The 49,509-nt window shown below is 65.4% G+C and carries 39 protein-coding genes; 20 read left to right on the plus strand and 19 right to left on the minus strand.

The genetic code is table 11. From position 1 onward, the window contains the following. Nucleotides 1-405 precede the first annotated feature (405 nt). The gene (locus VAE54_RS05205) at nt 406-990 is read right to left on the minus strand and encodes a Uma2 family endonuclease (RefSeq protein ID WP_322800879.1); all 585 of its coding nucleotides are present in this window, start codon (nt 988-990) and stop codon (nt 406-408) included. A 213-nt stretch (nt 991-1,203) separates the two neighbouring features. Here VAE54_RS05205 and gltX point away from each other — a divergent pair, with 213 nt between their 5' ends. From gltX to VAE54_RS05250, 9 genes are all read left to right on the plus strand, one after another. Then, nucleotides 1,204-2,691 carry a glutamate--tRNA ligase gene (gltX, locus tag VAE54_RS05210; RefSeq protein ID WP_322800880.1) on the plus strand — a complete coding sequence of 496 codons (1,488 nt, stop codon included), beginning with the start codon at nt 1,204-1,206 and terminating at the stop codon, nt 2,689-2,691. Between the two features lie 72 nt (nt 2,692-2,763). After that, entirely contained in the window at nt 2,764-3,801 is a 1,038-nt protein-coding gene (locus tag VAE54_RS05215; RefSeq protein WP_322800881.1) for a site-2 protease family protein, read from the plus strand. Between the two features lie 78 nt (nt 3,802-3,879). Next, the gene (locus VAE54_RS05220) at nt 3,880-5,622 is read left to right on the plus strand and encodes an alkaline phosphatase family protein (RefSeq protein ID WP_322800882.1); all 1,743 of its coding nucleotides are present in this window, start codon (nt 3,880-3,882) and stop codon (nt 5,620-5,622) included. A gap of 12 nt (nt 5,623-5,634) precedes the next feature. Further along, complete coding sequence (locus tag VAE54_RS05225; protein ID WP_322800883.1) at nt 5,635-6,534, plus strand: peptidylprolyl isomerase; 900 nt, start codon at nt 5,635-5,637, stop codon at nt 6,532-6,534. 92 nt (nt 6,535-6,626) lie between these two features. Beyond that, nucleotides 6,627-7,472 (plus strand): 16S rRNA (cytidine(1402)-2'-O)-methyltransferase, encoded by an 846-nt coding sequence (gene rsmI, locus VAE54_RS05230; RefSeq protein WP_322800884.1) that lies wholly within the window; start codon nt 6,627-6,629, stop codon nt 7,470-7,472. 126 nt (nt 7,473-7,598) lie between these two features. Beyond that, entirely contained in the window at nt 7,599-8,801 is a 1,203-nt protein-coding gene (locus VAE54_RS05235; protein WP_322800885.1) for an MFS transporter, read from the plus strand. A gap of 61 nt (nt 8,802-8,862) precedes the next feature. Beyond that, entirely contained in the window at nt 8,863-10,335 is a 1,473-nt protein-coding gene (locus VAE54_RS05240; protein ID WP_322800886.1) for a TldD/PmbA family protein, read from the plus strand. A gap of 50 nt (nt 10,336-10,385) precedes the next feature. Then, a complete protein-coding gene (locus VAE54_RS05245; RefSeq protein WP_322800887.1) occupies nt 10,386-11,744 on the plus strand; it encodes a TldD/PmbA family protein in 1,359 nt (452 codons plus the stop codon). Between the two features lie 54 nt (nt 11,745-11,798). After that, complete coding sequence (locus tag VAE54_RS05250) at nt 11,799-13,211, plus strand: DUF3536 domain-containing protein (RefSeq protein WP_322800888.1); 1,413 nt, start codon at nt 11,799-11,801, stop codon at nt 13,209-13,211. 70 nt (nt 13,212-13,281) lie between these two features. Here the strand turns inward: VAE54_RS05250 and tsaA are convergent, their stop codons facing one another. The 3 genes from tsaA to VAE54_RS05265 all read right to left on the minus strand — a co-directional run bounded on the left by tsaA (nt 13,282) and on the right by VAE54_RS05265 (nt 18,557). Beyond that, on the minus strand, nt 13,282-13,695 hold the full coding sequence (gene tsaA / locus VAE54_RS05255) for a tRNA (N6-threonylcarbamoyladenosine(37)-N6)-methyltransferase TrmO (RefSeq protein ID WP_322800889.1): 414 nt from the start codon (nt 13,693-13,695) through the stop codon (nt 13,282-13,284). 408 nt (nt 13,696-14,103) lie between these two features. Further along, nucleotides 14,104-16,416: a sodium-translocating pyrophosphatase gene (locus VAE54_RS05260; RefSeq protein ID WP_322800890.1), complete on the minus strand. Its 2,313-nt coding sequence runs from the start codon at nt 16,414-16,416 to the stop codon at nt 14,104-14,106. Between the two features lie 194 nt (nt 16,417-16,610). Then, nucleotides 16,611-18,557: an Nramp family divalent metal transporter gene (locus VAE54_RS05265; RefSeq protein ID WP_322800891.1), complete on the minus strand. Its 1,947-nt coding sequence runs from the start codon at nt 18,555-18,557 to the stop codon at nt 16,611-16,613. Between the two features lie 310 nt (nt 18,558-18,867). Here VAE54_RS05265 and VAE54_RS05270 point away from each other — a divergent pair, with 310 nt between their 5' ends. Beyond that, a complete protein-coding gene (locus VAE54_RS05270; protein WP_322800892.1) occupies nt 18,868-20,511 on the plus strand; it encodes a thiamine pyrophosphate-binding protein in 1,644 nt (547 codons plus the stop codon). Nucleotides 20,512-20,567: 56 nt separating this feature from the next. After that, complete coding sequence (gene rfbD, locus VAE54_RS05275) at nt 20,568-21,419, plus strand: dTDP-4-dehydrorhamnose reductase (RefSeq protein WP_322800893.1); 852 nt, start codon at nt 20,568-20,570, stop codon at nt 21,417-21,419. Nucleotides 21,420-21,429: 10 nt separating this feature from the next. Here the strand turns inward: rfbD and topA are convergent, their stop codons facing one another. Further along, complete coding sequence (topA, locus tag VAE54_RS05280; protein WP_322800894.1) at nt 21,430-23,610, minus strand: type I DNA topoisomerase; 2,181 nt, start codon at nt 23,608-23,610, stop codon at nt 21,430-21,432. Nucleotides 23,611-23,675: 65 nt separating this feature from the next. Beyond that, nucleotides 23,676-24,758 (minus strand): mannose-1-phosphate guanylyltransferase, encoded by a 1,083-nt coding sequence (locus VAE54_RS05285; RefSeq protein ID WP_322800895.1) that lies wholly within the window; start codon nt 24,756-24,758, stop codon nt 23,676-23,678. Between the two features lie 150 nt (nt 24,759-24,908). On the opposite strand from VAE54_RS05285, the gene aroQ reads away from it, so the two are divergent. Together aroQ and VAE54_RS05295 are read left to right on the plus strand one after the other, a co-directional pair. After that, entirely contained in the window at nt 24,909-25,355 is a 447-nt protein-coding gene (gene aroQ, locus VAE54_RS05290; protein WP_322800896.1) for a type II 3-dehydroquinate dehydratase, read from the plus strand. A 126-nt stretch (nt 25,356-25,481) separates the two neighbouring features. Next, the gene (locus tag VAE54_RS05295; RefSeq protein WP_322800897.1) at nt 25,482-27,359 is read left to right on the plus strand and encodes a protein kinase domain-containing protein; all 1,878 of its coding nucleotides are present in this window, start codon (nt 25,482-25,484) and stop codon (nt 27,357-27,359) included. A 154-nt stretch (nt 27,360-27,513) separates the two neighbouring features. Here VAE54_RS05295 and VAE54_RS05300 read toward each other — a convergent pair whose 3' ends face one another. The 3 genes from VAE54_RS05300 to VAE54_RS05310 all read right to left on the minus strand — a co-directional run bounded on the left by VAE54_RS05300 (nt 27,514) and on the right by VAE54_RS05310 (nt 30,646). Beyond that, entirely contained in the window at nt 27,514-29,328 is a 1,815-nt protein-coding gene (locus tag VAE54_RS05300) for a VanW family protein (protein WP_322800898.1), read from the minus strand. Further along, the gene (locus tag VAE54_RS05305) at nt 29,329-29,877 is read right to left on the minus strand and encodes an NUDIX hydrolase (protein WP_322800899.1); all 549 of its coding nucleotides are present in this window, start codon (nt 29,875-29,877) and stop codon (nt 29,329-29,331) included. A gap of 157 nt (nt 29,878-30,034) precedes the next feature. Next, nucleotides 30,035-30,646 carry a LysM peptidoglycan-binding domain-containing protein gene (locus VAE54_RS05310; protein WP_322800900.1) on the minus strand — a complete coding sequence of 204 codons (612 nt, stop codon included), beginning with the start codon at nt 30,644-30,646 and terminating at the stop codon, nt 30,035-30,037. A 436-nt stretch (nt 30,647-31,082) separates the two neighbouring features. Here VAE54_RS05310 and VAE54_RS05315 point away from each other — a divergent pair, with 436 nt between their 5' ends. The 3 genes from VAE54_RS05315 (at nt 31,083) to ccmA (ending at nt 33,170) form a co-directional block, all read left to right on the plus strand. Next, the gene (locus tag VAE54_RS05315; protein ID WP_322800901.1) at nt 31,083-31,544 is read left to right on the plus strand and encodes a dTDP-4-dehydrorhamnose 3,5-epimerase family protein; all 462 of its coding nucleotides are present in this window, start codon (nt 31,083-31,085) and stop codon (nt 31,542-31,544) included. Nucleotides 31,545-31,710: 166 nt separating this feature from the next. Beyond that, nucleotides 31,711-32,247 carry a shikimate kinase gene (locus VAE54_RS05320; RefSeq protein ID WP_322800902.1) on the plus strand — a complete coding sequence of 179 codons (537 nt, stop codon included), beginning with the start codon at nt 31,711-31,713 and terminating at the stop codon, nt 32,245-32,247. Continuing rightward, nucleotides 32,244-33,170: a heme ABC exporter ATP-binding protein CcmA gene (gene ccmA, locus VAE54_RS05325; RefSeq protein WP_322800903.1), complete on the plus strand. Its 927-nt coding sequence runs from the start codon at nt 32,244-32,246 to the stop codon at nt 33,168-33,170. Before VAE54_RS05320 ends, ccmA begins: the two co-directional genes overlap by 4 nt. Nucleotides 33,171-33,212: 42 nt before the next feature. On the opposite strand, the gene VAE54_RS05330 is transcribed toward ccmA, so the two are convergent. The 3 genes from VAE54_RS05330 to proS all read right to left on the minus strand — a co-directional run bounded on the left by VAE54_RS05330 (nt 33,213) and on the right by proS (nt 36,840). Then, nucleotides 33,213-34,133 carry a hypothetical protein gene (locus VAE54_RS05330; RefSeq protein WP_322800904.1) on the minus strand — a complete coding sequence of 307 codons (921 nt, stop codon included), beginning with the start codon at nt 34,131-34,133 and terminating at the stop codon, nt 33,213-33,215. Between the two features lie 2 nt (nt 34,134-34,135). Next, the gene (locus VAE54_RS05335) at nt 34,136-35,239 is read right to left on the minus strand and encodes a class II aldolase/adducin family protein (protein WP_322800905.1); all 1,104 of its coding nucleotides are present in this window, start codon (nt 35,237-35,239) and stop codon (nt 34,136-34,138) included. A 170-nt stretch (nt 35,240-35,409) separates the two neighbouring features. Continuing rightward, nucleotides 35,410-36,840, minus strand: a complete 1,431-nt coding sequence (gene proS / locus VAE54_RS05340) for a proline--tRNA ligase (RefSeq protein ID WP_322800906.1) — start codon at nt 36,838-36,840, stop codon at nt 35,410-35,412. A gap of 202 nt (nt 36,841-37,042) precedes the next feature. Here proS and VAE54_RS05345 point away from each other — a divergent pair, with 202 nt between their 5' ends. The 3 genes from VAE54_RS05345 (at nt 37,043) to VAE54_RS05355 (ending at nt 41,720) form a co-directional block, all read left to right on the plus strand. Beyond that, the gene (locus tag VAE54_RS05345) at nt 37,043-39,301 is read left to right on the plus strand and encodes a tetratricopeptide repeat protein (RefSeq protein WP_322800907.1); all 2,259 of its coding nucleotides are present in this window, start codon (nt 37,043-37,045) and stop codon (nt 39,299-39,301) included. A 253-nt stretch (nt 39,302-39,554) separates the two neighbouring features. Further along, entirely contained in the window at nt 39,555-40,421 is an 867-nt protein-coding gene (cdaA, locus tag VAE54_RS05350) for a diadenylate cyclase CdaA (protein WP_322800908.1), read from the plus strand. Between the two features lie 75 nt (nt 40,422-40,496). After that, nucleotides 40,497-41,720, plus strand: a complete 1,224-nt coding sequence (locus VAE54_RS05355; RefSeq protein ID WP_322800909.1) for a YbbR-like domain-containing protein — start codon at nt 40,497-40,499, stop codon at nt 41,718-41,720. On the opposite strand, the gene VAE54_RS05360 is transcribed toward VAE54_RS05355, so the two are convergent. The 7 genes from VAE54_RS05360 to dnaX form a co-directional block, all read right to left on the minus strand. Then, entirely contained in the window at nt 41,717-42,034 is a 318-nt protein-coding gene (locus VAE54_RS05360) for a nucleotidyltransferase domain-containing protein (protein ID WP_322800910.1), read from the minus strand. The two genes, VAE54_RS05355 and VAE54_RS05360, sit on opposite strands and share 4 nt — an antisense overlap. Further along, nucleotides 41,994-42,446 carry a HEPN domain-containing protein gene (locus VAE54_RS05365; protein WP_322800911.1) on the minus strand — a complete coding sequence of 151 codons (453 nt, stop codon included), beginning with the start codon at nt 42,444-42,446 and terminating at the stop codon, nt 41,994-41,996. The genes VAE54_RS05360 and VAE54_RS05365 overlap by 41 nt, the downstream gene beginning before the upstream one ends. A 24-nt stretch (nt 42,447-42,470) precedes the next feature. Next, the gene (asnS, locus tag VAE54_RS05370; protein WP_322800912.1) at nt 42,471-43,811 is read right to left on the minus strand and encodes an asparagine--tRNA ligase; all 1,341 of its coding nucleotides are present in this window, start codon (nt 43,809-43,811) and stop codon (nt 42,471-42,473) included. A gap of 70 nt (nt 43,812-43,881) precedes the next feature. After that, nucleotides 43,882-44,496 carry a recombination mediator RecR gene (gene recR, locus VAE54_RS05375; RefSeq protein ID WP_322800913.1) on the minus strand — a complete coding sequence of 205 codons (615 nt, stop codon included), beginning with the start codon at nt 44,494-44,496 and terminating at the stop codon, nt 43,882-43,884. Nucleotides 44,497-44,787: 291 nt separating this feature from the next. Then, complete coding sequence (locus tag VAE54_RS05380) at nt 44,788-45,915, minus strand: trans-sulfuration enzyme family protein (protein WP_322800914.1); 1,128 nt, start codon at nt 45,913-45,915, stop codon at nt 44,788-44,790. A gap of 105 nt (nt 45,916-46,020) precedes the next feature. Beyond that, nucleotides 46,021-46,350 (minus strand): YbaB/EbfC family nucleoid-associated protein, encoded by a 330-nt coding sequence (locus VAE54_RS05385; protein WP_322800915.1) that lies wholly within the window; start codon nt 46,348-46,350, stop codon nt 46,021-46,023. Nucleotides 46,351-46,397: 47 nt separating this feature from the next. Then, nucleotides 46,398-47,945, minus strand: a complete 1,548-nt coding sequence (gene dnaX / locus VAE54_RS05390; protein ID WP_322800916.1) for a DNA polymerase III subunit gamma/tau — start codon at nt 47,943-47,945, stop codon at nt 46,398-46,400. 419 nt (nt 47,946-48,364) lie between these two features. Between dnaX and VAE54_RS05395 the strand changes: the two genes are divergently transcribed. Then, nucleotides 48,365-49,294 carry an MBL fold metallo-hydrolase gene (locus tag VAE54_RS05395; RefSeq protein WP_322800917.1) on the plus strand — a complete coding sequence of 310 codons (930 nt, stop codon included), beginning with the start codon at nt 48,365-48,367 and terminating at the stop codon, nt 49,292-49,294. The last annotated feature ends 215 nt before the right edge of the window (nt 49,295-49,509 follow it).

A 49,509-nucleotide genomic window follows, 5' to 3' on the forward strand; every position in this document is an offset into this window, starting at 1 on the left:
GAACGGGAGACTTCCCTTAAGCCAGCGGGTTTTCCGTTGTGCGGCCTGCGGGCTGGAGGTGGATCGGGATCTCCACGCGGCCATCCACCTCCGCAATTACGGATTGGCTGTCCTAAACAGCCCTACCGGGAGTTCCCCGGGAGGTGACGCCGGTCGCGGGGTCCCCAGCCGGTCGAAGACCGGCTGGGGTGCCCCCGATCCCTCTGGCGGCGGAACGGGCAAAAGCCCGGTCGACGCGCCACGGGTCGAGGAAGCCGGAAGTGGCCGGTCATGGATTTCGCCCCGTGGAGTGAAATAAATGACGACGAGCCACAGAACGGTTTTGCAGGACAACGGTCCCCGACGACATCATCTCCGCCTGCATTTCCAACAGCCTAAGTCCCCTTCGCGCCGGGCTTCGCTCTCCTATGTGAACACCGGCCCCAGCTCCAGCACAAAGCCCGGAAGCTCCGGGTCCAGGGACACCGCCTCCACCCCCTCATACCGCTCCACCCGCCCCCCCGGCCGATACACCTCCACCACCCGCCCATAGGGATCAATCAGCACCCCCAGCCGCGCCCCGTTCGCCACATACACCCCCATCTTCTCCCGCAGCTCCCCCACCCCCTGCGACGCCGACCGCACCTCAAACACCACGTCCGGACACAACGGCCCGAAACCCTCCCGCTCCTCCGGACGCAGCCTCTCCCACCGCTCCCGCGACACCCACGAAGCATCCGGGGAAAACAGCGAACCGTCCGGAAGCCGAAAACCCGTCGAGGAATCAAACACCACCCCCAGACCAGTGCGCTCGTTCCATCGTTCTAACTGGTAGGCCACCTTCAGGCTGCGCCGTCCGCTCTCTCCGCCCGTCGGGGTCACGATCAGCCTCCCGTCCGCGGTGCGCTCGAATTGATACCCCGGGTTCCGCTCCGACAGCTCCCGCAGCTCCTCGTCCGTCACCCGATGCAACAGGTCCAGCCGGATCCCCATCCCCCACCTCCCCCGCATCCGGGATCTCCTGAGGATCATTATACGGGAGAATCGACGGGCGAGCGGCAAAACGACTCCCATCCTGCATGGATACGAGATCCACCGTGGGGGTTCCCGCTGGCCGTGTCCCGTTCTGAAATCCCGGTGAGCAGGCTCTTCCTGGGCTACAATATCAGCAAAAGCTATGGGAATGCAATTCACCCGGTTCAAAGCAGCGGAGGTAAATCCCGGATGAGCGTACGCGTTCGCTTTGCCCCAAGCCCGACTGGGTTCCTGCACGTCGGAGGGGCTCGCACGGCGCTGTTCAACTGGCTCTTCGCCCGCCACCATGGCGGGCAGTTCATCCTGCGGATCGAGGACACGGATCGCAAGCGGCTCATCCCTGGCGCGCTGGAGGATATCTTGGACTCCCTCCGGTGGCTGGGCCTGGATTGGGATGAGGGGCCCGATGTCGGAGGGCCTTACGGTCCTTACATCCAATCCCAGCGGCTGGAGATCTACCAGGAACATGCCCATCGCCTGGTTGCAATGGGCCACGCTTACTACTGCTTCTGCTCCGAGGAGCGCCTGGAGCGGTTGCGCCGTGAGCAGGAGGCCCGCAAACAGCCTACCGGTTACGACCGGTTCTGCCGTTACAACGTCTCGCCCGAGGAAGCCCAGCGCCGTATCGCTGCCGGAGAGCCTTACGTGATCCGCCTGAAGGTCCCCATGGAAGGGACCACCACCTTTCACGACCTGGTGCACGGCGAGATCTCGGTGCAGAACCGGACGCAGGACGACTTTGTGCTGCTGAAATCGGACGGCTACCCGACCTATCATCTGGCGAACGTGGTGGACGATCACCTCATGCGCATCACCCATGTGATGCGGGCGGATGAGTGGATCCCCAGCACCCCGCGGCATATCCTGCTCTATCGGGCCTTCGGCTGGGAGCCTCCGCAGTTCGCCCATTTGCCCATCATCCTGAGCCCCACCGGCAAGGGGAAGATGAGCAAGCGGGTGCTGCAGGAGCAGGGGCGCTGGGAGACGGCGGTCTTCGTGCGGGATTTCCGGGAGGAAGGCTATCTGCCGGAGGCATTGGTGAATTTCCTGGCGCTGACCGGCTGGGCCTACGACGACAAGACCGAGCTGTTCACGATGGAGGAGCTGATCGAGAAGTTCGACATCTCCGGCATCAATCCCAAACCGGCGGCCTTCAACTACGAGAAGCTCGAGTGGATGAACGGCGTCTACATCCGCCGCCTGACGGTGGAGGCGCTGGCGGATCGCTTGCGTCCCTACCTGGAGGCCCTGGGCCTGCGCCCGGACCCGGAGACGCTCCACAGGGCGATCCCCCTGATTCAGGAGCGCATCAAGACCCTCCGGGAGGGAGCGGAGATGCTGGAGTTCCTCTGGCGAGAGGAAGTCTCGCCCGCGCTGGAGGATCTGGTGCCGAAGGGGAGCACCCCGGAGGAGGTCCGGACTTGGCTGGTGGAAGCCGCGCAGGCGCTGGAGCGCCTTCCGGAATTCACCCATGAGGCCATCGAGGCCGCGCTGCGCGGGCTGGCGGACCGCCTGGGGGTGAAGGCCGGCACGCTGTTTATGGCGGTCCGGGTGGCGGTGACCGGCCGGCGGGTCACCCCACCGCTCTTCGAGTCGATCGCCCTGCTGGGCCGCCCGCGGACGCTGGCTCGCCTGGAAGGGGCGATCCGCCTGCTGGAACGGGTTCCTTCGTCTTGACCGGGAGAAACGGGCAGGAGTTCGGTCGGCTGATCCAGCATACTGTATCGCACCAGAAAGAGGGGGGAGCCGTTGAAACCCCGTTCCTTCACCATACGCCTGTTCACGCTCGCCGGGACGCCGGTCCGGGTCCACTGGAGCCTGATCGCGTTGCTGACCATCGCTATGCTGGGCGCGGGCGTGCTGGGCGGATGGCGAGCAGCCCTCCGCCAGGGGCTCGGATGGGGTCTCTTGTTCGGCCTCGTGCTGTTGCATGAGATCGGCCATCTCATGGCCGCTCGCCTGCTCCGCATCCCTGTCTCCTCAATCCTCCTGTGGCCGCTGGGAGGGTTCACGGCGGTGCAATTGCCGGCCGGCCGCTTCGGCGCGGAGTTTGCCATCGCCCTGGCCGGCCCGGCGATGAACCTCCTGATCGCCATGGGCCTCAGCGCAATGGGCATGGGAGGGAGCGCCATCAGGAGCCCCGGGGAGCGCTGGAGCCTCGGGTCCACCCTATGGATGTTCAATCTCCTCCTGGGGGTTTTCAATTTGCTGCCGGTGTTTCCACTGGACGGCGGGCGGATTATGCGCAGCCTGCTGGCCATGGGGTTTGGGGAAGGACGAGGGACCCAGCTGGCGTTGCGAGTGGGCCAGGCCGGTGCGATGGGCATCGGCGGCCTGGCGGTCTGGCAGTTCATGCGTCAGGATCCCGGAGGGCTGGTGACGATGACCGTGGCGATGTGGCTATTCGGTCAGACGCTGCAGGAAGCGCGCCTGCTCCGCCGCCACGAGCATCTCCAGCGGATCCCGGTGGCCCCCTATCCGCAGCCGATCCTGATCGCTATCAACGATCGCGTTGCCCTTCCGGCAGCCCGTCGTTTGCTGGCCCACAGCGGACAGCCGCTCCTCCCGGTGGAATCCGCTGGTCGGTGGGCGGAGGGCCTCTTCCGGGATGCGGGAGGAATCCGACGGCGGACGCTGCGGATCGTGGATGGCGAGAGCTCCATCGCCGCCGCCTGGTCCTGCCTGGCCCGAAGCGAAGCGCCGGGCCTGCTGGTGCTTCGCAACGGCCGACCCATCGGCTGGCTTGCCCGGGAGCAGGTGGAATCTCTCCTTCAGGACAGCCCATAAGCGGGAGTTCTTCTTCGCTCCGCGATCCCTGGCCCCAGAGCGGGTGCAGGGAGTTCGGGAGAAGATAGACCCAGCACGATGAAGCGGATCCTCCGATGGGTTTACCGAGCGAAATATCGCCTCCTGGGCCGGCGGATGGGACAGCCGGAGGCCCCGCCGACCCTTGAGCGGGGCCTAGTGCTGATCCAGATCGATGGGCTCTCTTTCCTCCACTTGCAGCGTGCCCTGCAGGAGGGCCGCATGCCCTATCTGGCCCGCCAGATCCGCAAGGGGCGCTTTCAGGTCGCGCCGTGGTTCGCCGGTTTCCCCACCACAACCCCGGTGGTGACCGCCGCGCTGCTCTACGGCCAGCTGGATGCGATCCCGGGGTTCCGATGGTATGAGCGGATGCGAAAGGAGCCGGTGGTGATGAAGCGCCCAGCGCACGTCCGTCGAGTCGCCGCGCGATTGCGGTCCGACGGGGGGGGCGGGTTGCTCCGGGGCGGAGCCTGCTATGCCAGCATGTTTGATGGAGGGGCGGAGCGCACCATTTTCACGCTGAGCACTATGGGCTTGCCCGGGCTGCTGAGCGGTGTGCAGGGGCTAGGCCTTTTCCTGATGGTGCTGCTGAACCCGGGGCGGATCTGGCGGATCCTCCGGATGGTGGCCCGGGACATCCTGGACGAATTGTGGTATGGGATCCGCTCCTGGGAGACCTGGTGGCGGTTCCTGCGGGACCCGACCGGGCTCTTTCGGACCGCGTTTCTGGCCCTGGGAAGCGCCCTGCTCCACGAGCTGTTGACCTTCAGCCTCAGTATGGATATCCATCGGGGGATCTCCCCCCTGTATGCGATTTACGTCCTGTATGATGAGGCCGCGCATCGCTACGGCCCGGACCATCCGGTGGCCTTCCGGGCCCTGCGCCGGCTGGACGCCTATCTGCGGGAGATCGATCGGATGGCCGGGTTCGCCCGGCGCCCCTACGATCTTTACATCTTCTCCGACCATGGCATGACCCCTTCGGAGCCCTTCGCCCGACGCTTCGGACGAAGCCTGGGAGATTTTGTCCAGGAGCATATGGTTCAACCGGTGACCCTGGATGAGACGGTGGAACCGGATGATCGGCGCTGGCGGTCGTGGCGATACCTGATGGTGGAGATGCGTGGCTTGGAGCGAACCCTCTCCCCTCGCAGCGCTCAGGTGGTCCGGGCGGCCCGGGCCTATGTGCAGCGACAGGCTCCACGCCCCCGCGAGGGAGAGGGCGGCCCCTCCGGGCGTCGGGCGGATGTGGTGGTTCGGGCCTCTGGACCCCTGGCCCATCTTTACATCACGGCCGCCTCGCACCCCCTGTCGTTGAGCGAGATCGCCGTTCAGTGGCCGCACCTGCTCGATGCCCTGATCGAGCATCCAGGGATCGGCCTGGTCATCGGGCGGGAGGGCGAAGACGTGTTTCTGATGGGCCGGCAGGGAGCGCACGTCATCCGCGCCGATGGCCGGTCTTCGATCTACGGCCAGGATCCCTTAACGGATCCGGAGCGCATGGCACCGGAGGGACGCTGGCTGGATGGGGAACGGATCGTTCAGGAGCTGGCCCGCCTGGCGCGGTTGCCCGATAGCGGCGATCTCATCCTCCTGGGAGCCTGGGATGGCCAGACGGTGATCACCTTTGAGGATCAGCGCGGAACGCACGGGGGGCTGGGCGGGGCGCAGGAGATCGCCTTCCTGGTTTTCCCCTCGGATCGACCGCTGCGCCCCCAGCGATGGCGCGATGCTCGGGACTTTCACGCCTATCTGACCGAAACATATCAGAGGACGCCTGCGTCGCATTCTATGCCGGATTGAGGAGGAGATCGCATGAAAAGATCGGCGGTGATGCTTCTAACGTTCATTGCGGCGGCCTGCACGCCCGCTCCGGCGCTCACGCCGACCCTTTCGCCGCCGGCCCCTGCAACGCCAACCCCCGCGCTGGCGGCCCGCGTGAACGGTGCACCGATTTTCCTTCAGGAGTTCGAGAAGCGAGTGGCTGCATATGAACGCGAGTGGATCCGCAACGGCCTGGATCCCCAGTCCGGGGAGGGACGACAGCGCCTGGCCCAGCTTCCCCGCCAGATCCTGGAGGGGATGATCGAGGAGCTTCTGATCCAGCAGCATGCCGCGGCGCTGGGGATCACGGTATCCCCGGCGGAGGTTGAGGCCACCATGCGCCAGTTCATCGAGGAAAGCGGCGGGGTCGAATCGTTCCGCCAGCGGCTGGCCTCCATGGGGATGACCGAGGAGGAATTCCGGCGCAATCAGGAGACGGCCATCCTGGCTCAGAAAGTCTTCGAGCGCCTGACCGCCGATATCCCGGCGGCGGCCGAGCAGGTTCACGCCCGGCATATCCAGGTGGCCCGGGAGGACATCGCCCGTCAGCTGCTGGCCCGCCTGCAACATGGGGAAGATTTCATCGAGCTGGCTCGACAATATTCCGAGAACGAAGCCACCCGGGATCTGGGAGGCGACCTGGGGTGGTTCGCCCGAGGAACCCTGGCGATCCCGGAGCTGGAGGAGGCGGCCTTTTCCACTCCTCCGGGACAGGTTGTGCTGGTGAAAACCCCCCATGGCTATCACCTGCTCCTGGTGGTGGAGAAAGATCCCGCCCGGCCGCTCTCCGAAGACCAGAAGGATCTGCTCCGCCAGAGGCGGATCCGGGAACAGCTTCAGGCCTGGCGGGCCGAAGCGCAGGTGGAGATCTTTATCCCCCTTTCCCCTTGAGGGATCCCTCCGGTGGTCATTCCAGAGGATCGAGGGCATGCCGTTATCTGGCATGCCCTTTTCGTCCGGATCGGCGGAACCGGGAGGTGCGGATGGGAACGCTGTATGTGGTGGGCACGCCCATCGGCAACCTGGAGGATATCACCCTGCGCGCCCTGCGGGTGTTGCGCGAATGCGCCATCATCGCCGCGGAGGACACGCGCCGGACCCGCATCCTGCTGGAGCATTACGGGATCCATACCCCGATGATCAGCTATTTCGAACACAACGAGCCGGTGCGCATCCCCCAGATTCTAGAGGCCCTGACCCGGGGCGACGTGGCGCTGGTTTCGGAGGCCGGGATGCCCGGCCTTTCGGATCCGGGCTTTGCGCTGATCCGCGCCGCGCTGGATCGGGGCTTCCCGGTGGTGCCTGTCCCCGGACCCTCCGCCCCGGTGACGGCCCTGGTGGCCTCGGGGCTCCCAGCGGATCGCTTCGTTTTCCTCGGCTTTCTGCCGCGCAAGCCCGGAGAACGACGGCGGTTGCTCGCGGGAGTCGCGACCCTCCCCTGGACCCTGGTGGCCTTTGAGGCCCCTCACCGCCTCCGGGAATCCCTTCGGGATATCCTGGAGGTTCTGGGGGATCGCCCCATGGCGGCGGCCCGCGAGCTGACCAAGCTCCATGAGGAAATCCGCCGGGGCACCGTGCGGGAGATCCTGGAGCACTTCACCCGGGTGGAGCCCCGGGGGGAGTTCACCCTGGTCATCGCCGGAGCGCCCGAGGAGGTCCCGCAGTGGGAGGAAGAGGAGGTGCGAAGCCGCCTTCAGGAGCTGCTCGCCGCCGGAATGCCCCCGGCCCAGGCGGCCCGGGAGCTCGCGCGGGCTTCCGGATGGCCGCGCCCGGTGATCTATCGGATGGCCCTGGACCTTCGAGGGGAATCCCATCGATCCGACCTCTGACAAAACAGGGCAGAACCACCGGCCCGAGGGGCCATGGGGAAGAGAGAACCTGCTTTTTGAGGATCCCAGGCATATTGCGATGTCCCAACTGGCCCACCATGCCGCACCGGAACGGAGTTTTCTCCCATGGGGCCTTCGTCCTCCACATCGTGGCGGATGATCCGGCTATTGATGCTCTCGGAAATCCTCTGGGCACTGGGGGAGGGCCTCTTCTTCTATCTGATCCCCGTGTATATGCAGGAACTGGGGGCCACCCCGTCCGAGATCGGGATGGCCATGGGGATCGGGGAGCTGATCCTGACCGCGATCTACCTCCCGGTCGGCTGGGTGACAGACCGCCTCCCCCACAAGCCGCTGATGCTGGGCGGATGGCTCGCCGGGCTGATGGGGGTCCTGACGATGGCCGGGGCCGCCGACTGGCGCGCGTTCGTCCCGGGCTTGACGCTTTACCTGGTGTCGGGCTACTGTCTTCCCATTATCAACGCCTATGTCGCCCGCATGGCCGGCCCGATCCCGCTGGAGCGCGCCTTCCCGCTGCTGAGCGCCAGCTACGCGCTGGGCGGCGTTCTGACGCCCGCCCTGGGTGGGTGGATGGCCCAGCAATGGGGGATGCGCCGGGTGCTCCTGGTGAGCGCGGGGCTGTTTTCCCTCTCCACCCTCGCCGCCATACGCCTCCCGGCAGATCCTCCCCCTCAACGCCCCGGGCATCGAAGCCTGGTGGAGTTCCGGCGAGGGATCCCTTGGCCGTTCGGCCTGGCCCTGTTAACGCTCTTCACCGCCGGCCAGCTGGGGCTGGTCCTGCTGCCGAATTTTCTGCAACAGCGGGGAGCATGGACCCGGACCCATCTGGGCCTCTTCGCCTCGCTTCAAGCCCTCGGGGCCATTGTGCTGGGCCCCATGCTGGGCCGATGGGATGAAGGGCGCGCGCGGCCTATCGGATTGCTGAGCGCATGGGGGCTGGGCTGGATCGCCTTCGCACTGCTCCAGATCGGATTCCGGTATCTTCCGATCGTGAGCGGGGCGATGTTCCTTCTGGGAGGCATGTATGCGGGCTATTCCCTGGCCGCGGCCCGCATCCTGCGCCTGGCCTCCCAGGAGACCCGGGCCACGTCCTCCGCGCTGGTTCATACCGCTCGCAGCCTGGCCATGACGCTGGCGGCCCCACTGGCCGGGCTCCTGTTCACCCTGGAGCCCGCCTATCCGCTGCGAGCCGCCGGGCTGGCGATCCCCCTGGCGATGGGCGCCGTCTTCTGGACAGGGAAGCTGATCCCACGGGAGGAGGCTGTTTCGCCCGGACAGGCTTGGGAGGAAGGGGGGCCTCGCCTATAATACAGGCGCACGGGTTCCGCCGCTGGCCCTCCCTCGAAACCTCACCCGGAAGGAGGCGAACGTGAAGGAGCTCCTGGAGCGGGCACTGAACGCCGCGCAGCTGAAAGGCGCATCCTACGCGGATGTCCGCTTGGTCCACCGCATCGAGCAATCCCTGCTGGTCCGCAACGGCGTGGTCCAGGGCATCAGCCAGCTCGAAGACATGGGCTTCGGGGTCCGGGTGATCGCGGACGGCGCGTGGGGATTCGCCTCCAGCGCCCGGCTGACGCTGGAGGAAGCGGAGCGGATCGCCGAGCGGGCCGTTCAGATCGCGAAGGCCAGCGCCCTCTTCAAGAAGGAAGACGTGGATATCGGCCCTCCGGTCGTTCAGCGGGGGACCTATCGGACGCCGGTGCAGATCGATCCGTTCACCGTCCCCCTGGAGAAGAAGCTGGAGGTCCTGATGGCCGCCGACGCGGCGATGCGGGCGGTGAAGGGGATCGCTGCCACCGAGGCGGAGATGGTGTTCCTCCGCGAGCACAAGATCTTCGCCAGCACCGAGGGATCGTGGATTGAGCAGGAGATCATCGAGTCGGGCTGCGGCATCGAGGCCCTCGCCGTGGGGCCCGATGAGGTCCAGCACCGATCCTATCCGAACTCCGTGGGCCGTCATCAAATGACCCGGGGATGGGAGTTCATCGAGGAATGCGACCTGCCGGGCCACGCGCCGCGCATCGCGGAGGAAGCGGTCGCGTTGCTAAGCGCCGATCCATGCCCCGACACCGTGACCACAGTGATCCTGGGAGGCTCCCAGGTGGCCCTGCAGATCCATGAGTCATGCGGGCATCCCATCGAGCTGGATCGCGTGTTCGGGACGGAGGCGGCCTATGCCGGGACCTCCTTCCTGACCCCGGAGAAACTGGGGACCTTCCGCTACGGCTCGGAGGTGGTGAACATCACGGCGGATGCCACGCTGCCCGGGGGCCTGGGGACCTTCGGATGGGACGATGAGGGGGTTCCGGCCCAGCGCGTGGATATTGTGAAGGAGGGCCTTTTCGTCGGCTATATGACCTCCCGGGAGACCGCCCGACAGCTGTTAAAGCTGCTGGGCCCTTCCCCTTACGTGACCGGCCTCTCGAACGGAACCATGCGGGCCTCCGGATGGAACCGCATCCCCCTGATCCGCATGACGAACGTGAACCTTCTTCCGGGGACATGGCGCCTGGAGGATCTGATCGCAGACACCGAGGAAGGGATCTTCATGGACACCAACCGCTCCTGGAGCATTGATGATAAGCGATTGAATTTCCAGTTCGGCTGCGAGATCGCCTGGGAGATCAAAGGGGGGAAGCTGACTCGCATGCTGAAGAACCCGATTTACACCGGGATCACGCCGGAGTTCTGGCGCTCCTGCGATGCGGTATGCAACGCCGATCACTGGGTGATCTGGGGGACGCCGAACTGCGGCAAGGGGCAGCCTTCGCAGCTGGCGCACACCGGCCATGGGGCCGCCCCCGCCCGCTTTCGGAACGTGCGGGTGTTCAGCCGCAAGTAGAAAGCGACACGGCCGGTCCCCAGACGATGAGGATCCACAGGGAGGTGACAATGCTGGGCGAATCCCAGATCCGCGAGCTCCTGGAGAAAGCCTTAACGATCTCCCCGGCGGATGAGACGGAGATCGTCCTGGAAGCCCACGATAGCGCCCTGACCCGCTTCGCGAACAACACCATCCATCAGAACGTGGCGGAAGTGAACGCAGAGATCGCGGTCCGTGTGGTGGTGGGGAAACGGGTGGGCTCGGCGATCACCAATCGTCTGACAGAGGAAGCCCTCGGGCGGGCGATCGAGGAGGCGGTGGCCATCGCCCGGCTGCAGCCGGAGAACCCGGAGTTCCCGGGCCTTCCAGATCCGGCGCCCATTGAGCCGGTTCTCGCCTTCGATGAAGCGGTGGCGGGCGCCACGCCGGAATGGCGGGCGCGGGCCATCGGGCCCATCTGCCGGATGGCGGAATCCGTGGGAGCCAGCGCGGCGGGCGCGCTCTCCACCGGGATCTACGAGCTGGCGGTGGCGAACTCCCGGGGGGTGTTCGCCTACCACGTCGGCACCGAGGCCCATTTCACCACCGTCGTGATGTGCGATGACGGGTCCGGGTATGCCCATCGGGCCGCCTGGCGTCTGACCGATCTGCATGGGGAAGCCCTGGGCCGCTCCGCGATCGAAAAGGCCCTGCGAAGCCGGAACCCCCGCCCGGTGGAGCCGGGGGTGTATCCGGTGGTCCTGGAGCCCTACGCGGTGGATGATATCCTCTCCTGGCTGGGCTACGCAGGCGCCGGCGCGCTGGCCGTCCAGGAAGGCCGATCGTGGATGAATGATCGGATCGGCCGCCCGATCATGTCCCCCATGGTAACCATCTGGGATGACGGTCGGGATCCAACGGGGTTGCCGCTTCCGTTCGATTTTGAGGGCGTTCCCCGCCAGCGCGTGGTCATCGTGGAGAAGGGCGTCCCCCAGGGCCCGGTCTACGATACCATCACCGCCGCCCGGGAGGGGCGGCGTTCCACCGGTCACGCCCTCCCCCGCTCCCGCCCCCAGATGGCCAGCCTGGGGCCCATTCCCCTTCACCTGTTCATGGCCCCCGGGGAGGCGACGCTGGAGGAGATGATCCGCCAGGTGGATCGCGGCCTTTACATCACCCGGTTCTGGTATACCCGCCTGGTCCATCCGCGGGATTGCGTCCTGACCGGGATGACCCGGGATGGGGTGTTCTGGATCGAGAAAGGGGAGATCGCCTACCCGGTGCAGAACCTGCGATTCACCCAAGGCTACGTGCCGGCCCTGGCTCAAGTGCGGGCTGTGGGGAAGGAGCGCTGGGTGCTTTCTGAAGGGTTCGGGTTCACCTGCGTTCCAGCCCTCCTGCTGGAGGCGTTCACCTTCACCGGGGTGACCGAGATGCCCGGGGGTTAGCATGCCGTAGGGGCACGGCATGCCGTGTCTTTACCTTATATATGGAGGTTTCCGGTGAGCGAATCGACAGCGCGGCTGGCCGTGCATGGGCATTTCTATCAGCCCCCCCGGGAGGATCCGTGGACCGGGGAGGTCCCTCCGGAGCCCGGGGCGGAGCCGTATCACGATTTCAACGAGAAGATCACGGCGGAGTGCTACCGGCCGCTGGCTGAGCGCTGCCTCTTTGAGCGGATCAGCTTCAATATAGGGCCTACCCTGATCGCCTGGCTGGCCCGACATGATCCGGAGACCTATCGGAGGATCCTGGAGGCGGATCGGGCGAACGTGGCCCGCGGCGTGGGGAACGCCATCGCCCAATCGGCCCATCACACGATCCTCCCCCTCGCCCGACGCCGCGATCGGATCACCCAGGTCTACTGGGGGATTCAATCCTTCCAGCATCGCTTCGGCCGGCATCCCCGGGGGATGTGGCTGCCGGAGATGGCCGTGGATCTTACCACCCTGGAGGTGTTGGCCGAGGCCGGCCTGACGTTTACCATCCTTTCCTCCGAGCAGGTGCGAGGGGAACTCACTCGGGGCGCCGGGCCGTATCGGGTCCGCCTGGAGGCCAACGCGTATTTCACGGTCTTCGTCCGGGATCGCGATCTTTCGAATCAGGTCTCCTTCGCGATGCCCTCGCTGGGGCCAGCGGATCGCTGGGCCCAGGAGGTCCTGCGAGGCCGGCGCGATCTGACGCTGCTGGCGATGGATGGGGAGACCTTCGGCCATCATCACCGGGAAGGGGTGGGCTTCCTGGAGCGCCTGCTCCACCCGCAGGCCGCTGCCTATGAAGTCGTAACCCTTACCGAGCATCTGCGGGCGCATCCGCCGGTGGAGGAAATCGAGGTGATCCAGAACACGGCTTGGAGCTGTTCCCACGGCCTGGCCCGCTGGAGCACGGGATGCGCCTGCACCCCCGGGGATTCGCGGTGGAAAGCGATCCTGCGGGCGGCGATGGATCTGCTTTCGGAGGAGATCGACGCCGCCTATCTGGACCTGGCCCACGGGCGCGTCGGGAATCCGTGGCGGCTGCGGGACGAGTATATCCATGTGGTCCTGGGGGTGATGGACGCCGGCTCGCTCCTGCGGGAATTCGCCGATCGTCCCTTTTCCACCGAGGTCGAGCAGCGCCTGCTGCGGGCCCTTCAGGCCCAGGTCCACCGCCAGCGCATGTTTGCCAGCTGCGGCTGGTTCTATGCAGATCTGGACAGCTTGGAGCCCCGCCTGGTGATCCGCCAAGCGGCACGGGCCATCGAGCTGATCCATGAAGCGACAGGGGTCGATCTGAGCGAGGGATTCCGCCGGGCCCTGGCGCTGGCCCGAAGCGGGCGCACTGGCAAAACCGGCGCCCAGATCTTCGATGAGATCTGGAACAGCCGGCCTTCGGGGCTCCAGAGCGAAAGCCCCCCGTCGAGGCTCTCCCTCTGACACAAAGGCGAGGGATGAAGCCTCCCACTTCCTTGTCCGCCCCGTCCAGGAGAAGGCCCGCCCCTCCGGCTCAGAGATCGGGGGGCCGATCCATGTCCGAGGCGATCTTCAGATCCAGAATCGGGGAGCCATCCAGCGCGTCCAGCCCCCGCACGCGCACAACAGGGCCTTCGATGGCCACCACCCGCACCCCCGTGAGCCCGATGGGATTGGGTCGATACGGGGAACGGGTGGCGAAAACCCCTTTCACAGGCTGGGTGGGATCGCCCCGGGGATGCACTTTCAGGCGGATCTCCTTCACCCGGTCCAGAACGTAAATGACCATCAGCCCATCGCCCGGCTGCAAACCCTCCAGACCCTCCACGAACGCCGGATCCAGGACCAGTTCGCTCTCCTCCTGGCGCATCACATCCGCTTCCGTCCACTCCGAGAAGCGGTTCCGAACATAACCAATGGCCCGGAACACCCATTCTTTCTGGCCCATGACCGCTCCCTATCGCACTGTGGACGAATCGGGTAAGGGAGGCTTTCACGGGGCGCCGATTGGAAATCGGCCTCACAAGAGGCTCCGCGCCTCGTGAGGCCTTCGTCAACGTGAGGTGTCTTTTGGACGACGCAGGCCGGCCATCGGTCAAAGGCCCTTGAGGTCGAATTCATTCGACATCCCTTCACACCCCGCGTCGACGCCCGCTTCGATCGTTGCATCTTGAATCATGGAATCGGGTCATAGGCTCCCACCGGTGGACGACACAGAGGCCCAGGTAAGCTGTAAGCCAAAAAAGAGGCTGGACCGATGGCCCACGGCCGCCGATCCAGCCCCGTGGAAGTTTTTGCTCCCCAGGGGAGTGGAGTAAGCGCCGAAGGCGTCTCCTCAACTCCCGGAGCTCCTCCTTCACTGTCCCGATCCGGAAGCCGGAGCTCCCGCGAGCTCCGGCACCTCCCGCTTGCTCTGCCAGACCACCCAGAGGAGCACCGCCAGGAGCACTCCCACCGCGGCACCGATAGCCAGCAACGTCCCGATGGTGAGAACCCCCCGGAACTGAACGATGATCGGCGCGGCCAGCACGGAGACCAGATTCACCGCCTTGATCATCGGGTTGATGGCCGGGCCGGCGGTGTCCTTCAGTGGATCCCCGACGGTGTCGCCGACCACGCTGGCCTTGTGGCGCTCACTGCCCTTGCCCAGATTGCGAGCTGGATCCCGCGGCTCGTTCTCCACGCGCTTCTTGGCGTTATCCCAGGCCGCCCCGGCGTTGGCCATGAAGACCGCCAGCAGCTGTCCCACCAGGATGGACCCCGCCAGGAAGGCGCCCAGGGCCTCCACCTGGAGCACCAGGCCCACCACCAGCGGGGTAGCCACCGAGAGCAGCGCCAGGGAGAGGAGCTCCTTCTGGGCGGCCAGGGTGCAGATCGAAACCACCCGGGCGTAGTCGGGTTTCACCGTTCCCTCCAGGACCCCCGGGATGCGGAACTGACGTCGCACCTCCTCCACGATCAGAGTGGCCGCGCGGCTTACAGCCCGGATAGCGAAGGAGGAGAAGAGCCACGGCAGCGCCCCGCCCAACAGCAGGCCCACGAACACCAGCGGATGGTCGATCCGGATCCCGACATCCTGCAGGGTGGGCTTCTGCCCAAGCTGGGCCTGGACCTTGCTGACATCCGTGAGGTAAGAGCCGAAAAGAGCCACGGCGGCGATCACCGCGGTGGCAATGGCCAGGCCCTTGGTGGTGGCCTTCGTGGTGTTGCCCACCGCATCCAGGTCCGCCAGCACCTCTTGGGCGCTCTCCTCCAGCCCGGCCATCTCCGCGATCCCGCCGGCGTTGTCGGTCACCGGGCCGTAGGAATCCATCCCCACCACGTTGCCGGTGAGCATCAGCAGCCCAATTCCGGTAAGGGAGACCCCGTAGAGCACATAGACCGGCGGCAGGCCCCAGTAGATCAGGGTGGAGGCGGCGATGGTGAGGGCGATGACCACAATCGCCCACACCGTGGATTCATAGCCCACGGCCAGGCCGCTAAGGATCGTGGTGGCCGGGCCGGCGCGGGTGGCCTTCTCGATCTCACCCACTGGAGCCCGCTCGGTGCTGGTGAAGTAATCCGTCAGCCGCTCAATGACAATGGAGAGAATCAGCCCCACCGTCGTTGAAGCCACCACCCGCCAGTCCTTCGCGTAGAGCAGGCCGATCGTTCCGAAGCCCAGGAAGGAGAGAACGGCTCCAACGAAGAAGCCCCGGCTGATGGCCCGCAGCGCGTCCCCCCGGCGGCCGGCCACGCCCCCCACCGCGTATGTGCTGAGGATCGAGGCGATCACCCCCACCGCCCGGGCTAGCAGCGGAAAGATGATCCACACCATCGAGTGGTTCGGGTCGACCGCGCGGACGGCCAGGCCGAGGATCATCGCCGAGACCATAGTGACCTCATAGGACTCGAAGATGTCCGCGGCCATCCCGGCGCAATCGCCGACGTTGTCGCCCACCAGATCGGCCACCACCGCCGCATTGCGGGGGTCATCCTCCGGGACGTCCATTTCCACCTTGCCAACCAGGTCCGCCCCCACGTCCGCGGCTTTGGTGTAGATGCCGCCGCCCACCCGCATGAACAGGGCCAGCAGCGTCCCGCCGAATCCAAAGCCGAGGAGGGCATCCGGCGCGGCGATCCCGAAAATCAGAAAGATGATGGAACCGCCCAGCAACCCCAGGCCATTGGTCAGCATCCCGGTGATGGTGCCGGCCCGATAGGCCAGGCGCAGGGCCGCCTCATACCCGCGGGTCCGCGCGGCCTCGGCCACCCGGATGTTCCCCTGGACAGCCATCCGCATCCCCAGCTGCCCGACCGCGAGGGAGAACCCGGCGCCCAGCAGGAAAGCGACCGCGCGGCCCAGTCCCATCACCAGCCGCAAGGTGTTCTCATCCAGCTGGGGGAAGACCTCCCGCGCTTCCGGTGAAGGGGGGACGATGTAAACGCTGAGGAAGAGCAACACGCTCAGGAGGCCCATGAACGGCAGGATGCTCATCAGCTGCCGGCGCAGATAGGCCTCGGCCCCCTCTCGGATGGCCTCCCAGACCTCCTGCATCTTCGGCGTGCCCTTCGGGTGGCGCATGACCTCCGTCCGGAGGATCCAGGCGAAGATCAGGCTCACCACGGCCACCCCAAGCACGGCCAGCACCGCATAGAACTCAAACGGCGTGAGCCCATGCCAGGTCATCCGCGCACCTCCCTAAGGGTTTCGATTAGCGGGGGAATGTGAGGAAAGACGCAAACCCATTCTACAAACTTTAAAAGGAAGGGTCAAGGGGAAGGGGAACCGAAAGGAGGCCACCGTCCAGCGCATCTTCACAGGGGGCCAGGCGCTCCTCCCCACGGACCGGTCCACGCGGGTAGAGCAGCCCCTGGCCCCCCTTATGCGGAGGGAGAAGCAGCCCACGCGCTTTCGGCGGCTTCTTTCTCCCCCAGGTTCACGATGAGCACGTTGGCCCGCACGCGGTGGCGCACGCCCTCGATGGTCGTGCCATGGACCACGTCGGCCAGTCCGGCGTGGCCGTGGCTCCCCATGATGAGCAGGTCCGCAGCCGTCTCGTTCACCAGACGAGCGATTTCCGGCACCGGGTGCCCCATGCCCAGGAGGCATGTGACCTCAAACCCCTGCTCCCGCAGCAACCGGGCATACCCCTGCAGCCGCGCCTCGTCGCGCGCCACCTCGGAATCCGCAGCCTGAGGGCCCACGGCCCGCGCGGCCGGGCTTTCCACCACGTGGATCAGGTAGACGTGCGGCCGGCTTCCCCCGGCCACCCGGACCACCTCGCGCAACAAGCGCTCCTCCCCGCCACCGAAGTCCAGCGCCACCACGATGCGGCGGTATGGGGTCGGCGGCGTCACCTGCGATGGCACCGGTGCTTCGCGGTGGACGGGCGTCCACGATGACACCCCCGCGCGGCCCAGGTAGGGGTCCAGCCATGGGCGCACGGTGATGTATACGAGGAGCGCCGCCAGCGCCGCGGCGGCTGGAAAGACCAAAGCCCGGACCCACCACGCTTCCGGGCCGGCTGCGGCCATCCAGGCGCTGACCTCGTCCACCAGCAGCCTGACGTTCAGTGCCACGATCACGCCGGCCACAGTCCAGGCAACCCCCTGCATCCGCCTTCCGAGGGCAAACTCCCCCATCCGCTCCCGGTCCGAGACCATGTGGATGAGGGGAATCACCGCGAAGGGCAGTTGCAGGGAGAGGATCACCTGGCTGAGGACCAGGAGATCGCTGGTGGCGTGTTCCCCGAAGAGGGAGATGGCGATAAGCGCGGGCGTGATGGCCAGCAGGCGGGTGATGAGCCGGCGCAGCCATGGGCGGATGCGCAGGTTGAGATATCCTTCCATGACCACCTGGCCGGCCAGCGTGCCCGTGATCGTTGAGCTTTGCCCTGAGGCCAGGAGCCCGATGCCGAAGGCCAGCGGTGCCAGCGTCGTGCCCAGGAGCGGTTCCAGCAGGCGATAGGCCTCCTGGATTTCCGCCACTTCGCGCAGCCCGTTTCGGTAGAACACAGCCGCGGCCATGACCAGAATGGCTGAGTTCACGAAGAAGGCCAGGCTCAGCGCCACCGCCGAATCGATCGTGTTCCAGCGGATGGCATCCCGCAGGGACGCCTTATCGCGCTTCACCCGCCGCGTCTGGACCAGCGCCGAGTGCAGATACAGGTTGTGGGGCATGACCGTGGCGCCCAACATTCCGATGGCAATGTAGAGCGCGGTTGTATCGGGAATGGAAGGCACAAAGCCCGAGGCGATGTCCGGCCAATCGGGCCGGGCCAGGAAGATCTCCACCAGCAGTGCCAAACCGATGGTCCCTACCAGCGATGCGACAACTGCCTCCAGCTTACGGATTCCATAGTGGGACAAGAACAAGAGGAGCAGCGTGTCGAAGGCCGTGATGAGAACCCCATACAGGAGGGGGATGCCGAACAGGAGCTGCAGGGCAATGGCTGACCCCAGCACTTCGGCCAGGTCCGTCGCAGTGATGGCGATCTCCGCCAGGATATACAGCGGGATGTTCACCAGGGGTGGATACTCCTCCCGGCAGGCCTGGGCCAGGTCCCGCCGGCTGACAATGCCTAAGCGGGCGGCCAGGCTCTGGAGAAGCACCGCCATCAGGTTGGACATGAGCAAGACCCAGATGAGGGCGTAGTTGTAGCGGCTCCCTGCGGCCAGGTCAGTGGCCCAGTTCCCCGGGTCCATGTACCCCACGGCCACCATGATCGCCGGGCCGGCCACGGCAAACCAGCGGCGCCACCAGCGGACATCCTGGAGGAGATCCACGCTTTCGTGCACCTCTTCCAGGGACACATGGGCCTTGCGCATGATCGCCTCCCGGTTTCCCGGCCTCGCCTGGACCGGTCATATCAGCGTATATTCGGAAGATCACCCGCTCAAAGCAGAGTTGTGTTTCTCCCCCATAAATTTAGTCGGACCTAAAAATGATGTCAAATCGCTGACGGGTTCTCCTTACCCTCTCAGCGATCGGGGCGCTGGCCGTGCTTCTCTTTGAGCACCAGGGGGACGCAAGCCGGATGGCTCTCGCGATTTCTCCTTCGAGGTCAGATCCCTGGTTGCGTTAAAATGAGGCTGTGTAGATCACGCATCGATTCGAAGCCTGAGGGGAGGGAAGGAGATGTCGAGTGTGCACGGGGGGCGGCTGGTGGCCAAGGCCCTGAAGGCCGCAGGGGTGGAGGTGGTTTTCACTCTGTGCGGCGGCCATATTCTGCCCATCTACGACGGATGCCTCGACGAGGGGATCCGCATCATCGACGTCCGCCACGAGCAGGCCGCCGTCCACGCCGCCGATGCATGGGCCCGCCTGACCGGCCGGCCGGGGGTCGCCGTGGTGACCGCGGGCCCCGGAGTCACCGACAGCGTCACCGGGGTGGCCAACGCCTTCCGGGCCAACAGCCCGGTGCTGGTCATCGGCGGCCAGGGGCCCTTCGCCCAGCTCGGCCGGGGCTCCCTGCAGGAGATGGATCACCTGGCGGTGATGCGGCCGATCACCAAGTGGGCGGGGGCTGTCTATGAGACCGAACGGATCCCGGAGTTCATGGAGATCGCCCTTCGCCATGCGGTAAGCGGCCGCCCCGGCCCCGTCTTCCTGGAGATCCCCCTGGATGTCCTCTTCCGGTTCGCGGATGAGCGCCACGTGGCCTTTCCCCGCTTCGAGCGGAACGTGCCGCGGCCCGGCCCAACGAAGCCGGCGCTGGAGCACGCGGCGGCGATGCTCTCCGAAGCGGAACGCCCCGTGGTGATGGCGGGGAGCGGGATCCGCTGGTGCAACGCCTATGGTGCCCTCGCCCGATTCGTGGAGACGCTGGATCTTCCCTTGTTTACGAATGGAATGGCCCGAGGAACTCTCCCCCCGGATTCGCCGCAGTTTTTCCAGCATGCCCGGCGCAAGGCTTTCGCTCAGACGGACCTCCTCATCCTGGTCGGTGGAGAATTCGACTTCCGGCTGAAATTCGGGCAGGAGATCGCTTCAACGGCGCGGATCATCCACGTGGATCTGGAGCCCACGGTGATCGGGCACAACCGGCCGGTGGATCTGGGGCTGGTGGGGGATATCGGGATCATCCTGGAGGAGTGGCGGCAGGCCATGCAGGCCCGCCATCCGGGCCGGCGGTGGACGGCGTGGCGGGAGGCGCTGCGGGCGATCGAGGAGACCGAGGCGGCCTTCTGGGCCCAGGGGAAGGACGCCGCGGATATCCCCATCCATCCGCTGCGATTATGCCATGAGCTGGCCCGCTTCATCGATGACCGAACCATCGTCATCGGCGATGGGGGAGATATCGTGGCGGCCGCTTCCCGTATCCTCCCGGTTTACCGGCCGGAGAACTGGATGGATCCCGGGCCTTTCGGATGTCTGGGGATCGGGGTGCCCTTCGCGATCGCGGCTCAGCTGGCTTATCCGGATCGGCGGGTGCTGGTGCTCTTCGGCGATGGGGCCTTCGGGTTCAATGGTTTTGAATTCGACACAGCCGTGCGCTTTCGACTTCCTATTATGAGCGTGGTGGCCAACGATGCGGCGTGGAGCCAGATCCGCCGACCCCAGATTGAAATGGTAGGGGAAGCTCGCGCGGTGGCGACCGCCCTGGCTCCCACCCGCTATGATCGGATCGTGGAGGCCTTCGGAGGTTACGGCGAGCTGGTGGAACGCCCGGAGGACATCCAGCCCGCTCTAACACGGATGGCCGCAGCGGGGCGACCGGCCTGCCTGAACGTCCGCACCCAGCCGCTGCCGCCCGGCATCCTGTCGGCGCGGTATTTTTAGTCTAAGGGGAGCTATCTGCCTCACCTTCCCCTCTTTCTCATCGTGGAGAGAGCGCGATGCGGGTGCTTCTCACCGGTGGAACGGGGATGCTGGGGCGAGCCCTTCGGGAAATCTGGAGCTCGCAACATGAAGTGCTCGCGCCATCCCATGCGGAGCTGGATCTCGCCCGGCCGCCCCAGATTTTCGAAGCGGTCCGTCAGCTTCATCCGCAGGTCATCCTCCACGCCGCCGCGATTGCGGATGTGGACCGTTGCGAGTCGGATCCGGATCTCGCGTTCCGGGTGAACACGGTGGGCACCGCCTGTCTGGCCGCAGCCGCTCATGAAATCGGGGCCACCCTCATCTTCATCAGCACGGACTATGTGTTCGACGGCACGAAGGGAACTCCTTACACCGAGTTCGACGCTCCCAACCCGATCAATATCTACGGGCGGAGCAAATGGATGGCCGAGGAGGCCGTGCGAACCCTCTGCCCACGGCATTTCATCGTGCGGACGGCGTGGCTCTTCGCCCCATGGGGCCGTCATTTCGTGACCCAAACCGTGGAACGCATCCAGCGCGGGGAACCCGTGGGGGGGATCGCTCAGACCAGCTCCCCCACTTCGGTGCTGGATCTCGCCCGGGGTCTTCTACGCCTTCTGGAATATCCCGCCTATGGGGTCTATCACATGGTAAATCACGGCGCGGCCTCTCGATACGAGATGGCCCGGGTGATCCTGTCGATGCTGGGGCGGAACCCAGAGGAGGCCATCCGGCTGTCCGCGGTGTCCGGCCGGCGCGCCCCACGGCCGGACCGGACACCGCTGCGGAACTACGTGCTGGAGCTGCAGGGCCGCGATCCCATGCGGCCATGGACGGAGGCCCTGGCGGAATGCCTGGAACGGATGGGGCTGTCTATCGTCCCTTAGGATTCGGGGTTTACGCGCCTTCGCCAGCCTCCTCCAGCTCCAGCTCCTCGAGGGAAACCATCGCCTCGCACTTCAGACAGTGGGCGTTCTCCCGATCGTCCTGCACCAGGACGCCGCCGCAGTGCGGGCAGCGCACGGTCAATGGCCGCTTCCAGGTGGTGAAGTTGCACGCGGGCCAGTTGCTGCATCCATAGAAGGTGCGGCCCCGCCGGGTCTTCTTTTCCAGAAGCTCTCCGCCACACTGCGGGCATGGGATGCCCAGCTTGTGGTAGAAGGGCCGGGTGTAACGGCACTCCGGGAAGCGCGTGCAGCCCACGAACTTCCCGAAGCGGCCGTAGCGGATCTGCAGCGGCGCGCCGCACTCGGGGCACTGTTCGTCCAGAAGCTCGTGATCCAGGGAGATCTTCTGGATCCCGGCCAGAGCAGCCTGGAGCCGCTGCTCGAAGGGTCCATAGAACGCTCGCAGCACCTCCACCCAGTCCACTTCACCGGCGGCGATGCGATCCAGATCCTCCTCCATCCGGGCCGTGAAGTTCACATCCATGATGTCCGGGAAATGCTGGACCAGGAGGTCGGTCACCGTGATCCCCAGCGGGGTGGGCACCAGACGTTTATCCACCCGTTCCACATACCCTCGCTGGAAGAGGGTGGAGATGATCGGGGCATATGTGCTGGGCCGGCCGATGCCGTATTCCTCCAGCGCTTTGATCAGCGAGGCTTCGGTGTAGCGCGGCGGCGGCTGGGTGAAATGCTGTTCGGGCAGCACCTGCCAGAGCCGCAACCGCTCGTTGGGCTCCAGCGGCGGCAGAAGCCCGCCGCCCTCCTCTTCCTCCTCAGGCCGGACATCTTCCTCACGGGCCTCCTCGTAAACCACCAGGAAGCCCGGGAAGCGGATCGCGGAACCGGTGGCCCGGAAGAGATAGCGGGGGCTCTCCAGGGCTTCCGCGGGGATCTCCCCGTTAGCGATCAGTGAGCGGGGCACCGCCACGATCTCCACCGTCATGGTGTCCAGGATGGCGGGAGCCATCTGGCTGGCCACGAACCGCTTCCAGATCAGCTCGTAAAGGCGATACTGATCGCGATCCAGATAGGGTTTCACGGATTCCGGCGTCCGGAACACCGAAGTAGGACGGATGGCCTCATGGGCCTCCTGGGCGATCCGGGCTCGGGTCTTGTAGACCGGAGGCTCGGGAGGGAGCAGCTGCTCCCCATAGGTCTGGGCGATGAAACGGCGGGCCTCCTCCTGAGCGAGAGGGGAGATGTTCGTGGAGTCCGTGCGCATATAGGTGATGAGGCCGACGGAACCCTCCTCGCCCAGCGGCAGGCCCTCGTAAAGCTGCTGGGCGACGGCCATCGTGCGCCGGGCCGTGAAGCCCAGGCGTCGGGAGGCCTCCTGCTGCATCGTGCTGGTGGTGAACGGGGCAGCCGGCCGCCGCCGGCGCTCGCCCTTCTTGACGCTGACCACCCCATAGAGAGCATCCCTCAGCTCCTCCACCAGCGGGCGCACCTGCTCCTCGTTATGGAGCTCAGGCTCGGCCCCCCGATAGCGAACCAGACGGGCGCGGAAGGTCCGATCCTCATCGAGTTTGGAGAGCTCCACGGCGATGGTCCAGTATTCCTCCGGGACGAAGGCCTGGATCTCCCGCTCCCGCTCGACGATGAGCCGCAGGGCCACCGACTGCACCCGGCCGGCGGAAAGGCGCCCGCGCACTTTCTCCCAGAGCAGCGGGCTCAGCTTGTAGCCCACCAGGCGATCCAGGATGCGCCGGGCCTGCTGGGCGTTCACCAGTTGCATATCGATGCCCCGGGGATGGGCGAAGGCCTCTTTGATCGCCGGCTCCGTGATCTCGTGGAAGACCACCCGGCGCAGCTTCGAGGCCGGGATGTTCGCCACCTCGGTCAGATGCCAAGCGATGGCTTCCCCCTCGCGATCCGGGTCGGTGGCCAGATAGACTTCCGCCGCCTCCTTCACGGCCTCCCGCAGCTCCCGGACCACCGCCTGCTTCTCTTTCGGCACCCGATAAGTGGGCTTGAAGTCGTTCTCGATGTCCACCGCCAGCTGGGATTTCAGCAGGTCCCGCACGTGTCCGATGGACGCCTTCACCACGAAACCCCGGCCCAGGATGCGGCCTACCGTGCGGGCCTTGGCAGGGGATTCCACAATGACCAGCCGTGTGCCTTTCTCCGACATTTTCTTCCCTCCAGACCTCATCCCTGCAGGTAAAGGGAATAGGGGCCGTTTATCCGGACGGAACGCTACAGATATTCCTGCCGTCCCTCCCGCTTCAGGGTTTCCACCAGCAGACGGACATCCTGGGCGCGCTCACGATGGCAGACCAGGAGGACATCTTCAGTGTCCACGATGATGAGATCCTGGATCCCCACGGTGGCCACCAGCCGGCCATTCCCGAAGATCAACGAACCGGAGGTGTCCAGACCCAGGTGTTCTGTCCCCAGGACCACGTTGCTCTGGTCATCTGCGGCCAGGATATCCAGCAGCGCCGCCCAGCTGCCGATATCGTTCCATCCGAACTCCGCCGGGATCACGGCAACCTCTTGCGCCTTCTCCATCACCCCGTAGTCAATGCTGGTGTTCGGCATCTCCGGCCATATCCGGCGCAGGGCCGCCGCCTCCTCGGGGGTCCCGAGGGCCGCCTCCAGCGCCTTGAGCCCGGCGGCGAGCTCCGGCATGTTTCGTTCGATCTCCTCCAGGATGCGATCCGCCCGCCAGATGAACATACCGCTGTTCCAGGAATGGCGACCGTCGGCCACAAAGCGCTCGGCGGTCGCCAGGTCCGGCTTCTCCCGGAAGGCCAGGACGCGGTAGGCCATGAAGCCGCCGAAGCGGCCCAGGGGCTCCCCGCGCTCGATATAGCCGAAGCCCGTGGCGGGGTAAGTGGGGCGGATGCCCAGGGTGACCAGGAACCCTCTCTCCGCCACCTGGAAGGCAGCGCGGAGCACGGCCCGGAAGCGGGCTTCATCCCGGATGTAATGATCGGCGGGCAGGACGGCCATGAGGGCATGCGGCGCTCGCCGGCGAAGGTGCAGGGCAGCGAGGCCGATGGCGGGCGCCGTGTTGCGCCCCACCGGCTCCACCAGGAAGTTCTCCTGGGGGATCTCCGGAGCCTGGTGGATCAACTCCTCCGCGTGCTCCTGGCCGGTGACGACCAGGATCTGCTCCGGTCGGAACATCGGAAGCAGGCGATCCACCGTCAGCTGAAACATGGTCCGCTCCCCCAGCAGCCGGAGCATCTGCTTGGGGCGGCTCTGCCGGCTCAGCGGCCACAGGCGCGTGCCGCTTCCCCCCGCCAGTATCACGGCAAAAGGCTCCCCGCTCATCTCCGCGCCTCCCAAGCCCCCAGGATCCCGCTTTCCACGGCGACGGTTCTGGCGGAAAATAACGATACGCAGAACCGGACGGTTTCGCAACTTCCAACAGACCGGGTGGCCCATTGGCCGATCCGTCTCTGATGCTCGGGGAGGTCGCGGATGAACATCCTGGTGCTGCACGGCCCGAACCTGAATCTGCTGGGAACCCGGGAGCCCCATATTTACGGGGCGATGACCCTGGAGGAGATCAACGCCCGGCTGGAAGAGTGGGCAGCGGCTCACGGGGTCAACTTGCGCATCATCCAGTCCAACCATGAGGGCGCTCTGATCGACGCCCTCCATGAAGCCCGGGGGTGGGCGGATGGGATCCTCATCAATCCCGGCGCCCTGCACATCTACGGCTATGCCCTGCGCGACGCCATCGCCGCGGTGAACCTGCCAGCGGTGGAGGTCCATCTCTCCAACACGCAGGCCCGGGAGGAATGGCGGCGGGTCTCGGTGATCGCTCCGGTTTGCCGCGGGGTGGTGCTGGGCTTCGGATGGCGGAGCTACATCCTGGGGCTCGAGGGACTGTATGCGCTGCTCCAGGAGGCCAAGGGTCGTTAATCGGGGAAATCGGCCCCCGGGGGAATGCCTCATGGGTCCGACCTGTCCTTCGATATAATGAGAACCGATCTCCCGAAAGGAGATCCCAGCGGCGGATCTCTTACCATCCGAAAAGCTGAGGAAGCGATGGCCGAAACGCTATTTGCGGGACGATATCGCATTCTGAGCACGCTGGAGCGCAGCGGGTCTGCCGTGGTTTATCGGGCGTTCGACACGGTCCTCCCGCGCACGGTGGCCATTAAGGTCCTCCGCAGCGATCGCCTGCAGGATCCGGCGCTGCGCCAGCGGCTGGAGGCCGAGGCTCGTCTGCTGGCCAGCCTATCCCACCCGAACCTGGTGACCGTATATGATTTCGGCTGGGAGAACGGCCAGCCTTACTGGGTGATGGAGTATGTGGACGGCTGGGATCTCAAAACCCTGATCCGCCACAGCGCTCCCCTCCCGGTGGAGCGAGCGCTGGAACTCTTTCTCCAGATCTGCGCCGGGGTGGGTTACGCTCACCGGAACAATATCGTGCACGGCAATCTCAAGCCCCAGAACGTCCTGGTATCCCGGTCCGGCGAGGTCAAGGTGGTGGACTTCGGCATCGCGGCCCTCCGGTGGTCCCGGGATCCCGATCGAACGACCTGGGCTACCCCGCAGTATCTCTCTCCGGAGCAGGCCGCCGGCCAGCCGCCCACCCCGGCCTCCGACGTCTACAGTCTGGGCCTCATTCTTTATGAAATGCTCACAGGGCGTCTTCCTTTCGAGGCTTCCACTCCCGCTGAATGGCTTCAAGCCCATCGGACGCAGGTCCCTCCTTCTCCGAAAACTTTCCAGCCGACGCTGCCGGACGATCTCATTGCGATCCTCCTCACCTGTCTGGAAAAGGAGCCCGCCCGGCGCTACCGGAACGCGGATCAGCTGGCCCGGGTGCTGCTTCAGCATCATCCGATGCCATCCCCGATGGGCCTCCCGGAGCAGCCGGCTGAGCGGACCATCCCGGACGTTTCCCCGCCGGCTCCGGCCCATCCCTCGTCAACAGCCCCTGCTTTCCCAGAGGAACGGGACTGGATAGTCTGGCTCCTGGGGGCGCTGGCGGCGCTGGCTGTCCTGGGCTTGATCCCCCTCTGGTTGCTGGTCTACCGGGCGTGGCTGGGCGGCTCAGCGGGCCTTCCGACCCCCACTCCGCCGCCGACCATCGCGCCGACCATCCAGGTTCCCGATCTCCGGGGATTGCCCATCGTCGATGCGCAGGCGCGGGCGATGGGGCTCGGATTGGGGCTTTCGGTTATCCGCGAGGTGGAAAATCCTCAGCAGCCTGCAGGCGTGGTGATCGCCCAGGAGCCTCCTCCAGGGGCGACGCTGCACCCGGGCGAAACCATCCAGGTCACGGTCAACCGTGGTGCACCGGTCTTCCCGGTCGTCAACGTCCTGGGATATACCCTGGACGAGAACATCCTGAACGGCCTGCGCTCATATGGATGGGATGTGCGGGTGGAACGGGTGTGGAGCCCAGAACCTCCCGGGCGGATCCTGGCTCAGATCCCTCCGCCCGGGGCCCTTCTGGGCGTGGGCCAGCCTCTCACGTTGACGGTGAGCGCGGGGACACGGGTCGAGATCGGGGCGAACTTCGCCAACTGGGTGGTGCTGGATGCCGTGGACCTGCCCCAGCGGGATTTCCGGCCTGGGGAAACCGTTGTCGCCACCCTGGAGTGGCGCTCCCTGCAACGGGTGGATCAGCCGCTGGTGATCTTCGTCCATCTGATCGGCCCGAACGGCCAGCTGATCGCCCAGCGGGATGCCCAACCGAACCCCCCTATCCCAGCCTGGCAGCCGGGGCAGATCGTGCGGGATCCGCTGGCCCTGCCCATCCCGGGTGGGGCTCCGCCTGGGATCTATCAGCTCCGAACCGGTCTCTACCCGGAGGGCAATCCGGCCGCCCGGGTGGTCGTCTTGACCCCCGGGTATTCCAGCGCGGTCAACAACAGCGTGCTGATCAGCGAGCTGACCGTGCGGCCATGAGGGAGGCAGAGGTAACGCCGCCGACCTCGGGATCGCGGCTCTATCGAGCGGTCACTCCGCTCAGGGCGGGAGAAGTTTCCCGCAGGCCTCCGCTGGACGGCCGCGGAGGGCTGTTGAGCCGTTCGAACCATTCGGGAGCGAGGGACACGGAGGATCATTCCCCTGTCCCCACCTTGAAGATGGCCTGCCAGGGCTGATAACGGGTGAACACTCGATCCTCATACAGGATCCGCCCATCCTTCTCGACTTTCCGCTTGACCAGCACATCGGCCCCATCGACCGCCCAATCCACCTGGACGATCTTCCCTTTCGGCAAAGTGGGATCTTCCTCGTAGATAGGAGGGCCATGGGGGACGATGTTGGAAACGAAGGGGCCTTCCACCGTCACCTTTCGCCCATCGTTCGCGCCGTAGATCTTGAAGGTTAACGTCCCCGCTTCCGGATCGACTTCCGCCACAATCAGGATCGGCGTCTGGCGATCGTTCCGGAACTTGAAATCCGCATAAGGGGAGAAGATAGCGGCGTCGAGCCCGGGCCCAAAGGTTCGCTCATACCATCCTACCCGATAGGCATGAGGCCAGCGCTCCTCGATGGGGAAGCCTCCGAAGAAGGCGGCCCGGAACAAGGTGGTGGAGACCTGGCAAAGCCCCCCGCCCACCCCTCGAACGGTCCGCCCATTGAAGATGATCAGCGCCTCTTCGAACCCGGTGTCCACGCTGACATCCCCCAGGTGGGCATTGAAGGAGAACACCTCGCCGGGTGGAACCACCACGCCGTGCATCCGGGAGGCCCCGAGGGTGATGTTCCGCACCCGCGGGGGAGGGGAGCCTTTGAAGCTGGTGGTCGCCGCAGCGAGGCGCTCTGTGATCCCGATCGCCTCCGCGGTCACCGTTTCCGGATAGCGCGGGGGGACCAGCGTCAGGGCGATCGGGACCTCCCGGGTCGGCCCAGAAAGGCTTTCCCGGATGCGGGCCACGGTGGTTGTGATCTCCACCCGATAGCCCCATCGGGAAGGCGCGATGGGAACCAGTCGCCGTTGCGCTTCATCGAAGACGAACCGGGCATCCACTGGGTCTGCGCGGAGCGTCTGAGTGATCGGGGTCAGCCATTCCAGCAGGCGGGCTTCCTCCAGCCGGGCCTCCAGATGCGGCGCCGGGGCATCCACCCGGACCACGGTGATCATCCGGGCCAGATCCGCGGGGGAGAGCTCCCAGGGGCCGGCTTCTGGAAGGGGAAGGGGAACTGTAAGGGTTTCGGTGGGCACGAGGAGGCGAATCGGCGCCTGGAGCCACTGGCTCAACTGTGTCCGCGCTGGCTCCACCCCGGTCACCGCAGGGGACACAGTCTCCACCGGCAGGTCGATGATCTGAGGCTGCAGGGTGGACAACGCCTCCAGGAGGCGTGCCTGAAGCGCCGCCTGGTTCAGGCGGGCTCCGGCCTCTGCCGGGTGAACGATCACCCGATCCCCCCGGATCTCCAGGAAGGCATCCCGGGGAGGGCGATCTAGGATCTCCGCGATCGCGGCGAGTCGTTCCTCCAGGAGCGCGGCGTCGACTTCCACCCGCGGGGACACCGTCCGGCCGAACCACCAGATCCAGAACCGATCGAGTCCGTTGGCAAGGCCTCTCCCGCGGCCGGCCCGCATGGCTTCCTGGAGAGTCCCCGGGATGTCCACGTGAGCCCCCAGGTCGGCCATGGAAAGCGCCTGCTCAAATCCCGGCCCCCGGAGGGTGAAAAGGGGGCGCCGGGGATCGGGCAGCGTGGCCTCCCACCGGGCCCGGGCTTCCGCTTCGGTCAACCCCCCCACGTCCACGCCGCCGATGAAAACCCCTGGCCAGATCCGGTCGGCATAGATCCACTCCAGGGCACCAGCCGTCAGAAGTCCAAGCCCGGCCATGAAGAGCAGGAGGGCCGGGATATAAGAGAGCGTCCATCGGGTGGAGCGGATCGAGGTCGCTTCGCCAGCCATTCATTTCCCTCCCAGACGGCGGGCAGCCCAGGTCAGGGCCACGATGCTCTTCGCATCCCGCAGGCGGCCTTCCTCGATCGCCTCCCAGATCTCCGACCAGGACATGGAGGTCACGCTGAGCGCCTCATCGGACTCCGGCCGTGCGGGGCCAGGCATCAGATCGCAGGCCATGAAGAGGATGATCTCCTCGGTACTGTAACCGGGGGTGGGCCAGATCGTTCCCAGCCGTTCCCAGCGGGCAGCCTGATAGCCGGTTTCCTCCTCCAGCTCCCGACGGGCACATGCCAGGGGATCCTCTCCAGGCTCCAGAGTACCCGCTGGGATCTCCAGAGAAACCTGACCAACCGCGTAGCGGAACTGACGCACGAACACCACCTGTCCATCAGTCAAGACGGGGACGATGGCCACGGCCCCGCGGTGCTCCACGATCTCCCGCAGCGCCGTCCCCCCTGAGGGCAGGCGAACCGTATCCACCCGCAGGTTCAGGATGCGGCCCTCATAGACCCGCCGGCTTTCCAGCGGAATCTCCGCCATGACAGGATCCAGCATAAAGACCTCCACCGGGATCACCGATACGGTTTCCGGCCTGATGGCGGACCGGGCGCTGGGGGCGGTGGCCCCTTCCTGCCAGGTTTCCCCTCGAGGCGCACATGGCCTGCGGGATGAGATTTTCATGGGCAGTCGAGGCCACCTTCCGGGCATGGAATCACGGGCTCGGGATGATCAGACGCTGCCCTGGATAGATCGCGTTCGGGTTCGTGATCCCGTTGCGAGCTGCGATCACTGTCCAGAGCATGTTAAACTTCAAACCGATGCGGAACAGGTTGTCCCCGGGTTGCACGATGTAGACTCGCTCGCCGCCGGCAGGAGTGGGAGCAGGTGCCCCCGCCGTGGGAATCACCAGCCGCTGGCCAGGCACGATGAAATCCGGATTGATGAGATCATTGGCCCGGACGATGGCCTCCACAGTGGTCCCATAGCGAAGGGCAATACGGAAGAGAGTCTCCCCGGGCTGGACCACGTGGGTGATCCCCGATGGAGGGGCGGAGGTTGGCGCCGGGACGACAGCGGGCATCGTCGGCGTCGGGAGCGGGGAGAGGAACGGCGTCGGCGTAGGAGCGCCCTGCGGAAACACCGGAAGCGGCGTCCAGGTGGGAGTGGGCAGCAAGGTTGGCGTCGGCTGGCCCAGGAGCAATCCCTGGGGTGTGGCCGTGGGCGCAGGACCGGAACGGGAGCGCATGGGGCGACACCCGGTCAGGAGGATCAGGAAGATCAGGCCCAGCCAGGGCAGCGCGTGGATCCATCGATTACGAACCATGGGCACCTCCTGCGAGCATCCATCGCTCAGAGGACGGTTTTCCATCCTTCCGAACAGGTAATCAAAGACTAACACAAGGGAAGCCAGAGAGCAAGAGATCTGGCTTTTGTCGATCCTCAAAGATCTCCCAGCTGTGGGAGCTTTCCCCTCGATCATCCGACGGCTTCGGCCGGAGCTTTTGCGGGAGCCGCATCATCTCCCCGCGTTCCAGAAAATCCTCACCGTTCCTCAGAGGGACCATCCGAATCGCAAAGGAAAGAGAGAATTCCCTTCCTGAATGTTCAGAGCCATGCATGCACAGCCCCGGATTCAGGGCTTACGCGCCATCCGGCTTAGAATGGAAAGGGGCGAGACGCTAGAGCGTATATCCAGAGTCCGTGCGCTTACGCCCTCCCATCCATCGGGTTGCGGGATTCTATCTCGGCAGGAGGTAGCGATGATCGCCGGCGTGGAGCTCAAGGAACTGATCACCCATGTGGATGAGCGGGGGTTCTTTCGGGAGATCCTGCGAGTCACCGACCCTATCTTCACCGAGGGGTTCGCGCAATGGAGCCACTCGTTGATGTATCCCGGTGTGATCAAGGCATGGCACATCCACTGGAAGCAGACCGACTGGTGGTATGTGGCGATCGGGACGCTGAAGGTGGCCCTGCATGATCTCCGGCCGGATTCGCCAACGTATCGGCAGACGATGGAGCTCTACCTGGGCGATCATGCGCCACCACGGGTATTGAAGATCCCGCCCGGCGTGGCCCATGGGTGCAAGGTGATCAGCCCCACGCCGGTGCACCTCTTTTACATCACCTCCAGGACCTATGATCCCGACGACGAAGGGCGCATTCCCCATAATGATCCGACGATCGGCTATGACTGGCTGGCGCCGCCGCCGATCCGATAACGTCTTCCTAAGGGTTGGAGGAGAAGCCCCTCCTGCCGGGAGTTCCCTGCCGTGACCGGCGGAAGCTGCTTCAGCGATGATATCCACAGCGACGGAAAGGTGAACACGGGAAGGGATGGGGCCCTGGAAAACCGATTCCCCATTCATCTCATCCGATTCGTTCCATATGCCACAACGGAACCTGGTGATCACCGGTTTTGTGGGGACTGGGAAAACAACGATCGGTCGGCAGCTCGCGGCCCGACTGGGATGGCCGTTCCTGGACTTCGATGAGGAGATCGTCCGACGGACCGGGCGATCGATCCCGGAGATCTTTGAGCGCGATGGCGAGGAGGCGTTCCGTGCGATGGAGGCGGCCCTCTGCCAGGAATGGTCCCATCCCCGGGGATGGGTGCTGGCTACCGGCGGGGGCACATGCATAAGCCCGACCAATCGGGCCGCCTTGGAGGCAGGAGGCTATTTGTTCTTTCTGTATGCCGATCTGGAGGAAATCGCCCGCCGGCTGACAGGAGCGGTTGATCGACCGCTCCTTCGCCTTCGCCCTGGGGAAACCCTCGTGGAACGCCTGAGGAGCCTCTGGAAGGCCCGGGAAGACGCTTACCGGGAGATTCCCCACTGGGTAGATACGACGGGGCGCTCCCCCGATGCGGTGGTCGAGGAGATCCTCCAACGCTACAGGTCACTCGAGAGGGAAGGGAAATGATTCGCGTCGAGAATCTGACCAAACATTATGATGGGATCCTGGCCCTGGACGGGCTGACCCTGGAGGTCCATGCCGGAGAATTGCTCGTCCTCCTGGGTCCTAACGGCGCCGGCAAAACCACCACCCTTCGCCTCCTCATGGGATTGATTTCTCCAACATCTGGGGGGATCTGGATCGCCGGGGAGCCCATGACCCCAGAATCTCACGGGCTGCGCCGTCGGATTGGGTATCTACCGGAAAACCCGGGCTTCTGGGAGCGCCTCCCGGTGTGGAAGAACCTGGAGATCTATGCGCGCCTGTATGAGGTCCCCGCCCCTCGCTCCCGGGTCATGGAGCTTCTGGAACAGTTCGATCTGGCGGATCGGGCCCGGGATCCGGTGGCTACCCTTTCTAAAGGGATGCGTCAGCGCCTGGCCCTGGCTCGGGCTCTGATTCACGATCCGCCGATCCTCCTGCTGGATGAGCCCACTGCGGGCCTGGATCCGGAAGCCGCCCTGGGGGTCCGGGAGCTATTGCGTTCATGGAAAGGCCAGGGGCGAACGATCCTCCTGTGCACCCATGACCTGGAGGAAGCCGAGCGCCTGGGGGATCGGGTGGCGATCCTGCGCACCCGTTTGCTGGCCCTGGACACCCCCGATCGGCTGCGGGCCCAGCGGTTTGGGGAGATGGTCGCGATCGAGATCGATGGGGACCCCACGCCTTATCTGGCTCGGGTCCAGGAGCAACCCGGAGTGATCCAGGCGGTCCTCCAGAACGGCCGCTTGGAGATCCAGGTCAGGGACCTGCGGAAAGTGACCCCGGAGTTGGTCCGCCGCCTGGTGGAGGCGGGGGCGCCGATCCTAAGCGTGACGCCTGTAAAAGCCTCGCTGGAGGAGCTCTATTTGCGGATCATCCGGGAGAGCAGCGGGTCTGCGGAATCCTAAAGGCGAGGCCGGCTTCGAAAACCCAATGCCCCACCACTCCCCTTAAGGCCAGATCCGGAAAGATGAGAAGGCCTCCGCCTGGCGAAGGCCATCTGAGGCCATCCCATGGACTTCCACCAGCGTTCCGGATGGAAAGGCGCCCACTGGGAAATGCACAACCGCCTTGCCGGTTTCATCCGTCTCCAGAAGCCATGGGCCCTGGCCGGTGATCTGAATGCGGACCCGGGCCCGGAAGACGGGCTGGCCATTTTCCTCGGCCACGAATACCGTGATCGTCTGCCAATCGCCAGACGCCAGGACCGGGCGGTGCACGGCGATATAGATCCGGAGAGGAGATGGCGTCTGGAAGATGCGAGCAGGAACCCGCGGGTTGAATCCCCGGATGTGTGCATAGGATTCCCCCAGATTCATCGGCCGCACGGCCTGCTCCACTGGATCCCATTCCACTTTCATCCGCTGGAAGATCTGAACCATCCGCCCGTTTTCAACCGACGGCTCCGAGATCGGATTGCCCATGATCGGTGCGCCACCATGTCGTAACCAGAAGGCGAGGAACATCCCGCTCACCGTGTGCCCGGTCTCCGGGACATACCGCCGGAATGGCCGGCCCAGCGGGATCCGCTGCGGGGGGATCGGTGGGGTGCCCAGACCCAAGGCTTCGGCGATGGGAAGCAACCGCACCGCCTGATCCGGAGGCGCCAGGGGGTCCCGGCGCAAGCATGCATACTGGAAGCACTGGATCTCATAAGGGGGCTCCGGGATGGCGGGGGTGATCGGGTAACCGAAGAAGTTCACCCCGCCATGGGCCTCAAAGAACCCCAGAAAGGGCTCCCGGACCGTATAGCCGGTCTCTGGGAAAAACCGCTCCCCCGTTCCCTGGGCCAATCGTCCCCCGGGAACTCCCAGCGCCAGGAGCATTGCCCCGAGTATGGCATATGCCGGGAATCGAGAGGATCGGTTCACTTCTACTCCATAGGAACCTGAGGGATCACCCGGCCGCGCAGGCGCTCCATAATGTCATCCAGGTCGCGACCGGTCACGGTGATCCCGTGATTGCGCAGCCCGATCACCGCCCGCGCGGGATCCGGGGAGCGGCGCACCAGCTCCGCCACCTCCGCCGCCAGCTCCCACGTCCCGCAGGGATAGTTGACCGTCGTCACCGGGATGCCCTCCATCCAGGCGTGCACATGGATGATGGCCCCCACCTGGGGATGCTCCCGGTAGATCATCCAGTGCTCGATCGCATCCACGGAGACGCGGCGGGGCTCGATGTGCGGGGGGACGCTCAGGAGGATCACATTGCGCTCCGCATCGTAGCCTTTCACCAGAAGGATGTCCCGGCCGATCACCTGCAGGTTCCCTTTATCCACCCCGCTGGCGCTCATCCAGAAGCGCTCGGCATCCTCCCGCACGCTGAGATTGCCGTAGCTCAGGCCGCCCAGCCCATACAGCCTTTTCACATGCTGGAAATCCCGGGGTGGGAGGATTTCCTCCAGCGGGAAGGGCGCGGGCAGCAGATTGAGGGAGGCCAGGAAGCGGCCTGCCTCCTTTAATTTCTCGGTCCGCTCGTTTCCGTTCCAAAGCTCCGGCGGCAGATCGGGGTGGAACTCATTGTTGATCACCAGGCGGGCCTGGGCCAGAGGGGCCAGGCGCCGGTAGATCCGCTCGAAAAAGTCCCCTTCATCTTCCCTACAGGCCTCTACATAATGGCCGAGCTCGAGGGTGACGAAGTGCGCCTCCCAGCGGATCCCATTGAATGAGGAGACGTGAGTTCCCGGGATCAGCACGATGAGAAGATTAGAGAGGGAGCGGACTAAGATAGGATAACAAGTCTTCAGGAAATCGGCGGGCGGCTCTGGGAGCTCCACAATCGATGTGACAAACGTCCCCTGCGATTTCCGTCGGAAGGGGCGGGGTCGGGATGGATGGGTGAAGTTGAGAACCAGGCGGATATCCGGCGTGGGTTCCTCTTGGAAAGTATGCCCATGCGCCCGCAGGGTTCGCCACAGTCCATCCCGGAACCATCGAAGCCCTGGGCTGTCCGCTTGTCCGGTGATGACAAAATCCATTGTTCCCTCCTTTACGATCGCCCTTTGAGCTTTGCCGGGATCGTATTCCGGCTTTGGAAAGCATCCGGCTCCATGGAGAGCCCCATGCGTCGTTTTATCTCCTCCTTGTGGCCTCCGGGCCGCGGCGAGGATGGCGAGCAAATGAAGAGAGAAAGCGCGAGAATCCGTCGTTAATACGCCCTTGCGAAGACCGCCATTTCCGCGGCGGGCTCGCCGCACACAATGCATCGACCGCGCCCGTCGGGTTGCTCGAGGGGGATGCAGCGGTTGGTCGCCGTCGTATCCGCCTTGACCCGGGCCTCGCACTCCGGGCTTCCGCACCACCAGGCCCACGCGAACCCATCGGCCACGGCTTCCCGAAGCTGATCGTAGGTCTCGGGGTAATGGGTATGGGCCTTGTGGAAGGCCAGGGCCCGCTGATAGAGATCCGCCTGGATGGTGCTCAGGGCCTCGTGCACCGCGCCCAGAAGCCCCTCCATCGGGACAGCCCATTTCCCCTGAGGGCCTGGCTGATCCCGGCGGGCCAGCACCACCTGTCGCTCCGCCACGTCCCGCGGGCCGATCTCGATCCGCAGGGGAACCCCGCGCAGCTCCCACTCGTTGAATTTCCAACCCGGGGTATATTCTTCCCGCGCATCCACCTCCACCCGGATCTCCGGCTCCAGCGCCCGCCGGACCTGTTCGCAGGCCTCCAGCACCCGGGAGCGCTCCTCCTCGCTCTTCCAGATGGGCACCACGATCACCTGGATGGGCGCCAGGCGGGGCGGGAGGATCAACCCCCGGTCATCCCCGTGCACCATGATCACCGCCCCCACCATCCGCGTGGAGAGGCCATGGGAGGTGGTCCAGGCATATTGCATCTGGTTCCCAGCATCCAGGAATCGGATTTCAAAAGCCCGGGAGAAGTTCTGCCCCAGATTGTGGGAGGTGGCGGATTGCAGCGCGCGCCCATCGCCCATCATCGCCTCGATGGTATAGCTGCGCAGCGCGCCGGCGAACTTTTCCGACTCGCTTTTACGGCCCTGGATCACCGGGATGGCTGCGTCCTCCACGGCGAAGTCCGTGTAGAGATCGAGCACCCGCAGGGCTTCCTCCTCGGCTTCCTCGTAGGTGGCGAAGACGGAATGGGCCTCCTGCCAGAGGAACTCCAGCGTCCGCAGGAAGGGCCGGGTCCGCTTCTCCCAGCGCACCACGTTGCACCACTGATTGATCCGCAGCGGCAGATCCCGGTAGGACTGGATCCACTGGGCATACATGTAGCCGATGATGGTCTCGGAGGTCGGGCGCACAACCAGCGGCTCCTCCAGGGTCTCCCCGCCTCCAATTGTCACCACCGCCAGCTCCGGGGAGAAGCCGCTCACGTGTTCCTTTTCCTTCTGTATGAACGAGTAAGGGATGAAGAGGGGGAAATAGGCGTTCCGATAGCCATGGGCTTTAAACCGCCGATCCACAGCCGCCTGGATGTTTTCCCAGATCGCGTAACCGTAAGGTCGGAAGACGATGCACCCCCGAACCGGGGCGTAATCGGCGAGCTCCGCTTCCCGGATGACATCCAGATACCACTGGCTGTAATCCTCATGACGCGGCGTGATACGACCCATCGTCCGGCCTCCTGTTCCTCCTCGGATGGAATGGAGCCTCCTTTATGCCAGGCCCATCGGTGAGAGTTATTGTAGCCACGCTGGAGAGCCCTTTCAAGCCGATCCAGACCGGTTAGGGAAGCGACTCTTAGGGAACCCATCCTCCTTCGTCGTTTAATGCTATACTTGCACTTTGAGGCATCCAACAGGTGGGAGCCCAGTTATGGAAGGGGATCGCCTGCGCTACGAACAGGCGTTGAGACGTGGGCACGAAGCCCTCTGGCAAAAGCGATGGGCGGTGGCGATCGCGGCCTATCGGGAGGCGCTGGAGGCTCTTCCGGATCAGCCGGAGGCTCTAACGGGATTGGGCCTGGCGTGCCTGGAGGCCGGCCATTATGAGGAGGCCATCGCCGCCTTCCGGCAGTTGATGGGGCTTCGTCCGGGCGATCCTACGCCGGTGCTCCGCCTCGCGGAGGTTTACCAGCGCGCCGGCCGTGTCGCGGAGGCCGCATCCCATTACCACCAGGCCGGCCAGCTGTTCGCGGCGCAGGCGGATCTCCGACGGGCGGTCCAGGCATGGGTGCAGGCCGTCCGATTGGAGCCGAATCGGGTGGATACCCTGGACGCCCTGTCCCAAGCGTATCGCCAGCTCCACCAGCCGGAAGCCGCGATCCGGGCGGATCTCGCCCGGGCCCGTGCCTGGGTCCAGCAGGGGGATCTGCAACGGGCGCTGGAAGCGGTCAGCGCCGCCCTGGCTCTGGATCCCGATCACCCCCAGGCACTCCAGGCGCGGGACTGGCTGCGGGCGCAGCTGGCCCATCGAACCGGCACCGGCCCCTTGCCCGCCCTTCCCGCTCGGGGAATGGAAGCCGAGGCGGAACAGGCCCGGGCGGAAGCTTTCTGGATGCTGCCGCTGGAGGAAGCCGAAGCTCCCACGGATTTGATCCGTCAGGCCCTCTCCCGGGCCCTTCATACGCTGGCCGATCTGGTGTTCTCCGAGGACCGCGGAACGTTCTCCGAAGAAGAATGGTTCCGAATCCACGCGGGATTAGGACGGGCGGTCGACGCCCATTCCCATGGGCAGTGGCGGGAGGCCCTGGCCCTTTACGAGCAGGTCCTGGCGGCCGGACTGGAGCATCCCGCCCTCATGTTCGCCACGGGTGCGATCCTGACGGAATTGAGGCGTTGCGATGAGGCCGCCTCGCGGCTTCAGCGCGCGCTGGCTGCTTCCGATTATCGTCTGGCCAGCCTGCTCTTGATGGCCCGTTGTGAAGAGCGCCAGGGAAACCTGGAGCGGGCGGTGGAGCGATATCTGGAAGCCTTAGAGCACATCGAACGGGAGCTGCTCCATACCGATCCGGCGGAGGGGGTGCGCGAGCGCTATCGCTTCCTGCGGGCCTGGATCCAGCGGCATCCTGAGCAGCAGGCCGCTCTCCAGAGGGGGGCTTCGCAGATCCTGGAAAGCCCCACCTGGCTGGATCGCGTAACCCTGATCCGACGAGCTTTGGATCAATGGACGGAGAAGACGCCATTCCGCCTTACCCTGGCGGATGCGCTGATGTGTCCAGAGGGGGAACGCCTCCTGATCGAGCTGGGGCAGGCATACACCTGGGCACAGCACAATCTGTTCTACAGCGCCCTGGAGGAGGCAATGCGGATTATCGCGGGGATGCCTTTCGCGCCGCTGGCCCATCTCGCGCTGGGCCGACTGCTCATCTGGGGCCATCGCAGTGAAGCGGCGGTGGGGAAATTCCGGGCCCTGGGCGAGTATTTTCTGTTTATGGGAGATCTATATATGGCGATGGCGGCTTTTGAGCAGGCGCTTCAGCTCGCCCCGCTCGATCTGCCTGCCCTGCAACGACTGCTTCAGCTCTCTCAGGAGCTGGGGGATCCCACCCACACCATCCAGGCGTTCACAGGCATGGCGGACGCGTATTTGCAGATGGCGAATCTGGAGCAGGCGGAGCGGATCGGCCAGGAAGCGCTCGATTGGGCTTCGCGACGGGGAATCTCCGGCGCAGCGCTCCGGCCTCTCCTGCTCCGGCTGGTGGAGATCGCTGTCCAGCGCCTGGATTGGGCCCGGGCCGTGGAGTATTTGGAACAACTCCGGGCGATCGATCCCCAGGATCTCGGGGTTCGCTGGGGTCTGGCGGAGGCCTATCTGCGCGCCCGTCGGGTCGAGCCGGCGCTGGAAGAAATTCGCGATGCGGTCAATCAGGCGCGCGCGGCGGGCCAGCTGGTGGAGGCAGCCTCGAACCTCGAGGAGCTGATCGCCCTCTTCCCGGAAGAGCCGGTTTTGCGGCAGCTGGCCGCTCAAGTGCATCTGGAGCTGGGCCAGACAGAACGGGCAATCGTGCATCTGGAGCGGATTGGGGAGCATTATTTCCGGCAGGGGCGCCTGAAGGATGCCCGGGCCATCTATCAATCCCTGATCCGGCTGAACCCGGACCGCGCTGCGGATTATCGAGCCCTGATGGGCTGACGCTCCCTTCCCGTAGCACGGGATCTCGGGGTGGCGGCCGGGCTTTCCCGCCTTCCCAGGAACCCAGGGGCCTGGCATCCTGTCGGGCCGCAGGTTATCCTTGCCCCTTCCCGGCGATCGACAAGGCCACCGGGGGAGGGTCCTTCCGCCTTCCCGCTGGGAGCCCAGCGGCGCGAGTCCAGATCTCCGAATCCCCCTGAGGTCCATGCATGGCGATGGACAGGGCGAAGATCCATAAGACGGGTGAGCCTTCGTGCGGGATCTGGTCTATCTTCTGGATCAGCTGAACTGGATCAGCCTGATCGATATCGGGTTGGTGGCTCTCCTCTTTTTCGGGATCCTGTATTCCCTGAAAGGGACACCAGCCGTTACGTTGATCCGGGGCCTGTTCATCCTGATCCTGCTGGTCCTGATCCTGAGCGGGCCCTTGAGTTCCCTTCGGGCGATGCGCTGGCTTCTGCAGCGAACCCTGCCGGCCCTCCTGATCGCCATCCCCATCATTTTCCAGCCGGAACTCCGTCGAGCCCTGGAGCGGTTAGGCCGCCTGGGGCTCTGGCTGCAGCGAGATCCTCAGGGGGCGCGAGTCGATGAGGTGATCGAGGCCCTGGTGCAGGCGTGCCCCCGCCTGGCGGAGCGCCGGCATGGCGCCCTGATCGTTCTGGAGCGCACCACAGGCCTTGAGAACTACATCGAAACGGGGATCCGGCTGGATGCCCGGGTGACCCCGGAGCTGTTGATGACGATCTTCGCACCAAACACGATTTTGCATGACGGCGCAGTGATCATCCGGGATGGGCGGGTGGTGGCCGCCGGTTGTATCCTGCCGCTTACCACCGGATGGGTGGGGGATCCGCAGCTGGGCCTGCGCCATCGCGCGGCCATCGGGATCACGGAAGTGAGCGACGCCCTGGCGATCGTGATCTCGGAGGAACGGGGGACGATCTCAGTGGCCCTGAACGGACGGATGGTGCGCCGCCTGGACGCGCGGCGCCTGGAACTGGTGTTGCGGAACTTTTACAGCCCCCCACCGGAGGTCGAGCGGACCCGGCGGTGGTTCCAGGAGTTGCGGGAGCTCGGGCGGCGGGCATGGATCCTCTTCTTCCCCCACCAGGGAAGTTGAGAATAGGTCGAACGGATCGCCCTGCCAGGATGACCAGGCTCTCATCCGGTGAAGGAGATGCGGGGAACCCGATGGATGCGGGAGAATCTGGGTCTGGCCCTGCTGGCCTTCGGGCTGGCTTTCGCCCTCTGGGCGGCCGCGGTATGGGAGGAGAACCCGCCGGTGGAACGGACGTTGACGGATCTGCCGCTGGCGTTCCACGGGCTGGGATCAGATCAGGTGGTTTTCGAGGTCTCGGCGGAACGGATCCGCCTTCGCCTCCGGGTGCCGCGCGCGATCGAAGACAGCCTCTCTCCTCAGGATGTCGAGGCCTTCGTTGATGTCCAGGGGCTGGGAGAAGGCGCTTATGAGCGACCCGTCCAGATCCAGATCCGGCGGCGGGGGGTTCAGATTCTGAGCGTGGATCCCCCGCGGGTTCGCTTCCGCCTGGAGCAGGTGGAGAGCCGGGAGGTTCCAGTGTCCCTTCAGGTCCTGGGGCAACCCGCGATCGGCTATCAGGCGGGGATTCCTCTCCCGGCGCTCTCCAAGGTGCGGGTGCGCGGCCCGCGCTCGCGGGTGGCGATGGCGGCGATGGCCGTGGGGAAGATCCAAATCGACGGCGTTCGACAGTCCGTGGAAACCCAGGTCCGGCTGGCCGCGGTTGACCTGCATGGGGGGCCGCTTCCAGAGTTGAAAGTCGAGCCGGAGCAGATCACGGTCACGGTCCCGGTGGAGCAGCGTCTGGGCTTCCGCGAGCTGCCGGTTCGCGTGGCGCTGCAGGGGCGCCCCGCCCGGGGCTATCAGCTCACCGAGATCTCCGTGGATCCGCCGACGGTGACCCTCACCGGGGATCCCCGGCGGCTGGAGGAGATCGGGAGCTTCATCTCGACAGAACCCATCGACCTCTCGGAGGCCCGCGGGGAGCTCATCGCGGAAGTCCCCCTGGTCCTCCCCGCCGGGGTGGCCCTGGTAGGCAGCCCCACCATGGTGGAGGTTCGTCTTCGGGTGGAACCGATCCTCAGCACCCAGGTCTTCCAGCAGGTTCCGATCGTCGTGGAAGGCCTTCGGCCGGGGGTGATCGCCCGCCTCTCGCCCGAGACGGTGGATGTCATCCTCCGGGGTCCGCTGCCGTATGTGGAGAACCTGCGGCCGGACGAGCTGCGGGTGTGGATCGATGTGGGAGATCTGGAGCGGGGAACCTATACCCTCACGCCCACCGTCACCCTCAGCGCCACAGCGGCCAATCTTTCATGGACGCTGATCCCGCCGAACATCCAGGTGTCCCTCGCGCCGGCGCCCACGCCCACCCGACCGCGTTAGCGCGCGTCTGCCTGCAGCTCCGGGCGTTCGTAGACCCAGACCGCTTCCTTCATCAGGGTCTGATAAAACCGCCCCCCTCGATCCAGCGCCTCCCATTCCTCCTGCGTGTAAATCAACAAATCCGCCGGGACAGGGATGCGCGAGGTGTCCCAGCCTGTGGCGCGCCGTTCGAAAGGGACCGGGGAGGAGCGGACGATCACAACGAGATCCACATCGCTGCCCACGCCCCAATCCCCCCGGGCATAGGAGCCGAAATAGCCGATGCGGATCACCTCAGGGCGCTCCCGGGCGATCTGCCGCGCCCACTCCCGCACCGCCTGATCCACGGCTTCCCGCCCCGGCCATTTGAGCACGGACGAACGCAAGGATTTCACGGGCATAGCGGATCGCTTCCTCGCTCTGAAGAGGCCCGTAATGTTCGAAGGGCGCACCCGCCGGATGACTGTTCGGATAGCGGGGGGGGATGTAGAAATTATCCAGCACCCGCGCCTTCTCAATCAGATCCGGGGGAACGGAAATCGTCTCCGGAAGCTCCTGAAGCAGGCGGGCGATCACATGTCCCCAGGCTTCCTGTCCGCAGGACAGGTGCAATGCTTTCACCGCCTTCTCCGCCGCCTGCTGGGCGGCGAAGCACGCCCATTCATGCCGTCCGGCCCGGCGGGAATCCTCCGCCTGCTCCAGATCGCGCTCCGCCTGCCGGAACCAGTCCATCGCCCGGTTGCCCATCGCCGGGTCGTCCCTCCGGATGGCTTATGGTCGATACCGGTAAAGCATCCGCGGGAAAGCGATCGCTTCGCGGATGTGATCGAGATGGCAGATCCAGGCGACCGTCCGTTCGATCCCCAGCCCGAAGCCGCTATGGGGCACCGATCCGTAACGCCGGAGGTCCAGATACCACCGGTATTCCTCCAGCGGGAGGTTGTGTTCCCGGATGCGCTGGAGCAGGAGATCGTAATCGGCGATCCGTTCACTGCCCCCGATGATCTCCCCATAGCCTTCCGGGGCCAGCAGATCCGCGCAGCGCACCACCTCCGGCCGCTGGGGGTCCGGTTGCATGTAAAAGGCTTTGATGGCGGCAGGGTAGTGGGTGACGAAGACCGGCTTCTCGAAATGAAGGGAGAGGGCGGTCTCATGGGGAGCCCCGAAATCCTCCCCCCATTCGATCCGCAGGGCGGCTTTCCGCTCCGGATCCGCTTCCTCCTCCGCCCATTCATTCAGCAGACGGACCGCCTCATCATATGGGATGCGCGGGAAGGGCGGCGTCACTTTCTCCAGAGGCGCGGTGTCGCGCTCCAGCACCCGGAGCTCGTTGCGGCGCTCTTCCAGCACACGGGCGACCACATATGAGACCAGCTGCTCGGCGATCTCCAGCATCTCCTCGAAGGTGCAGAAGGCCATCTCCGGCTCCACCATCCAGAACTCCAGCAGGTGCCGCCGGGTCTTGGAGCGCTCCGCTCGGAAGGCTGGCCCAAAACAGTAGACGCGGCCGAAGGCGAAGATGTTGGCCTCGTTATAGAGCTGCCCGGTCTGGGCCAGATACAGCCGCTCCCCGAAGTAATCCACCGGGAAAAGGGTGGTGGTCCCTTCCGCCGCCGTCGCGGTGAGCAGCGGCGTGTCCACGTTCAGAAACCCGTGCCCATCCAGCCAGTCCCGGATGGCCCGGATCACGGTCGCGCGGATGCGCTGGATCGCCCACTGGCGGGAGGAGCGGAGCCATAAATGCCGGTGGTCCAGCAAGAACTCCACTCCGTGTTCCTTGGGGCCGATGGGATAATCCTGCGCCAGGTGGACGATCTGGATCTCCTGGACAGCAATCTCATAGCCTCCGGGGATCCCCGGCGCCCGGGCATCCTGGCGGACGATGCCGGTGACGACGAGGGAGGATTCCTGGGTCACGCGGCGGGCGGCCTCAAAGGTTTCCGGGGGAACATCCCGCATGGACACCACGCACTGGGCGATGCCGGTTCCATCCCGCACCAGCAGGAAGTAAAGGCGGCCCTTGTCGGTCTTGTTATAGAGCCAGCCCCGGATGGTGACCTCCTGCCCCACATATTCTGCGATCCGCTCGATCCGCATAATCGGCGCCGTCATTCGGATCCCTCCGGCGTATCCTCTCAGGAAGGCAAGGGGCTCCTCGGCCTCTCCGCGGCCCGCAGGAAGGTTACCCCATCTCCTGACGGCCCTGGAGGGCGCGGACCAGAGTGATCTCGTCGGCGTATTCCAGGTCGCCCCCCACCGGCAGGCCCCGGGCCAGGCGGGTGATGCGCATCCCCAACGGGGCCAGCAATCGATGGATGTAAACCGCGGTGTTCTCGCCCTCCAGGCTGGGGTTGGTGGCCAGGATCACCTCCCGCGGGGCTTCGCGCTGCACCCGTTCCACCAGCTCCCGGATCCGAAGGTGCTCTGGCCCGATGCCATCCATGGGGGAGATCACCCCATGGAGCACGTGGTAGACCCCCCTGTATTCCCCGGTGCGCTCGATGGCCAGCACATCCAGGGGCTCCTCCACCACGCAGATCACACCGTGATCGCGGCGTTCGTCCCGGCAGATCGCGCATGGACTTTCATCGGTGATGTTGAAACAGACCTCACACGGGCGGGTCTGCTGCTTCAGCTCCCGCAGCGCCTCTGCCAGAGCCATCACCTCCTCGTCCGGCGCTCGCAGCAGATAAAAGGCCAGACGGGAGGCTGTCTTCGGCCCGATCCCGGGAAGTTTGACCAGGGCCTCAATTAAGCGGGCGATGGGAGGGGGGGTAATCGTCGGTAACGGGCGCATATGGGCTCACTCACCCGATCGAATGAGAAAAGCGGCGTCTCTCCTTCATCATAGCACAGCCGTGAACCCATGGCTTTATCCACAGACAGGAGGAGGAGGGAGGAGGCGGGGGGACACCCCCCGCAGCCCCCCGGCAGGGGGCTTTTGCCCCCTGCACCCCCATGGCGAAGCACAGCCGTGAACCCATGGCTTTATCCACAGACAGGAGTGAGGAGGGAGGAGGCGGGGGGACACCCCCCCGCAGCCCCCCGGCAGGGGGCTTTTGCCCCCTGCACCGAGCGCCGCCGCTCCTCATCGGAGCGTTCCCAGGGCCTGCTCCAGATCCTCGATGAGATCGTCTGGATGCTCCAGGCCGATGGACAGTCGAAGGAGATTGTCCGGAGTGGTAGTCTCGGGGCCTTCGATGGAGGCCCGATGCTCGATGAGGCTTTCCGGGCCGCCGAAGCTGGTGGCCCGGGTGAACAGCCGCACCCGGGCTGCCACCTGGAAAGCGGCGTCCCGTCCTCCCCGGACCTGGAAGGAAACCATGCCGCCAAACATGGACATCTGCCGGGCGGCTACTGCATGGCCGGGATGCCCGGGCAGGCCCGGATAATGCACGGCCTCCACCGCGGGGTGCCGCGTGAGGAAGGCGGCGACCCGCATCGCGTTCTCGGAGTGCGCTCGCATTCGATAAGGCAATGTGCGCAGGCCGCGCAGGATCAACCAGCTCTCGAAGGGCGACAGAACCGCGCCGCCGGTGATCTGGATCTCCCGCAGGCGTCGCGCGAAATCGCTGTCTTCTTTCAGCACCACGACCCCGCCCATCGCATCGCCGTGCCCCCCCAGGTATTTGGTGGCCGAGTGCACCACGCCATCTGCTCCAAGGGCCAGGGGGCGCTGGAGGACCGGGGTGGCCAGGGTGTTATCGCAGATGCAGAGGGCGCCGACCGCATGGGCCATGGCGGCCACCCGGGCGATGTCGGTGATGCGCAGCATGGGGTTGGATGGCGTTTCCACCCAGATCATACGGGTATTCGACCGGATGGCGGCTTCTACAGCGAGGGGATCTGTCAGATCCACAAACGAGAGGGAAATCCCCCAGCCGGTGGCGATCTCCCGGAACAGGCGGGCGAGGCCGTGATAGAGATCCCGAGGGGCGATCACATGATCCCCCGGCGAGAGGGTTTGCAGAACCGCAAAGGCCGCTGCGGAGCCGGAGGCGAAAGCCACCGCCACCGCGCCCCCTTCCAGGGCGGCCATGGCCTCCTCCAGGGCCTCGCGGTTGGGATTCCCATGACGGGTGTAGATGTAGCCGCGGGGATAGCTTCCATCGGCCGCCCGCTCGAAGGTGGTGGAAAGATACAGCGGCGGCGCGATCGCCCCGGTGGCTGGATCAGGGCGAGCGCCCGCATGGATCGCCAGGGTCTCCAGACGCATACCTGTGCTCCGGGTTCCGGTTTCCCATCGGTGGGAGAGGCGGCGGAGAAAACCGCCTGCTACACGCACCCCTCTGACCCCGGGCTACAGCAGGTTGCGCTCGCTCTACAGCATCCCGCTCAGGCCCATCTGGCCGGCGAGGGCATTCAGCCGTTCCGCCGCGTAGGTCTGGGACTGCTCGATCGCCTGATTGATGGCGGCCACCAGCAGATCCTGCAGCATCTCGATGTCTCCGGAGGAGAGAAGCGCCGGATCGATCGCGATGGAACGGACGCGCTGATCCCCCGTGATGACCACCGTGATCGCCCCGCCGCCGGCGGTCACGGTCAGCGTCTCCTGAGCGAGCGCCTCCTTGGTCTTTACCATCTCCTCCTGAAGCCGCTGGATCTGCTGGAGGAGTTGCATTGGATTGCTGGGCAAACGTCCCTTCGCCATGGGGGGACTCCTGAAGTCCGGGATGGATTAGAGGCCGGTTTCGCCCCTCATTCCTCCTCGACCTGCGCCCCGAGGTCTTCCACCGCCCGTCGGATCAGCGGATCCTCGAGGGCAGGGCGACTCCGACGGGTTTTCCGCGCCACAATGTTTTGAATGACTACAGGGAACCCGAACGTGTGGCTCAGGATATCTTCCACCAGGGCCTGGGCCCTGGTCCGGGGGTCCTGGAATTTGTCCCGCAACAGTTCGGAGGGCCAGGCCAGAATCACCGTGTTCCCTTCCACGCCGTGCAGGGCGCACGATTTCAGCAGCGCTTCGGTAGGCAGGCTTTGGGCTCGAACCGCCTTCAGGATGCTGGCCCAGCGCTCCCGCAGGGCCTCCAGGGTCAGAGTCCCGGCTCCCGCTCCGGCTGCCGGAGCGGTGGAGGAGGGCGGCGGAGATGATGGTCCGGCGGCCGGAACGGAGGGAGCCGGCGCAGGGGCTGGAGCGGGAGCCACCCGGGCAGCCCGGGCTTGCTGACATGCCAACGTCGCCTCGATGAAGGCCAGCTCCAGGGCCAGCTGGGGCGGCCACGCCGTGCGCATGTCCGAGGCCGCCCCGGTGAACAAACGGATGAGACGGGGGAGGGCCTCCGGGGGTAACGCATGGGCATGCCGCTGCGCCGCCGCCACCTGCTCGGCGGGGAGATCCAGAGCCCCGGTATTTCCCCACTGGATCCACATCACCGCCCGTAGATGTTCCACCAGCTGACGGGCCAGCTGCTGCGGGTGGGCGCCTTCCTCCACCGCCCGGGCGATCAGCATCAAACCCCGGGCCGTCTCGTTCTCCCCCAAGGCCTCCACAATCTGCCCAACCAGATCCCAGCGTCCGGCTCCCAGGGCGCGCTGGACCCGTTCCACGGTAATCGGCTCCTCGTCAGCCGCCAGCTGGTCCAGCAAGGTGACCGCGTCCCGAAGGCTGCCGGTGGCCTGGCGGGCGATCCAGGTCAGGGCGTCCGCTTCCGCCCTCAGCCCCTCGGTGGCCACAATCTCCTCCAGGCGCCCGGCGATCTCCGCGGTGCTCAGCCGGCGGAAATCGAACCGCTGGCAGCGCGAGAGGATCGTGGCCGGGATCCGGTGGGGTTCCGTCGTCGCCAGGACGAAGATCACATGCGGCGGGGGCTCCTCCAGGGTCTTAAGGAGAGCGTTAAACGCCTCGGTGGTGAGCATGTGGGCCTCGTCGATGACGTAAACTTTGTAGCGGGCCTCGCTGGGGGAGAACCGAACCCGTTCCCGGAGATCCCGGATCTCATCGATGCCCCGATTGGAGGCGGCGTCGATCTCAATGAGGTCGATGAGACGGCCCTCGTTAACGGCCTGGCAGATCCGGCAGCGATCGCAGGGGCGCTCCTCAACGGACTCGGCCAGGCAATTCACCGCCTTGGCCAGGAGGCGTGCCGTGGTCGTCTTGCCGGTCCCTCGTGGACCGGCAAAGAGATAGGCGTGAGCGATGCGGCCCAGGCGCAGGGCGTTGCGCAGAGTGCGGGTCACATGCTCCTGGCCGACCACCTCTTCGAAGCGTCGGGGGCGCCACTTGCGATAGAGGGCGAACGGCATCGGCGGTCACACTCCGGAGTCCTCCCGGTCTGGCCGGGATTATAGCCGAGGCCCCCGAAATGGGCAATGATCCGGCGCAGGGAAGGGATCGAATCCGGACATCCCCGGGGGACGGCCGCTGCGGGATGCAAGCCTGGCGGATGTCCTGAGAGCACGGGGAAGACCTGGCCATCGCAACCGGCCTTGAGCCTTCGGGGCATTTGCGCTAACATTGAACCCCAGCTAAGGAGAGGGCGGGAGCAAAGCACGTCGCGCGCCACGCCCTCTGGGCTCTATGGCCTCCATACGCCCTGGGGTCGGCCGGCCCCAAGAGCCTCCGGGAACAGCGGAACTTCGGCCTGTCCTCTCGCGCCGTGAAGCGGCGAGGGACAGGCAATAACTGGAGCTGGAACAACCCTGAAACGGGTGGAAGATCGACTATGGCGCTGGAGGAGAAGCCCCCCCTTTCGCTGGGATCCCGTATATTCGTTGAAGATCGGCTGTATTGCTCCACCGTAGGGGCTGTGCGGACAGAGCAAGGATGGATTTGCATCGATACGCCGGCCGATCCGTTGCATGCCGCCTGGTGGCGGCAGACCCTGAAGACCATTGCTCCCCTTCCGATCCTCGCCGTGATCTATACCGACGCAAACCGGGATCGGGTCCTGGGGACCGCGATCCTCCTGGAGGGGCGCCCCGGCCTGGTCATCGCCCATCATCACGCCTTCGAGCGGATCAAAAGCCACGGGGAGATGGGGCGCCAGCAGGTCATGGACACGTTGATCAACCTGGGTCAGAGCGAAGCGGCAGAGCTTTTGAATCGAACCCCCCTGGTGCTGCCGAATTTGACCTTCGCAGATCGCCTAATCCTGCACTTCGGCTCACCGACGCTGATCCTGGAACATGTGGATGGAGCCTCGCCGGGTCAGATCTGGGTTCGGATCCCAGAACATGATGTGGTGTTCGTTGGCGATACCGTGACGCTGAACGCGCATCCGAATCTGAGCGAAGCGGATCTGGAACGCTGGGTGGAACAGCTCCGGCAGCTGCATGCCGGACGGGTGGCTCGTCACATTGTTCCCGGGCGAGGTCCGCTGGTGGAACCGAAGGGGGTCTCGCCCATCCTCGATTATCTCAGGACCCTGCTTAAACGAGTGGAGACCCTGGCGGGAAGCCGTCGGAAAGTCGAGCTGGGTCCGCTTGTGAACGAATTTATGAATTACTTCCCCGTTCCCGAGCATGAGCGGGAGCGGATCCAGCGCCGGATTCGCCTTTCGATCGAGCGCCTGCTCGACCTTTACGCCGAGGAGAAGAAGGTGAAAACCGGGAAAGCGGCAACAGCGAAGGCCGGATCGCGGAAGAAAACGTGATCAGGTCGAAGCGGCCTCCAAGGCTGACAACAGTTGTTCAACCGTTCTGGGACTCATCGTCATTTATTTCACCCCACGGGGCGAAATCCATGACCGGCCACTTCCGGCTTCCTCGACCCGTGGCGCGTCGACCGGCTCTCCGCCGTTCCGCCGCCAGAGGGATCGGGGGCACCCCAGCCGGTCGAAGACCGGCTGGGGACCCCGCGACCGGCGTC

It is taken from the genome of Thermoflexus sp., assembly GCF_034432235.1.
Taxonomy (GTDB): domain Bacteria; phylum Chloroflexota; class Anaerolineae; order Thermoflexales; family Thermoflexaceae; genus Thermoflexus.

Bases quoted from the DNA above. Each gene is read 5' to 3' on its own strand.
- VAE54_RS05205 (WP_322800879.1), bottom strand. From the start codon at position 990: ATGCGGGGGAGGTGGGGGATGGGGATCCGGCTGGACCTGTTGCATCGG.
- gltX (WP_322800880.1), top strand. From the start codon at position 1,204: ATGAGCGTACGCGTTCGCTTTGCCCCAAGCCCGACTGGGTTCCTGCAC.
- VAE54_RS05220 (WP_322800882.1), top strand. From the start codon at position 3,880: ATGAAGCGGATCCTCCGATGGGTTTACCGAGCGAAATATCGCCTCCTG.
- VAE54_RS05225 (WP_322800883.1), top strand. From the start codon at position 5,635: ATGAAAAGATCGGCGGTGATGCTTCTAACGTTCATTGCGGCGGCCTGC.
- rsmI (WP_322800884.1), top strand. From the start codon at position 6,627: ATGGGAACGCTGTATGTGGTGGGCACGCCCATCGGCAACCTGGAGGAT.
- VAE54_RS05235 (WP_322800885.1), top strand. From the start codon at position 7,599: ATGGGGCCTTCGTCCTCCACATCGTGGCGGATGATCCGGCTATTGATG.
- VAE54_RS05245 (WP_322800887.1), top strand. From the start codon at position 10,386: ATGCTGGGCGAATCCCAGATCCGCGAGCTCCTGGAGAAAGCCTTAACG.
- tsaA (WP_322800889.1), bottom strand. From the start codon at position 13,695: ATGGGCCAGAAAGAATGGGTGTTCCGGGCCATTGGTTATGTTCGGAAC.
- VAE54_RS05260 (WP_322800890.1), bottom strand. From the start codon at position 16,416: ATGACCTGGCATGGGCTCACGCCGTTTGAGTTCTATGCGGTGCTGGCC.
- VAE54_RS05265 (WP_322800891.1), bottom strand. From the start codon at position 18,557: ATGCGCAAGGCCCATGTGTCCCTGGAAGAGGTGCACGAAAGCGTGGAT.
- VAE54_RS05270 (WP_322800892.1), top strand. From the start codon at position 18,868: ATGTCGAGTGTGCACGGGGGGCGGCTGGTGGCCAAGGCCCTGAAGGCC.
- rfbD (WP_322800893.1), top strand. From the start codon at position 20,568: ATGCGGGTGCTTCTCACCGGTGGAACGGGGATGCTGGGGCGAGCCCTT.
- topA (WP_322800894.1), bottom strand. From the start codon at position 23,610: ATGTCGGAGAAAGGCACACGGCTGGTCATTGTGGAATCCCCTGCCAAG.
- VAE54_RS05285 (WP_322800895.1), bottom strand. From the start codon at position 24,758: ATGAGCGGGGAGCCTTTTGCCGTGATACTGGCGGGGGGAAGCGGCACG.
- aroQ (WP_322800896.1), top strand. From the start codon at position 24,909: ATGAACATCCTGGTGCTGCACGGCCCGAACCTGAATCTGCTGGGAACC.
- VAE54_RS05295 (WP_322800897.1), top strand. From the start codon at position 25,482: ATGGCCGAAACGCTATTTGCGGGACGATATCGCATTCTGAGCACGCTG.
- VAE54_RS05300 (WP_322800898.1), bottom strand. From the start codon at position 29,328: ATGGCTGGCGAAGCGACCTCGATCCGCTCCACCCGATGGACGCTCTCT.
- VAE54_RS05305 (WP_322800899.1), bottom strand. From the start codon at position 29,877: ATGCTGGATCCTGTCATGGCGGAGATTCCGCTGGAAAGCCGGCGGGTC.
- VAE54_RS05310 (WP_322800900.1), bottom strand. From the start codon at position 30,646: ATGGTTCGTAATCGATGGATCCACGCGCTGCCCTGGCTGGGCCTGATC.
- VAE54_RS05315 (WP_322800901.1), top strand. From the start codon at position 31,083: ATGATCGCCGGCGTGGAGCTCAAGGAACTGATCACCCATGTGGATGAG.
- VAE54_RS05320 (WP_322800902.1), top strand. From the start codon at position 31,711: ATGCCACAACGGAACCTGGTGATCACCGGTTTTGTGGGGACTGGGAAA.
- ccmA (WP_322800903.1), top strand. From the start codon at position 32,244: ATGATTCGCGTCGAGAATCTGACCAAACATTATGATGGGATCCTGGCC.
- VAE54_RS05335 (WP_322800905.1), bottom strand. From the start codon at position 35,239: ATGGATTTTGTCATCACCGGACAAGCGGACAGCCCAGGGCTTCGATGG.
- proS (WP_322800906.1), bottom strand. From the start codon at position 36,840: ATGGGTCGTATCACGCCGCGTCATGAGGATTACAGCCAGTGGTATCTG.
- VAE54_RS05345 (WP_322800907.1), top strand. From the start codon at position 37,043: ATGGAAGGGGATCGCCTGCGCTACGAACAGGCGTTGAGACGTGGGCAC.
- VAE54_RS05355 (WP_322800909.1), top strand. From the start codon at position 40,497: ATGCGGGAGAATCTGGGTCTGGCCCTGCTGGCCTTCGGGCTGGCTTTC.
- VAE54_RS05365 (WP_322800911.1), bottom strand. From the start codon at position 42,446: ATGGGCAACCGGGCGATGGACTGGTTCCGGCAGGCGGAGCGCGATCTG.
- asnS (WP_322800912.1), bottom strand. From the start codon at position 43,811: ATGACGGCGCCGATTATGCGGATCGAGCGGATCGCAGAATATGTGGGG.
- recR (WP_322800913.1), bottom strand. From the start codon at position 44,496: ATGCGCCCGTTACCGACGATTACCCCCCCTCCCATCGCCCGCTTAATT.
- VAE54_RS05380 (WP_322800914.1), bottom strand. From the start codon at position 45,915: ATGCGTCTGGAGACCCTGGCGATCCATGCGGGCGCTCGCCCTGATCCA.
- VAE54_RS05385 (WP_322800915.1), bottom strand. From the start codon at position 46,350: ATGGCGAAGGGACGTTTGCCCAGCAATCCAATGCAACTCCTCCAGCAG.
- dnaX (WP_322800916.1), bottom strand. From the start codon at position 47,945: ATGCCGTTCGCCCTCTATCGCAAGTGGCGCCCCCGACGCTTCGAAGAG.
- VAE54_RS05395 (WP_322800917.1), top strand. From the start codon at position 48,365: ATGGCGCTGGAGGAGAAGCCCCCCCTTTCGCTGGGATCCCGTATATTC.